Genomic DNA, 56,969 nt, shown 5'->3' on the forward strand with positions numbered 1-56,969 from the left:
ATCGCGGGGTGGAGCAGCCCGGTAGCTCGTCAGGCTCATAACCTGAAGGCCGCAGGTTCAAATCCTGCCCCCGCAACCAAAGTTCCCATACAAATATTTCCATAAACATTACATTATCTCTGAACACGACACTGCGAACATGATGGCACGTGAAAATATAAAAATGCACGTACTCGAAATTGTGCAAGTCTTCACTCAAACTTCCAGATACATTGCTTTTATAAAAGTTCCTTTTTTGTAATTTTTACATTACACACAAGCCAACCTCTTGCAAACTAGTGATGTACTGGTTTTTTGTCTCTTAAAACAACACACAAATGCCATGAGAAGACGCGTAAAAGAGCATGCGAGAAATTCAATCCTTAATGCAAGGACAAAAAGCTGCTGATATGCTGGAAGTCTGCCTCTATGAAAAAAACTACAAAAGCTTGCGCTCACCTTTGCTGCTTAATCCTACCTAAAAAGATATAGACCTCAAACGCCCTACACCGCTCTCTCTGCTCTCTCACTTCCTTCTTTCCATAAGGTTACATGAGCACCTTCTTACAACGCTTATCCTTCAAAAAAATGGATTAAGAGAGAGAAAAAAACTAGAAGCTCTTAAATGTCCACTGCTGCATAAAGGGCTATGTGGATCGCTAATCTTCATACGTAAAAAAACACAGGACAAATAGCAGAGGTGAAATGATTGCACATGTATGCGTCATACTCTAACGCTCATTGCCATGTCATTGGGGGCAGGAAACCCCTGCTGAAAGGGCCAAATAGACAAAATAGCTTAAGCGATTTGCCTGTTCAGCGCACTTTCATAAAAATGATAAAGGCTGAGGCAAGGTCGTTGATGGTCTCTAACAGTGCAAATATTATATGATCTCTTATAGAGTATTGCAAATGTTATGCGGTTTTCTCTGAAATTCCTAGTATGTTTGTTAAAACTTTAGAGAATTTTTAGCAAAAGGACATAGCAAAATTAAAAAAATTAGTGGAGGAAGTTTGCAGAATAAGATCTATTTTATAGAGCCATGTTGGAAAATCCTATTCCCTAACTTTTATTTATGAACCAAGAACCTTAAAAATCACATAAAATCAATAGGATGTATGAATAAAAAAGAGTGTAATATCTCTCAAAGGGAGATTGAACAGAAACTATCATTCTTTAAGCGCAAGAGCTGCTAACAAAACGAGAGGTTGAGAGGATATGCGCCTCTGATTTCTCAATAGTGTTTGTGAATGTGTGCAAAAATACCAAGACAGAGTTTACTCCATTATTAAGTCAAGAGATTGATTTACAAAGTTGGTTTGTTCCTCATATCATCAAATGATGAAGATTCCTACTCATGCTGGTTTGTAAATAATCAAGCTTTTTTGGTGGACACCATCTGCTGATCATTTGTATGGTTTACTGAGGCTCTAAGGGCGTGGACTACCTTGAACCAGACTTTATGGTGAGCACTCTGAGATGGCTCAGTATATCTTCCCTCCGCCGTGAAAGAAACGAAATCGAGCGTAATAGGGTAGGCAAACATTATTCTTTCTGACGCAAGGTGAGTAGGTGAAAAGCGTATAGATACGTCATTATGCGCGGAAAGGGCTCTCAAAAATTAAACCTAAGCTCAGCTCCTCTTCTTTTACAATATCTCTTGCATTATCCTATGTACAATCCGCATATATATCCTTATCTTCGCACCATCCCTTGACCACAATCCCCATCCTTTTTTGACCATCCTACGCCCTTAGAGGGGACTAGTTGCTTTTGCAGAAATTGCCCACTGAGGTCCGAAGAAGGAGCTGGCAGTGCGGAAGGGAGAAACGCGTGTAACAACTCAATTGCAAATGTTATGCCATAGAATTATTGCGTGTTATCAATAGGTAAAAAACTAAACCTCCATGATGAGAGAGATGTTATGGCAAGGGGATCATTGCCATATTTATCCGTAATACAAAGAAAAACTCTGTACACTGTAGTGGGTAAAACGATCACATAATTTATCCTAGAAGAAAATAGCAGAGGTGAAATATTATGGTGATGGCAGAATGCCTGAAAAAAGAAAAGGGCAATGTCATGTAAGAATAGAACTATTTTTTATCAGAATTCAAGAAGGAACACACTCAGATGCTGGTCGTCGTGGTACGTTTTTTCTAAAATTTTCTATTATGGCTGATCCATGAGCTCTAAGATATAAATGAAAGAGAATATACCACATTAAAAATTAAGCGCGTATGAAGGAAAAAACAAGGAAGCACAAGAACGTTTGTGTGAAATCGCAATCTTAGCTTATTTAATTTCTACTAAATCACCATCAAGCACTATAGGATATTCAGTCGTTTGAAAAAAGGATTTTATTTTTTTAGAGCTTGAGGAGCGAATAAATTGAGATTTTTGCATAAAGTAAACATGGAAAAATTGTGATTTATTGATAATATCTTTTATTAAATAAGATGATAAGAGCGATGATAAAAGAGCGCTTCTTTCACGAGTGTAACGTGAATCAATGAACAATAAAACTCCAACGCCGTGTTCAAATTGGTTTACGATAATGAGTTGAATATCTGTAGCCGAAAGAGCGCAACCTTGAAGATTCAAGACATTTGTGAAATCGTGAATAGAAATCGAAGTGCCCATAATATTATAGAAGGCTGGTGTTCTTCCTTTTCAGGTGTAAGTTATGTCCACAGTAACCACAGTCACATGATTGATGATATACAATATGGACAACATCACCTGTGGCGTGTTCAAGGTATGGTGCATCATCAGGATAAAAAACAGATACTATTAATTCATCATTTTCAGGATTTGATTTTACTTGAATGTGATCATAAAGATGATAAACGTCACCGTCAATCTCAGAACACTGGAATCCTATTGGACCAGTTTCTTGGGTGGTAAAGCTAAGAGGTTTAATATTTAATTCAGGTATTACGTCTTTTATTTTTATCACAGATTCAGGTTGAAAGGCTTCTCCAAGATAGAATAGGTTTTTTAAAGATTTTAATTTTTGCTTCCAAGATATCGTAATAAGTTTATCCGCAAAACTTGGCAGGCAAATGATGGTATCGATAGAAAATTCTTCGATAGCGGAACTCAAAGTCTCAAGATCAACCATAGAGGCAAATGGATAATATGTTATTTTGAGTAGTCTACAAACTTCATGTGCAAATAAAAATCCACCCCATAATCCTCCAGCTGTGAGGCAATTTGCCACGGAGCTTACAGAGCAATTTTTAAAAACAGTTTCGAGCTTTTTTGCTGCAGAGTGTGTTACAAACTCATAATTGAGCCATTTATGGCGAAGTGTTTTAGGCACTCTTGTTGTGCCCCCAGTAGCAAAAATTATATGTGACATTGAAGGTCCCTATTTTTTTTAGTCTGCATGAGGCACAGGCAAGAGGCAAAGGCGCAGATACCAACAATCATGCCAAAAAGCACAGCGATATGATTGTTGAAATGGCTGATGATCCATCCACTTGTCCATGAGCCTATAGCTTGGCCAATATTTGAAACAACAAGAATATAACTAAAAAGAACACTAGAAGAGAGGGATGTGGTTGTTTTCCCTGCTTGATAGTATATCTCTGGAACCATGACAGATTCATAGATACTGTATGCAATTAAAGCAGTCACAGCGGTAAAGATACCACCCATGAGGAAAAATGAGGAGAAACCTCCCATAAAGCAGAGCAGATAAAAAGTTGCTTTATCGGAAAGGGTAAGATGTTTATTGATTACCCCCTGCCAGATACAAATGCTAATACCAACAATTGAAAAGAAAATCCCACTATAAGGAGCGAGATTGCTATCAAATTTACTGAGAAGTGTTGTAGTGGTGATGAAAATTCCCATGAGTAATGCACAAAGCAAAGCCGTGATCAGCAAATAAGCAATAGAACGATTATGTATTATTGTTTTTAAAGAAGAAAGAAAAGGTTTCTTTGTTTTTTTATCCTTTTCAAGAAATGATGTTTTATGGGGATAGTGATAAACAATTTTGAGAGATAGAACACAAAGATACAGACCAATGAGTGCAAAAAAAACCATTAGAAAAGCTGATGCGTTATATTTTATGGCACTTGTTGCAACAAGAGGGGCGATAACAACCGCAGCGTTTTGAAAAAAAGAATAGAGAGTTAATGCACGTTTAAGAGCACTTCCATTGAGATGTTCTGATAAAATTTCTCTCAAAAATGGCTTTGAAATTGCTTTCGAAAAAGCCATTAAGGTAAAAAAGATAAACCATGCAGAAGGCATGAGCGATAGGATAACGCATACAAAAGCGGTACTCCTTAAAATAAAGGCGGTAGCCATTAAAAGTTTACGCGAAAATCTTTCTAATAAACCCGTTGTGGTTACCATGAGAATGCTTTCAAGGATTACCGATCCAGCCAGATAAAAAGCAACATTTGCAGCAGTTATGAGAGAAGAGTTTCCAAGCAGAGGGAGTACAAAGAAAAAGGAAAATTCAGAAAGAAAAACTGCGCTATAGATGAAAAAAGTAATTTTATTTTTGCACATGGAATTTCCATAGAAGTGCTGTTAAATGGTCAAATACATTTTGTTGTATCTCTTGAGGAAGTTTTGTCAGCCCTGTTTCCGCTGTGCACATTTCGTTGAAATAGTATCCTTCTTGATTCACCAGCCAGTCCACTGCAAGAATATTGTTTTTTGTTTTTTCTACGATGTTTTTAGAAATACCGAGCATTTCAGGATAGAATTTTTTCTTGCCATATGCGGTTATAAAAGCCGCTTCTGTAAGAATCGTTTTTGTGCCTCCGCGTGCTACATTTCCAATATAGTTGTTCTCTTGAGGTTTGCGGAATTCTATAAAACAGAGTTTTCCTGATATAAAGAAAAATCTTACATCCTGTGCATTCTTTACAAAAGGTATTAAGAAATACCCGGAAGAAGAAGTTGAGATCAGATTTCCTATACTCATGGCATGTTGCAATCCATCTGATTTAATGACACCAAATCCCATTCCTGAGCCTATGGGTTTGAAAATAAAGGATTCATATTCTGATGAAATAAAAGATATGATTGTAGGTACTGTTTGCTTGTGATAGCCACATATCGTGAATGGAAGGACTGGAGCTCCTAGCTTACGTGCTAATGCCATTTGCGCAATTTTATCCCATTCAAGATTTTCTACTCCATAAATGCATTCATTAAGAAGGTGAATACCACTTACCCTAAAATAATTTCTTAATGTGAAACTGATGGCTCTTGCTTGTGGGTTGAGATCTGCTTTGGATAAAATATATGCTGAATAATCTGGATTTAGCGGGACACCTTGATATAAAAAAATAAATTCACCTGTATGATTTGCTTTGATGAGGCAGTCTTCTAACTTTAAAAACTGAAATTCGATGCCTCTTTTATTAAACTCTTCTTTTTTTAAATCAGTGAAAGTTTCCATTATATTTTTTAAAGAAGAAGAAAATAAAGGTAATGAATCTATAAGAGTAATTTTTTTTGTACCAAAAGTTAATACTGATTTTAAAATTTTGTCATTAGGTAAAATAAAATCTTTGAATTCAGGAACAATTGAATTTTTTTCATTAAAATGACACCAAGATCTTATGATCGCATAATCATAACTTAAATTATGCGCATAGAATTTAGTATTTTTTTCTGAACTTTTCATAAAATTTAAAAGCAATTCTACGACATCCCCTTCATTTATTGTATATATTCTATTAAATTTCACTCTTTTTAGATTTACTATTGACACCATATATGGAGTAACAGGTTCTGATATTGTTGCTTCAAAATCAAAAGTGAATATTTTTTCTAAATTTAAAGTTGACATTAATTATCCCAATTATTTTCTCCAATTGAGCTTTTTTTACTAATTTTTTCTTTTAAGGTTTTAACAAATTTAGAAATTTCATTATCATATTCATTAATTTTAAAAACATCATGATACTTTGTCGAAATGATATCTGATAATGCTTGTGATATTGATTTCAACATACTAGGTTTATCTTCTCCAATTATAAAGAGATGATAAAAATCAGTAATTGAATATCCTTTTTTATAAAGATAAAAAGACATATATTGACCTTGTTTTTTAATCCAATTTTCTAATTCTGGTAATCCACTTAATTTTGCAACATCAATAAAAGATTTGTGATATTTAAGACTAAATCCTTTTAAATCACTTTCTTTAAAAAATTTTTTTTTACTTTTAATTTTTTTTATTTTTGATATTGATATTGTTATATCGGATAGATTTTTTTGTACTGGTGTTGGTAATGTATCATATTTTTTATACATATCTTTTTTCTTAATATAATGTCTTTTTAACATATCTGATATTATTTGATCTTTAACTTTAAAAAAGTTTTTAGAAAATCTTACCTTTTCATTTTCTTTTATGATTACATTTCTTTTTAATTTTTTTAGATATTTGTTAAAGATTTCAAGCTGTTTAGGTGTCTCAGGATATGCATTAAATTGAAATGCATTATTTGGTACAATTTCATTAAATTTTAATGCTCTCATAGAAAAATTTTCTTTTTTTTGTTTAAATTTTTTTTCTTCTTGCCATTTCTTTAATTCTCTGCTAATTCTACCAATATTCTTAACTGTAGCAGGTTCACTAGGTATAAAAACATCCATTGTTTCAATACCAAGTGTTGTGTTAAGATGTGAGTTTGCATATTTAATTCGATTTTTTAATTTGGTTAACTCATGTTTTTTTGACATTGCTTCTTACCCAATGTTATATCCCCTGCTTTAAGCCCTCTGTCGTACCAGAGGGCTTTGTTTATTTAATTAAAATTTATATTTTCTTTCTCTATTTTTTTATTTAAAAGATAAATAAATTTTTTTTGATCAAAACATGGAAATATTAAGTTTTTATCAGTTACATAGTAAGTTTCATTTGATTCACAATCTTTAATTTTTAGTGTAATGTAAAATTTAAATTCACTCATTACCTACTCCGTGAATTTTTACTATATAGTAGGATTTATCTTTATTTTTTGCCATTTTTACTGATAATTTTAATCCTCCGTTTTCGCTTGGTGTTCCAAATTTTGAAATAATATCAAAAAAGTTTCGTAATAAAGTTATTGCAGAGGCAAATAATACACGACCATCATCAAGAAAAAAATATGTTGCTGTTTGTAAGGTAGAGTTGTGTAAATTCGGATATCCAACAACTTCATATCCAACAACTGTCATAGGAAAATCGCCTTGATTATTTTTTGACCATTCATCCATTGCAGTTGCTAAAGTAATACTACCTTCTTTTGTAAGGTTATATGCTTCATATTTGTTTAGCTTTACAGAACAAACATCATATGTATATTCTGAATAGGAATATTCTATATTCTGTGCGTTTGCATGTTCTTCTTGCGCAACAATCCAATAAAGTTTCATCGTTAAATCCTTTTCATGACGACATTTGATAGAGAAAAAATATTTTAATTTTTTCATCAATTTTGAGAATGTATGAAGCCTCTAACGATTGATATTGATGGCGGGTAGCATTTCTTTATTATTTTAGTCATGAGCGGATTAAAACGGCCTTTTTGTTTTGCTTGCGTTTGCATGATTTAGAAGAAATCTTTTCAATATGCTTGTTTAAAGGTAGGGGCTTTACTGGTAATCCATTTATGCAATACCTCTGCTTTTTAATAAATCGTGATCGTTTCAGTGAGCAGAGGAGAGCTCTATCAATTCATTCATATTTGCCGCGAATATTTCGAGATCATGTTGAGTATGCGCTGCTGATATTGCCACACGAATAATGCTTTTCTTTTTAGCCACTGTTGGGTACATTGCCGCTGTAACCAAAAAACCGCGCTTTCTTAAATTATATGAGGCTCTTATTGCTTTGTTTTCGGCTCCCATAAAGATGGATCTAATGGGGCTCAGCCTTTCCTGTACCGCAACGTTGGAGACTCTTTGATCAAAATAAGAGATATTTTCGTGCAGTTTACATTGAAGTTGGTTAATTTCTTGTGAAAGATGAATATCTGCAGAAGCAAGGCAAGCTGCTATTCCTGGGAGAGAAGGTGGACCACTGAAAATATAGTTAAGAGCATATTTCTTAATAAAAGATGCAGCTTCTTTGTTGCTAAATGAAGCAGAACCACCATGGGAACCAAATGCTTTTGACAGGGAAGAAATTAAAATAAGATTTTCTTTGTATTCTTCTAGTAAATGCAGTGTATAACCACAGCCATTTTTTCCGATAATTGAGGTACCATGTGCATCATCTGCATAATAGTATCCGTTGTACAGCTTTGCTAATTCTGTTAACTTTCTTATATCGTTTGCTCCTCCCATAGAACCGAGAGAGTCAGATACCAAAACAGGTGTTCTATTTTGTAATTTACTTTCCTGTAGCCTTTTCTTTAGTGCTGTAATATCTTTAAATGAAATTCTTATATAATTGCCAAATTGTTCGAGTATACCACGTAAGATTTGCACTGACGCGTGCGTTTCTTTATCAACAATCCATAAAATTCCATTCATTTTTATAGGATATCCTGGAAGCTCTCCTGAACCTAAGATAGGCATAACCGCAAGATGGGTTGCACCTACGGAATAAATATGACAGAATGGGAATCGAGAAAAATGGTATTTAATTTTAACTCACGTTCATCAAATAATATACATTTTGCACGCGTTCGCGCGGCTGCATATTGCACACCAAACTTCTCTATAGAAGATTTTACGGCATCACTTAATGCTGGATGACATTCTAACCCTAGATACGAACACGACATAAAATCAACATAAGTCTCCCCTGACTTAGTAACAACACTGCGCCCTGATGTTCGTGCAACAATCGTCAGGTCATTGAGACCTTGATCCCATATCCTCTCCTGATGGTTTTGACTGTTCCTAATCCTATTTGATAACTAATTGATATTCCGCATTCTTGCTCCTCCCCACTCAATCTCTTACGAAGAGGTTACACTGATTGCTATAGATTGTCATAAATGATTTTATAAGTTTTTTTCATGAAATGAGATTTTTTCGTGAGCGGTTATCACTTCTCTTGAAGTGTAGACAAAAAATGATTGAGTTCACTAATTGTCATTCAATTCTCTCTTCTTTTTCAATTACACGCGTTGATATTTGTCACCATGGCGTTGTAAAAATCCCCTCTCAACAAGAGTGCGTCGTAATCTGGCAAAATCTACCGTAAAGAGGTTGCATATGTTGGAAATTTCCCTTTCGCTATAAATTTTTTCCTTTTGAAAGGCTTGGGCAATTTTTTGCAGCATTTCTTCTGTTTCTAAGTGGCGGTCGTTTAAATTTTCCCTCTTGCGCACATTTTTATCTTCTAGTGATTTCCAGAGTGTTCCTTCGGCTAGAAATCCTTCTGTTGTATTTTGAATAAGACCAAGATTCAAAAGACGGTTGATGGATTTATGAATGGTTCTGGCATCACAATCGACAGTTTTTAGGATATCAGAAAGATTTTTTGCACCAAGGATAATGGCAGCGTAAACAGCCCGCAATGTCGGTGAGGTCATGGCAGAGATCAGTGAATTGCGGGTATTGCGTTTATGAAGAGTTTCTTGTCCCATGGGCAAAAGATCATTGCGAATGGGCAGTTCATTGATTTCTATGAGTTCTGCTTGGAGTGATTGTGCGCGTACAATTTGTTCTGCAGGGGAGCGTTTGCGAATGATACCAAGACCACTTTGGCGATATTTGTGGTTTTCTGGGAGTGTTAAAGCCTCATAAGATCCATCAAGGCGGTAGAGAATTTCCTCCCACAAAGGGGTTCTGACGCGGCGAACGCGTTGTTCACCATTGAGGGCAACCGTTGTTGTCATGGTTGGTTCATGCAGACAGAGATAACCACCAGCGGTGATGTGTTTCCAAAGCGTGGTAACAAATCGCACATCATCTGCGGGCGTTCCAGCATCAATCCAAGCAAAATCTATTGGTCCCCAAGATTGGAGCGTTTCATCATCAAGAGAAAAGAAATTCTCATGGATAAATGTTACTATGTCTTTTTCAATACGCTCGTCTTGGAGCAGTTTTTGCCATGCTTGTTCGGCGGACTGACTGTCTACTGAAAAATCATCAATGGTGATCAATCGTGGTTGATAATTCTCAAGGACTCCTGAAGGGTCAAGTAAAGCTGTACGTTCTTCCCAAGTGGTAGATCTTAAGAGTTCTTTATCCTGTTGCCATGCTTGTTTTGCTTTTTGCAGTGCTTTAGCAATCAAGCATGTGCTATCCCCCGCACCGATTTCAAGGACGGTACGTGGTCTTGCCATTTGAATGAGCGTGTAAAGAAGTTCAATACTGTTTTCTGTTCCCATACTAGGTCTTATCAGGGGCATCTTTTGATCCTTATCCTTTTACCAATCGCAGCATTCCTGCTTTTATAAAAAATGTCGCTGTTTGTTCTATGGGGTGTTGAAGATGTATTCCTGTTGTGGCTTTTTGTAAGAGAGGTCTGGTTTTTTCATTTAGCCGGATTGTGCGCCCGTTAAGTTGATTAATGGCAAGGGACCCAAGAGGAGAATTGACAATACGACATGTTGGTTCTCGTAAAAGAGTCGTTGCGTCATCTTTTGAAAAGGTCTGTTGGTCTGTTTGAATGAGACCGTGTCGCAACAAGGATATCAAAAGATTGTTTACGTCAAGAAGGCAACCGTTGAGTTTAATTTCTTTCAAGAATTGAACAGAACAGCCATCATAAAGTGCTGCGAATGTTAGTGAATCAAATCCACCAAAAGCTCTGCTTTTGGTGGAAACAACGGTGATAGGTTGTATTTGGCGTTTGCCAATGAGTGCCGGTTTATTTTTTATTATTTGTATATCTTTTGCCCATTGAACGCGTGATAAAGGATTGAGTTTAGAAGGGTAGACAGCGAAAGAATTGATGACTATGGGTGGTGTAGGTTTTTGTAATTCAAGAGTGTAGGAGCTCTCCTGACAATCATGTAGCATATAGTCTGCAAGTTGCCACACATAGCCGCCGGTTCCATTGTAAAAGTTTAAGCCTATAGGGTCTTGTTGCATGATGTTAAACTGGTTTCTCCTGCTTCAAAATTTCAAATTTCCACAACGATGCGCAATATGCATCAAAGGATGGCTCGTTGATGTCATATCAGCTGATATGAGGTTGCACGAGATTAGAAGCAACGGTTTTATAGAGTTGCGGTTATAACGCCATTTTGGAGGCATTATTTGCGTATGGAGAAAATAGCTGCGTCTACTAACCATTATCAAATTCTTCTTGTTTCTTTTTTTGCACCGCACTGTTTACGATAAAACCTAATATACCTGCGATCATTGTGGTTATACCAATGATAAACAGCGTGCTTTTGGTATGATGCACATGGACAAAACCAGCTCCTATAAAGCCAAGGCATACGGATACTTGTATGATGAAAAGATAAGCGGGCATTTGACTGTTCCGCTGTTCTTTCTGGATGGCTTTCATCATAAAACTTGCCATCAATGCATTTTGCACACCGTTTGCACTCCCTAGGATGAAAAATGAAAGCATCATGAGCCACACAATGTGTGTGAGGGAAAAGCAGAAAATGGCAAAGCCAATGGTTGCAGCAGCCAATGATGCGCCAGTGGCATTGCCAAAACGATGAAAAAGGCTAGAGAAGCAGAGTGGACCAACCACAAGACCGAAACTGATCATGCTGCTAATCATTCCATAGGTTTCGGCACTTAAGTTAAGCTCAGTGCGGATGCGGACAATCGACAATACATTGAGAGCAGAGGTGAGGATGATGGTGATGATGAGGGGAGAAAGAGCATAGACAACATTTTTTTTATGCAAGAGACCCGTTAAATCTAGCCCTTTTTTGCTTTGCTGTGTTGTGTTTGTTGTTTGCGTATGAATTTTTAAACTTTTAAAAGAGCAGAGAGTGATAAGGGCAGCAAGAAGCACCATGATTGAAAGCGCAAACAATCCTTTTTGTCCGTTTGATAGACCATATAACATGCCACCTAACAGTGGTCCAGCAATATAGCCAAGATTACGGACTGTTTGGATAATGCGGTTGACACGATCTAATTGGTGATCAGTCTTTGCGAAGTCAGGTACAGCAACAAGGATAGCAGACCAAAAGAGTGAACCAGCACAGCCCAGTGTAAAAGAAAGGGCAATATAAAGCCAAAACTGGTTGGCGATTGCAGCTGTGGCTATGAAGAGTGCTTCAAATAATAAAACAACAGTAATTGTGTGCGCTGGCTGGAAGTGATGCAAAAGACGCGGGGCAATGGGTCCTGCGCAAATTCCTCCTGTAAGTCCTGCAAAAAGCAGCATTGAAATAGAAGCTGTGCTCTCTGCTAAGTGTAGAGCAAATGTAACTTGCGCTGTTTCATCAGCAAAGCTGCTTAAGCTTAACACAAGGAAAAGCCCCATTTGGGCGAAAATCATGGATTTTTTCTTTGTCACAATGCCCCCAACATGCTAAAGCTCTTTCTTATAGCTTTTAAAATTTACTCCTACGCGTATCTATAGGATTTATCATTTAATTTTGTTATGTCCAGTTTTTTCCCTGATGAAAGTTGAGAAAGGAAGTACTCTAGATGAGAGCTATACTCAAAACTGGCGCAATGCCCGTTTGCAGCGATGAGGAGTTCTTTTGTTTCAGTTAAGGGCACCCATTGGAGGGTTGCAGGTGGGCGAAGAGTGATTTCATTTTCAATTTCGGAGACGTCAACAAGGGGCGACCGACGCATAAACGTGAACTTGTATCGCAAATTAATTGAGAAACCAGCATATGGCGTTTTAAGGTACCATTTGCGATGGCAGAGTTTAGTGCGAAGTGTTGAAAAGCATTATCAGGGTTTAAACTTGCTCTTCCTGATGTGCGGATATCATGCCGTGTTCGATCATTGAGATAGAGTAAATGCGTGACATAATTTCTATGGTGTTGTGCATCGTGTGCTGTTTCCCAAAAAGCGACATTGATATTTACAGCAACCTTTTCTCCCGTTTCAGCGACATGGAAGGCATCATGAGGGAAGTAAGCAACACGATCTGTACGATTTTGTAGCGCAATTGCTGTTGATTTATGTTCCTCATATTCAGGATATTTGAGTCCTTGAAGGTCTTTTCGTGTGTTGGGCCATGCAAACATTGTTTTACCGTCCTGTAGGGTAAAACCAAAATTATGAGCGTGATCTACATGGATCCCAACATGGGTAGAAGAATACCGGCCGATAAAGCAGTCAATATCCACGCGTCTACCAGGTCTAAAACCTAAAGAATGTGCCAATTGATCTGCAAACTGTTTTACCGCATCCCAAAGTATAGGAGTCGCAGCATATAAGCCATAATATATTACTGCCCATTCTTGCTTTTCGGCATATTGATCAACGCTAGCAATATATTCTTCTATGGTCCTATCCGTATCTAAAACAAGAAAATTTGGAAGAGGATGTGGACTCCGTACTCCATTCACTACTGTTACGACTTCGGATTTAGGATTAAGAGTTTATGAGTATGTAGAGCGTATTGTCTTAAAGCATCCAATACATCCCTTTCATTGAAAGGGATGTATGAAATTGACAATTCAGACGTTTGCTTAGCTTAAACTTTTTGAGAAAAGCCCTCTGAAAATAATTCAAACATGCACTTAAATATGCTTAATTTTAAAAGTTACATGTATAAATAGATTTGTATCAACAATACATTATCAAACTTCCAGCGAACCATTCATATTAAGTTTATCTTGATAAACTTGAACATCGCTGATTTGAGCGTACTTAACACCCCCCCCTTACTGGATTAAGCTCATCAGCAGCTAATTCAATAACATCTTTTACTTCATTAAGTGAAATATTCATATATTTCCTTCCTTCTAGTTGATAAAAACACATGATAATTTAAATAAAAAATTATCATGCTTCTATACCTCGTATGTTTTCTCTCAAATGCCATGTTGATTGAAAGTATTTCTTATTCTTTTTAAGAGAGACACTTCGTATAATGAAGAGTGCTATGTGTTCTTATTAAAAAGATAGATTGTTCTTTTCGAGTTTTTGATTTGTAGGGGAGATGAACACAATATATTCTCATTATTCGTGTATTCTGTTTTCAAGTTTGAACTTAGAAAGATGTTGTCTGGATATTGTAAGGTAGTGTATAGATTTTCATGTATACAAAGAGCTTTTTGAGCAGGTGTAAAAAAGCTGCACAGAATGTACAGCTTTTTTAAGTGTTTGTTTTATGGGGTGGCTTTTAAAGCTTGAAAGAATCTTTACGGCTTCTATAGCCATAATAGCCAAAGATACTGGAAACAAAAGCGCCAATTAAGCTTCCTAAAAAGCCCCACCAGCCGATGTTTGATGCTGTTTTCGTCGCTTTTTGGGCAGTGTTTTTTGCTCCCTTTATGGCACTCTCAAGATTGTCTGAGAGCGTTTCAGTCTGTTCTTCAAGCGCTTTTATCGCTTTTTGCGTTTTTTCCTCTGCCCTTTGATAAACATGAATGGCTTCGTTGGCTGTTGTTTGTGCATCGGCACGTGTCATGCCATCGTGCATAAGGGCATTGATAATATCGCTTTTATCCAACTTTGCAGTAAGGACTTCTAAACGATCAGAAAGGCGATCACCAAGATTTTTCAAGTAGGTGCGATAGTGAGAAGGATCATTTTTAAAAGCTGTTATCGCTGTGCCAATATCTTTTAAGGCGCTTTGATAGGATTCTTTTAAGCGTTCAGGATTGAGAGCAGGGATGTCGCTCTTGTTGAGAAGTGTACGCAACTCATTGCCCAGTTTATCAAAATTGATACCATTGTTGCTGTTTTTGACCAAAAACTTTTCCAAGTTTTCGCCATTGAAATTTTCAAGCAGGGGAGCAATCTTTGTTTTGAAGCTGTCCACGGTTTGTTGAAGCATGGAGCTGTTTTCTAGGGCTGCTTTAGCGCCTATTTTTGCTGTGCTTGAAACTACGTGGATGGCTTGAAGGGTCATCAGTAGTGTTATGAGAGCCCAAGTGAGAAAGCCATGCAGTGTTCCTGAGGATTCAGAAAAACGCCCAGCAACAAAACCTCCCAAGGCAAGGCTGATGAGTGTTACGATAAGAGATCCCATGCCAAAAGAGAAGAAAGAGCCTTCAAAAGAGCTTGAAGAAGTGAAATCCATTTGACCCAAGCCTAATGCTGCTACCAGAAAAGAGAGGCAGATTGATGTGGCAAGGGCTGTTAGAAGTCCGGCAAAGATTGCAGACCATGAAATGGGAGGTTGGAAAAAAGGATATTCTGTTTCTAGGGATGTTTCTCCTAGAAAATGCGTATCGAAGGGTGTGTCTTCAGGAATGCGGGTTTCCATGTTTTTATCTCCTTGAATGATGCTGGAGATAGAATGCTTGTTGATCCATTATGTTCCCACAGAGACGGATAGAAGCTAAAATGAATAGAAAAACACTGCAATATTTTATGAGAGGAAAAATGTTGAATGTACAAATTCTAAAGATCTAATTTATGCTTGAGGAAAGATGTGTTCGTGTGATCATTTTATCTCTTATGAGATTTTATGAGACAGCATAATTTTTAATTGCACCTCGTGTTGTGTGGGAGAGAGAAGCTGTTCAAGTTGTTGCTTTTGCTGTAGGCTGTGTGTGGGGGCAATGCTGCAAGATCTCAATTGTCTGCCAAGGTTTTTTTATGCTCTTTGGACCTCTTAGGGTGAAAAAAACGAATTAACCAAAGCAAAAGATTATATATCATCAGAAGATTTATTTGCGTTTGAAGTTTTTGTTTAGAGCTATTCATGGAGTCTTTTGTTGAGCGTCTAAGGTGCAAACAGATTGAACGTTTTTTACATTATGCTCTGGTTGTGCAAAATAATGATATAGGCTTGTTTTATTAGGGCTCTGTTGGAAAATTTAAAAAGAGTGTTTTTACGATAATGTTTTGATCAACATATAATCAGCACCATCAAGGGGGATATTGATGTTTTAGGCGCATATTGATTGATCATTCCTTGTGTTTGAGGATAAAAAGTAAAATTTTATCGTTGTTGTTTGCTTTTTTCTAAGAAATCATGGTCGCTATAATTTTCGTTTTTATGCGCTGTTTTTATGACGAATAGTATGTTATTGATGATCAATAATATTGATACCCTTCAATTTGAAAAGCTTTTAAAAGCTGAGATAAGTGAAGAAGAGAGAAGATCGTTTGATTGTACGTTTTCCTCCTTGTTTTTTTACTTAGCAATAATGCTCGAAAAACTATTTTAATCTTTTGAGTAAAAACTCCCAACACCAAGAGGGCAGATTCAAAATTTTTGAGGCAATGTCTAACGATTTTAAGATTATATCCAACGTTGATTTTTTTGTTTTGTCTTCACCTTTTTGATAAGATGTAATATGCATAGTTCCTGATGGACTATTTTGTACGAAGGTACCATAATTTATAATGTTTATTTGAATCTGTGTATTAGAAGGGGTACGTGCTGTTATTGGTGTATAGTCGCTAAAGATTTCCTCTTTTATGTCTTTTATATTCTGTGTTTTAAATATATCTTTATAAAAACTGTTTTTGCATTTTTCCGATATGATGTTGTTGAAAATACAGACACTCATTATTTTTCCCATGTATATTTTTAGGTTCTTTATTTCATGGTTAAAATTTTTAAGGTAGTTTGTGAATGGATTTTTTAAAGCCATTTCCAGATTGTTACTAATTCTGATTATTTTGTCGAACACTTCTTTTAATGAGGAATCCAAAATATCTTTGATATTTGAAAAGTCGCGCTTATCAAGTTTGTTGATCATATCATAAGACCATCCCGAAAAAGAGGCAATCATTTCTATTGTTTGCTTGATATCTTCCTTTATGCTTATCAATTCTAAATCTTTAACTTTTGTACGCCGTAAACTGATCTCTGTATATGTTTTTCCTTCAACTGTAGAGGTACCAATAACGGAATAGATTTTATTTTTATTATGCACATTTACAGCTCTTATAGGTAAATTAAATAATTTTTAACTATATCATATTTGTCAATAAGTTATACAGTTTTTTGATTTTTTTATCTTAAGTAGAAAGTTTTATGAAATAAGTGTAATATATTGGGTTTTAGGTGTTTTGCAGAAGTCTCATTATACTCTATGAGCTGATAGAGTTAAACTCTTTACAATAATGATTTATGTTGATAGGGACTTTAAATTGTTGCTCTGTTTATACCATAGCGATTTTGGGGTGGAGGCGTCAGAGGTTGTTTTTCTGCTTTGCATTTTATTGATCAACTTTGTTGGATCATGTATAAAAAGTGTGATTTCTACTGTGAAGAGGGGTTTTGCTTTTTCTTATGCTATCAATGGAAAAAGCAGCGGAGGATTGTGGCAAAGTGTGTGTAAAGGAAAGATGCTTCATGGATTCAATTTTTGTATGTGAAGCATAGAGAATAGAATTTTATTTATAAAAAAAATAATAGAAATTTAAGTTCATAAGGTAAGATAATAACACTTTTAATCATTATTATTTATCTATATAAGAAAAAGATATCATTATATTTTTATTTTCAATTAAATATTAATTAATCTCTAACTTTAAAATTGTGATTTTATTTATGAATCGTAAATATACATTACCATTTCTTATACTTATTGTGTGTTTGTCGACCGGAGGTTTGATTTCTACAGATATTTTTCTTCCGGCACTTGGAGAAATGCGCCAATATTACCAAGTTACTGAATCGCAGATTCAGAGTGCGGTGGCGATTTTTTTGTTTGCTTTGGCACTTGGACAGCTCATTTATGGACCATTGAGTGATAATTTTGGGCGTAAAAAAACACTTCTCTTTGGTTTGTTTCTATGGTTGTTTACCACGATAAGTGTAATTTATACGGTTAATATTCACGCTTTTCTTATCTTGCGTTTTTTACAAGGTCTTGGAGCTTGTGCCGGAATTGTTTTAAGCCGTGCTATTATCAATGATTTGTTGGATAAAAAAGCAGCAGGAAAACTTTACTTAATTGTTTTTCCCTTTATTGGTATGTCGCCAGCACTTGCACCTTTCATTGGTGGACTTTTGATAGAAATTTTTCATTGGCAAGCTACTTTTATCTTTTTAAGTGGTTTTATATTTTTGACCATTTTGCTCTGTTATTTTGTGCTCACTGAGACCTTGCCTGTTCAAAAACGACAACCTTTTTCTCCGATAGGGTTTATGAAGGTATATTGGGCTGTTCTCAGAAATAAACAATTTATTTTTTATGCACTTATTCCGTGTTTTTCTTACGCGGCCTATTTTGCTTATATTGTGGAATCGCCTTTTTTACTCACGACTTTGGGTTTATCACCGATACATATTAGTTATAGCTATATTGGTGTGTCATTACCCTATATTTTGGGAAATTTTTTGGCGCGGTGGTTTTTTGAACGCGAGTCTATGGAAAAGACTGTGGGGAGAGGGTACGTTATTTTTGTGATAGGCGGTGTGCTTTTTGCTTTGCAAATGTATCTAAGTCCATGGCCCCTTGTGACAAGTTTTATGGCGATTGCTGTTCTTACTTTTGGCAATGGTTTTTTATTACCTTTAGGCACAGCGTTGGCTATTTCCTCACATCCACAAGCGGCGGGGGCGGCTTCTGGTGTTATGGGCTCTTTGCAATTGGGAAGTGCAGCACTCAGTGCGGCGGTTATTGGAAAGATGTCTGGTCATAGCCCGCGGGCTATGGCAACTTTATTAGCAGTGTGTTGCATGATTGGTTTTATCATTTATATTCAAAAAGCGCGTCATTTTATGACCTCAGAAATAAGTTGAGTAAAATGATAGAGAGTATTATGCAGAAATATTTCTGATGATTTACACGATTGGAACTCTGTTATTGAGTGATTTTTTTATTCAGTTGTTTGATCGAGTAGGTAAAATTGATCATAAACTTCGTTTGAATTTAACAAATAAGTTGTTATGGGGGAGACGTAAAGTTTCAACATACCTTTGTATTTTTATGACATTTAAGAGAAAGAATTTTGACTCTAATCCCTATTTAAAAGCAAGAGAAGCGATTGATCAATGAGCTGTCCGGTTGTTATTCTTTCTCCTGTCATGCCCATTTGGGATGAGGGGGCTTTTTGTGCTTCTTTGACAAAGCTTTGCGCGACAAAAGGATTCCAAGTAACACTGCTGGATACACTCTCGCTTTTTCCTAAGAGTTCTCATTTTCTCAATCATTCTGCTGTCGAAACTTTATCTTTTATGATAGGAGAACTCGAAAAATATTTTAAAAAACCTGCGCTGCTAGTAGGATTTTCTATGGCTGGAATGTTGGTACAAATATTGGCATCACGGCTTCCTAATGTTCGGGCTGTACTTGCTGTCAATGCACCTGGCTATCCAGATAAGATTTTGCAACGGCGCCTTGGAGATATTTTGATACACTTAGAAAATAATGATTTGGCGGGAGCTTTGGAAACACTCAATGTTTTTATGCATTCTCATGGCGTAATTAAAAAAAGAGTTGCCTTAGAAATTCCGAAAGATCAAAAAAGCATAGCCATTGAACGGATGACAAGAGGATTTAAACTCTTATTGGCATTGGATGCTAGAGATGAGATTGTTAAATATACGGGCAAGTTTTTAGCGTTGGTGGGTGAAAAATCGCAACTTGCAACGGTTGATAATCAAACAAAAAGTCAATGTGTCAATCATAAATATCGAATAATTTCTAGGGCTGGTACGTGTTTATGGGATGATAATCCTGTTATGACGAATGCAATCGTTAGCGAATGGATGGAGGGATTATGAAAAAGAAAGTTCTTGTGCTCTTGGGTAATGGGCGGGGACCAGAAATCCACGAGGGGCATTGAAGGTTTTAGAGCCCATAAAAGTTGTTCATTGAATTCACTTATGGTGGTATAAGATGGGAATGTTGAAAACATGAAGGGGGGGTGTCTTCCTTAAGCAATTTGGTAAAAAAATTTGGTAAAAATTACTGAATGCGATGCTCTTTTGCTTGCAGTTGTTCCCCGTTAAGGAAACGTAGCAAAAGAGTTTGTCCCTCATTTAAGAGAGCGTCGATTTCTATATCTTTTTCCCGTTCTTCTCTCGTGCTAAAAGTTAAGTCTGTTTGCTGATAAATATTCCGTAAGATACATCATTGGTTTTTAGCGGCCTTTTCATTTTTATGTTATCAAAAAAATATTGAAGGTCTATGTGCTGGATTGGATTTTCGCGGTGTCACTTTTCTAGCGCACAATGTTCCAATAGATTTTGCTCTTTAGATTAAGAGGATGAGATACATGCATCATACGATGTTGTTTTTATCTAGCCATTAATCTCTGCAATTAATCTCTGCTTTTGATGTGAAAATAAATGGTTTTTGATTAATTCAATAGAAGAGGATTTATCTGGTTATTCTATCTAAAATGCAAAAAAAAAGATTAATAGTCATTGTAAATTAAGATGTTATCTTTCATTCGGAGCATATGAAGAAAATTCAGAGATTTTGTGTTCCCCAAGCGTTTTTAATAATCGTTATTTTTTATAAATCAGAAAGAGATATTGTGAAAAGACAGAAAACAGTATCATTGACAGAACAGCTTTATAAATTTTATTGAAAAATATATTCCGTGAAGTGTTGATTGCGAATATGTGCTGTTTAGTTATTTGGTCTTAACTTGCTGTAAAAAATTCATAAAGTGTTTCCTTTATGCTTTTATTTAGATTGCATGATAGTTGAGTGCCCGCTTTGAGAAAATGTTTTCCAATGGGATAGCAGGAACAGTTCTTTTTTCTGTAAGATGTGAAGATTTAAGAAATGATTGTTTAACACTTTTATTTTCTTTTCAATTGATCATTGTGAGAGAATTTTTGTGAAAAATATTTGATACGGTGCGTTTGTTGATGTTGTCGGTAAACAAATTTTTGACGTAATTCATCTTGATAGAAGGTTCGTTGCAATTTTTTCAACGGGTTGTGTCCTCTCTGTTGTGATACATGGTGTTTTTTTAGTGCAAAAAAGAAAGGGCTTTTATGTATCGGATTGATTACAACAGTTATCGTTCTGTTAAGAGTTTTAATCGCCGGGTTCGTTTTCTTGTCATGCATTATACGTCTATTGATTTTAAAGCCTCGGTCATGGCCCTTACAGGGGAAAAGGTTAGTGCACACTATCTTATTCCTGACCCTTCAGAGCAGACATATCGTGAGGCTGGATTTAAGGATATGCGTATTTTTAATCTGGTTGATGAAAACGAGCGTGCGTGGCATGCGGGTGTTAGCGCATGGTCTGGGCATAGTCATCTCAATGATACATCTATTGGGATTGAAATCGTTAATTTAGCAACAGGTTATTCTGAGTCTTCAGACGAGACCGCTGATTTAATGAATCATCATGGTGAGGAATTTAATTTTCCTCCTTATAATCCAATACAAATTGATGCCGTTAAAGAGCTTGCATTGAATATTCTTCAACGGTATCCTGATATTATGCCAACGGATGTTGTGGGGCATAGCGATATTGCTATTGGAAGAAAAAGTGATCCCGGAGCAGCTTTTCCGTGGAAAGAACTTTATAAGGTCGGGATAGGGGCATGGTATGATGATGAGCCCAAAAATCACTATCAAGAACAATTTTCTAAAAGCTTTCCATCTAAGGAGGAGGCTTTGGCAAAGCTGAAATGTTATGGGTATGATATTTCAGCGGCATCTACTGAAATAGGATATAAAAATTTAATTCGAGCTTTTCAACTTCATTTTCGTCAAGAGAACTATGATGGGATTCTTGATGTTGAAACAGCGGCAATTCTTTATGCATTGGTTGATAAATATTTTTCGTGAATTCAGTTCGTTTGAATTAAAAGGTATTTTATGATGACGTGTGAGCGCTTGTTTTTGTTGATTGGTTTCATATAAAAAAGAGTGTTTATCGTTTTGAAAATTGTATGTTGGTATAAGGCGTTTTATGGAAACATAACTCTAAGGAAGACTTTATGGTTTATAGAGATGAAGTTTTACTGTTTCTTTTTCTTATTCCTTTAAAAGCATCCAAAGTTAAGATGTTGTTATAATGGGATCATGCAAGATAGAATGCCTCAAACAAAAAGGACTTCTATTGCGTGTTTACCTGTTTGTTTTAGATTTTTTTTGGTGTGTATCACACACATATTTTATTAACGGTATTCGTAAAGAGTATAGAATTTTCTGTGGAGATATATCGTCTATTGTGCATCATTATTCTTATGCTTAATAAAAGAGAAAGCCGGCACTATTCTACACTTTTCTCCCTTTTAATATTGCACGACAGTCTTTGACATTTGAAATGATTCATAGGTATTTGTCGTTCTTTTTTATTCAGCTTTTATTGCCAATCCTCTTTGTGACGAGTAAGGAAATAATTTTTCTATGACAACATAGAGGAATTGGGAATGAGAGAATCTGATGGTATTCAGCTTTCTTATTCAAGTTGAATAAAGGTAAATTATCATTATAAATCAATATCCTGTCTTGCTTCAATGTTTTATTCTATTATGCTGTAAAATACCATCATTGAAGGTCAAGATACAAGAGATATAAAGAATACAAAATTAAATTGAAGTATTTTAAAAATAAAGATGGGCCAATATTTAGGATGGGACTTGTCTGTAGCCTCTTATACAAATGAATCATAAAGATCCCCTTCAAGTTCCTCCCCAGAGCAATTGAATTATTTACAAACTGATGTTGGTAGGTATTTTTGTGCTTTGAGAGGCGTGAGGTTTCTTGTTCAGTGCAGTTAAACTGAATATTCAGGGTAGAACTTATCTGAGAAGATCATGCCTTAAATTACAAAGGTTAGATTGTAATTTACCAAAAAAAAGATCAATTGGGTAATAAGGCAATCGATGGCACGTTTTAAAGAGTAAGGAAGAGATTGTTTGAATTGATGGACGGGTAAAAACCGTATGAAGTTGTTTTTATCAAGCTTATAAGGTTAACTTTTTGATAATATTTTGTAAAATTAAGTCATTTTTGTCAGAAGGATTGAGAAAATAAGTATCCGGAAAAGTTGCTCATGATATTTGATTGCAAAAATAAAAACTGGCAACTTATGTCGCCAGTTTTTCAAATCTGTAGCTTAGCTTAATAAAATTAGAATGAACGCTGTAAACGGATCATACCTTGGAACGCACTTTTTCCATGAAAGAAAGGTTTTTCATTATCATGTGCATCCTTTATAACGCGATCATCATTCCAAGAAACGTAGGTCAATTCAGGTGTAATCACAAGACCTGGAACCAGCGTGTATGCAATATTGACAGACGTTGCAAAGGTTTTTACAGCACTATAAGAAATTTGAGCATTCAAATCCGCTTTTGGCGTGAGTTTGTAAGTGGCACCGGCCCAAGCGGCCCATTTACCACCCCAGTTTGCATAGATCGTTGTGCTGCGTCGTGATAACTCACCATCTGCATTTTCTGTGTAGTAATCTACACCATTTTTATAACCAGCCATTACCCATAGGTTGAAACGATCGTTAACATTAAAATCTGCACGTACTTTGCCAGCCCACTTTTTGTAGTAAGCATCATATGCGGCAACGGCTGAAAAACCACCCCATTTTTGCATAAACTTTATACCCAAAACCACATTAGGGGTGTAGTTTTTAATTGCTTTACTTGGAAGAGTATCTTCTGTGATAGGAATAAGCTTCCCATCTTTCTCAATATAGCTGTCTCCTATTGCTTTTGCTTCTTTTGCGTAAGGAAGGGAATCAGCATCATTGCCCACTTCAACTCCGATAATAGCAGAAAAGCCGGCATCACCGTTAAAGGTATAGGAAATAAAATTGGTGCGTGTTGTACCGGCAGGCGCTATGCTATCATCATTGAGAACATTTCCATAACCACCAGTCCAGCTGTTGAAAATGCTATCATCAAGACCTACACGAAATCCACCAAGCTCAATATAAGCAGCTGAAAGCTTCGCTCCAGCTTTATCTTTACCATCTCCCCAGCTTGAGAAAATTCTCGCATATGAACGAAGAGTTCCCATTTCTGTTTCAGAAGCGGCTTGAAAAACAAGGGTGAGCCGCGATGATGAGCCATAGGTTTTTCTTTTGTTGTTTAGTTCAGCTTCGGTGGTTGCATCAATATTACCACCGCCGACAAAATCAGCACGAACACTTCCTGATAAACGCATGCAGGTTTCTGTTCCAGGGATATAGAAATATCCTTTTCCGTAGGCATCACAAACGCGAACATATTCTATGGGTTCAGGTTCGGCAACAACTTTTGAAGCAGCATGTGCTCCAGAAATTGCTAAAAAAGCTGCTGTAGAGCTTAAAAAGAGGGATTTAATATTCATATGGGATCTCCAAGGTCCGTTTAATTTTCTTCTAAAGAACATCCTTGCCTAATGCATCAAAGACAAAGGCATAAGTAAAATACGCGGTACTCATCATTCTAGCTATACTAATATTTTGAGAGTTTCAAATATGAAATGAACTTTTTGTAATGTATCCATGTACTATTCGAGAAGATGTGATAAAAAAGACACAATTTTTATTTCATTAATTTGGGGTCCCTATGGAGTCAATCAAGAAAAAATTTCAGATAGTTGGGAAAAAAATAGAAAATGTCTTGAACTTTCTATTGATACCATTTATGCCTCTCCTTGGAGAGGTGGCCGAGTGGTCGAAGGCGCTCCCCTGCTAAGGGAGTAGGGCTCAAAAGGCTCTCGAGAGTTCGAATCTCTTCCTCTCCGCCATTATTCAGTAAAATCAGTATATTATATAATAAGTTAGGAAATTTTGCTTTCTTTGGTTCTTTTAACTTATCTCTCTCTTTATCCTACCCCAATTTTTTGTTGTTTTTTTAATTGTTTCTATTGTTAGATACTTTCTATCAATTGTTTTGATAGAGAGCGATGCTCTTTTATTTTCAGTTCAGCTAAACAGTGCTTTTACTCGCAAAACCTTATTAGTGTTTACATGAGCCGCGCGTATTGCTACTTGTTTTCTTAATCCTTTTTCTTAATTTTTGTGTTGATTTTTTTATACCTGCGGCTTTCTATATTTCATGAAACAAATGACAAAAACAGCTTTCTAAGGGTGAAAATTAAAGCAAAACCAATAAGAGATGCTTCAAACTTAATCGATTTCATGAAAATCGTTATGCCAATTTGTATTAACGGATATTAGATCGGTTGTGGAAAAAATATTGTGAGAAAGTCAAAGACCTTGTTTCAAAAATTCGAATGTTTCTATTGATTAAGGCAAGGAAAAGCCCTGTCTTCACATTGACGTTTCATATTTTTAAGTGAAGTATTGCCTGTGGATTTTTATAAATATAGGAAGCAGCACGTATAAATATAGGAAGCAGCACGAACGCTTATAAGAATTAAGTAGGCGTCAAGTTAGATGCATTACGGATATTGTTCCACAAAGTGTTTTATATCCCTATATTTCTCCAATCTATTGATGGCATATTTGTTGTTTTATAATGTTGTTTGCTTAAATTTTTGCTTTTTCTATGGCGTGTCAATCAATATAGACTTCTAACACAGCGGCGTATATTAAGATAAATATTTAAGATAGTTTATTGTTTTAACCATTGTATCAGCTTTTATAGGCCAACTAGAGAAAAAATATCCCTCTTATCATCACTCATCACCTTATGAATTCAACCTTTACAACTTTCATAAATCTTTAACAGTTGTGTCCGTGAAATAATGAAAATCATGGGGATTACGTTTTGTCTATTCTGTTTGGGATTACACCCTTAATATAATACGAATATTACCAATTTATGCACTGGTTTTAAAGATATCTCTCTTAGCACTTTCAAGTTTATTTCGCTATGAAACCTGTGAATGGGATAGAACGCAAAGGCTTCTGTGAATTATATAAAGCTTACAGAGCATATCATTTTTATACTTATGAAGAAGCAAGGTGCATATTGTATATTTGTTATATATTTATCTCCATGTTGCTAGCAGACTTGGCATTGAGCGTTCATAAAAGGCTTCTTTCCTTTCTAAATCGTTTTTACCCATAAGGCTCTTTCCGCTTATGATGTGGAGGAAAATGATTTTGATTGATTCAAGATAAAATAGATTTGAAAAACCTTACGATATTTGAGTTCGGTCGATGATCGTTATAAATTATTGCGTTATGGAGATGTTGTCTGTTGAAAGCTCGATGCATCAAGGGGCAAAAGAAGCCTTGATTGCTTTTAGAAGAAATTTTTTTAGAAAAAAACTTTGTGGGTAATAATTTCATGGTTTTCCGCTCATCAAGACTTTTGAGAGTGTTTTATCCATTTCATGATGACCAAACCACACGTGAAAAAAGTAATGGTCGGTAAGATGAGGTAATAAGATGGTGAAACTTTTGCAGGAAGAAAAGAAATAATACTTAATACGGTAATTGAAAATAGTCTGCCGCTAAAAGATACAGCACCAACAACACCAGAAATATGCTGCGTTTGTGTTTGGTTTAGCTCTGAGAAAAATAAGCTTTTTGCTCCTATCGGGACAGTGCAAATAAATCCATGGATTAAAGAGAACGCAATGACTGATGCAACTGTTTGATTGTTATGAACGAAAAAATAAAGCGCGATGCACATCAGAGAAGAAAAGAAGGAAAAATATTTGATAGAATTCTTATATTTTTTATCAAGGACATGATACTTAGACATCAGTAAATTTGAAAAATACTGTGCTGAAAAGGCTCCAATATGACAGCACATAAGGACTAACATTTGCGAGCCATTGAGGTGATCAATTTTTTCCCCTACAAGGATAATTGGTTGCCAAAAATGATAAATAATCTGAATTCCAGCGCTAAAAAGACACATGAGGAAAATAAACCATGCTCCTCCCACGGTGTTTTGAAAGATCCAGAGCGTTTCCTTGGCATTGTGTAAGATTGTCTTTGTTTTGTGTGTTTCAATCACCGATTTCTTTTCTTCAGGAACAATAAGGAAAACCAAAAAAATAAATCCCATCATGAGGCATGAGATAATATATCCCATAAAATATTGTCCAGAATAATAAATCGTTCCAATGCCTACAATTCCACTGAAAATACTCCCGAAAGAGTTCACTTGGTAATAAAGATGCGCATAATGCGAAAAGTGATCGTGTTTATCACCAAGAGAATGGTAAATCCATCCGTCAATGGCGCTAACAATAATGCAAATGCCTGCTGCATAGAGAATTTGTGCAATAATGAGCGCCGTCATATTAGGGGCTTGAAGGCAGAGAAGATAAAACACTCCCGTCATAAAGACACCAGCTATAACGGAATATTTACGTCGATATCTGTCTGCTAAAACAGCGCAAGGAAAATCAAGCAGGAGAATAGTTGTGGAAAAGACAACTTGAAGTAGTGCTAATTGCGCGAGACTCACCCCCATCGACATTAAAAAAATCGCATGGTAGACACCAATGAGCATGCGTACGGCATTATAGGAACCATAGGTGAGAGCAAGGGTGCGTGGTCTGTTCATTTATGTTGTTCCACAAACCTTACAGTGAGGATTTTTCTTGAGAGAGCGTTCTTCTATGAAGAGCTGGCTGCTCCATATTCCCACGCTTTGATCAGTGGAAAGAAGGCTTCCATAACCACCCAAAAATTTAAAAGCATCGTTGGCACACATGGCGGCTGAAAGAGCATTCACAGGAGGAAATGTAGCAACTTTGAAGTTATTATTAATCATAACACAAGCGTCATAAATAAGATGTTCACTTTTTGCTGGAAGATTGCCTATAGATGAGCTGCATGCGTAACAACCAGTTTGCCCAGGTATGTAAAATGGACCAAAGACAGCTATATCATTAACATAACCAGAATTTATATAGGCTTGTTTATTTTTTACACACCATTCATTGATCCATACTCCTAGCTGATCAGGAGAATCAGCAGAAATAATCCATAAATCAGCTTTGGGGTGCTTTTTAATATCCTCTTTTTCAGTCATCAACATTTGTAATTCATGAATTTCACTTTGGCTGTTTCTTCGTAGCAGTTCACGCTTAAGAACTTTTGTTTTCGGAAGACCTAGTATCTTCTTCAGTAAAAAGAATTTGCCTGGTAAGATTGGTCAACTCGATTACATCATTGTCAACAAGAGTCAATTTCCCAACACCAGAGGCTGCAAGCATTGCTGATACATGATTACCAATCCCACCACGGCCTAAAATGACGACACTTTTTTGCAAAAGAGTATGCTGAACGGAGGCTGGATGCATACCATAACTTTGGTAATGGAGATGACTTCTCGAATAGCGATTATTGAGAATATTGTCTGATGTTTCAGCTTGGACAAGAATCAGCTTGGACAAGAAAATGATTAGAAACAAGAAAATTAAACGCACGATTAAAATTTTCTTTTAGCATAACAGACGATAGTGAATTATAAACCTCATCTACAGAGTCTTTTTTTTGATCCATTGTGCTGCAATAAGGACTAAATTATCCCAAAATTTCTTATCATTGATAATGAACTGTTTTGAACCAGCACCGAAAATAGCATTTCTTCACGAACAACAACACGTGTGTATTTTCCTAAAATATATTGTTGTTTCATTTTTCCTCCCCACTTATAGATCAAACCAACTTTTCCCTAGAAAATGATTCTAGGGAAAAGAATTTTCTTTAGCCATTAGTTACATTCTGTATGACTATGACTTCCCCCCCTTTAATGTATGTTTTCATAACTCATATTCATCACTTAAGTGAGAGAGTAAGGATGTAAAAAAGTAATTATTGTCAATGACTTTTATGATGTAAAGTGAATATTTTTACAAAAAGTATTTATAGATGAGTATTGAGAGAAAATCAGGATAACACTCTATGATCCTTATTAACCTAAAAAATGTAGCAATAAAATATACTATAGCAAATGAATAAACTTCAATTTTTGTAAAAAACGCATTTTTTATGGCTGCGGATAAAAAACAAATCCACATTAAAAGTAATCTTTATACCATTCAAGACCATTGATTATTTTTATCCATTTTTATATATGCTCCATTTTATGGGGGAAGTATAATTATTAATTAAAATATTAAATTTGAGTGATTTATAGTATTATAGTCCTTTGTTAATTCATGTATAAAGTGATTAAATTTTTTCCATGGTTATATAGAGCTAAACAGAAAAGTTTATAAATACTCTGTTGAATAAATTAGTTTTTATAGATTTATTTTTTTGTGTAATTTATCCTTTTTATTTTTATCGTAGATTACTCTAAAGAGATTGAATAAATTTCAATTCGAATCTTTTGATGAGAATTTAGGTATTTATTTTAAGGTATTTTGTACGAGAAAATAGAAAAATGTTTACAAAAAAAAATTTGTTGAGAGAAAGCTTATTGCTTATCATATTTTTGCTGACATATCTTGTTTCCTCCTCGCATGGTTATACGGGCGTGGATAAATTATTTTGTTCCCAAGTCGTTAAGGAGCGGGATGAGGCTGTTCAGAGGTTGGATTCCGTTGAGTTTGAAAGGCAAAATGCGCAACGGGGATGGAATGATACAATGAAGGTATTAGGGATAGCGGTAGAGGATTTGAAGAGAAGTGCGTTTGAACAGCAGGAACTCTATTTGGCGTTGCTGAAAACGATGCCAAACAACAAACAGCTTACTTATAAATATGAGATAACGCAAAAACGAAACGCTGCAATTTTTGAGCGGCTTGAGAAGGTTCTTACTCTATTTGAGCATGTTGAGAAAAGAACAGAAGCCTTTCGCGTTTTAAACAAAGTTGATCAGCTTAAGGATCAGTCTCAGTCATTACATACTTTAGAAGTGATTTCTAAACATCATGGGCATATTGATAGACTCAATAAAGAACTTGAAAGGCTCGATCACGAAGTTGATCGTTTAAACAACAAACTTCAAAGTTTGAAAAAAATATCGCGATAAGGAAACAGAAGGTTGTTCATTGATGCGATGGGGAAGAATGCATGAGATGATCCAAGAACGATGTCATTGAAAAAGGAATAAACGGTGGAATTTGCGATAGTACTCATCATATCCGTTATGGTTACTATAGGGACTCTTTGTTTTTTGTGTAACAGGAATTGTGAAAGAGCGGAAAAAGAAAGATGGAAAAGATATGGAAAGGCGCGAGAAACACACTCCGAAAATGAAGAATCAAATGAGACCAGCATGAAAAGAAACACGACCAAAGAAACATAACCATTGCATGAGACACTTCAAAATCCAGATCATAAAGTTTCGAGAGTCTCTTTAGCATTTGACACAGAAGCTAGAGTTTTAGCGTTTAAAGAAGCTATGGAACTTTCATCGAAGGATTATAAAATAATCTTTTGCATATTTATAATCAATATGGCTTTAGGTTCTGTTATCCGGATGTTGGGTGAGGCCGATAGAGAGTTTGATATTTTTACTCTTATATGCATTTTTATCGTATTCATTTTCTTATGTTTTTCTATAGCTTCTCCGATTATTTTAATTTTACACATACGATTGACAAAGAAATTGAAAAAAACACTTCAACAATTAGAAGATACTTTTGAGCAGCGAGATAAAGCACTTACAGCACAAAAAAGGAGAAAAAAATGACGGTTTTTATAATATTGTTTTTTCTCGCTACAATAATTATTAGTTGTGTTTTAAACATAGCAATTATCACGCTTTATTATTCTTTTTTTAAGCGTTCAAAATTGTATAAAAAGGTTGTGGCAGAATTAGAAGAAGTGACTAAAGAACGAGATGTGGCACTCGAGGGATTATTCGAGAAAGAATAATAAAAGCGGTACAGGGTTTCAAATTTTTTTGTAGTACCCGTTTTAAAGCATGGAGATGTGTCATACTGATGATTGAATAGATTGTTTCATGTTTTTAGCTAGAATAAAAAAAGAAGGTTCAAAAATAAAACTCAGATGTGTCTTTAGCATTTTATCTTCTGTTGAGATTGGTAAAAGTCTATACCTATATTGGTATGGAAGCCAAAATCATAGAGCTCTTAGATCAAGAAAGGGCTTTTCTTTTTAGAAAATAGGTCTCTTTTTCTCGAAAGAATTCCACAATCAAACTTTCTAACTCTGTTGCAACATGAAATTGTTATCACGTGTATGAGTGTTTTAAATGGTTTGACTCAAGAGAGCTTCCCAGCACTCAAAAAATTACTAGAATCTGTCTAGAACAGACTCTGTAGAGGTATGTTAAAAAAATTTATTTTCTCAATTTTATTTTCGTATCCCGTACGTTTAAAAATAACAAATTATACGCAATAAAAAGAGCATGCTGCTTTAGAGAGATCTTTAAAGATTTTGATTTTTTAGAAGTGTAGATCCTTTAGGCTTTAAGAATGGCAAAATATCTTCAAAAGAAGTCTTGATTTTAAATAACTGAGGGACGTGTTAAAAAATCCTATGCCCTTATGTTTATTGGCATGGCTCTCACAGAAAAGAATGTATATAAAATAAAAAAGTTACTGTTGATAAAAAACAGATGGTGCCCGGAAGAGGCTAGCTAGGCTTTATCAACAAGATTCAAAGTATATAAAGATGTGTAAGAGCGTATTGATGTGTATAGTTTTTTATGTTCCAATAAAAAAATTAAGAATTAAAGGAAAAATCTCAAATCAGAAATTAAAGGTGGTCTAAAAGGTGGAACAAAAAAGGTGGACGAGCAATGCTTGAAAAGGTGGACGAGAGGGGACGTTAAGTGAGGGCGATTCATCGGTTATCAGCATCATTCGTAAAGACGTCTCCGCAGGGTAAATATTGTGACGGGGCAGGGCTGTGGTTGAATGTTAGAAAAGACAATACACGCTCTTGGTTCTTTCGTTATACATACCACAACAAACGCCGTGAAATGGGACTCGGTTCAGTCGCACGACTTTCTCTAAAAGAAGCGCGCGAACTTGCCAAGCATTATAGTGCTATTCTTAAAGAAGGCAATGATCCTATTGTCTTTCGAGAACAAACCGTCTTAAAACAGCAAAGCAACATATTCAGTGAGATTGCAAAAGCGGCTTTTGAAAGTAAAAAAGCCGAATTAAAAAATGAAGGCAAAAATGGGCGTTGGTTTTCTCCGTTAGAATTACATGTCATACCGCAGATAGGTAGCTTATCTATAGAAAAATTAACAGCCAATATCATTCGCAATGTTCTCTCACCCCTTTGGCATGAAAAAGCAGATACAGCACGAAAAGCACTTAATCGTATTAACATTTGCTTGAAATATGCTGCGGCTCTTGGTTTAGATGTTGATCTACAAGCTTGTATGAAAGCACGTGCTCTTTTAGGAAAGCCCCGTACTACATCAACAAATATTCCTGCTATGCCATGGCAAGAGGTTCCGGCATTTTATCAAAGCTTGGATGATAATATCCTTTCAAATTTAGCCTTGAAGCTTCTTATTTTGACAGGGGTACGGTCATATCCATTGCGCTATTTGCGCCTTGAACAAATTGATAAAAAGATATGGACTATACCAAAAGAAAATATGAAGGGTATTGTGGGAAAAGTTTCAGATTTTCGCGTGCCATTAAGTCATGAAGCTTTGAAAGTGATTGAAAAATCTCTCCCTTTTGAGAAAAAAGGGTTTCTCTTTTCTGGTCTTACCGGCAAGCCAATTTCTGATGCAAGCATGGCAAAATATATGACAGTTTGTGGTTTAACTTATCGCCCCCATGGTTTCAGATCTAGTCTTCGTGACTGGATAGCAGAAACAACGTCAACACCATTTGAGATTGCCGAAACTGTTCTTGCGCATTCCGTTGGGAGTTCAGTGACAAAAGCTTATATGCGAACGGATTTTTTAGAACAGCGACATGTTCTCTTGGAACAGTGGGCTGCATTTATAACAGGAGCGACTTGATATTATTCCTGTGATGTGTATTGTCAAATCAGGTGCCTGAAAGACACCGAACGATAAGCGGATAGATTACCGAAATAGTCTCTTCCCGCCGAAATTTAAAAACTTTGACTCATCACATGCTTTGTAGCATATAGTGATTTTGTCGGGTGTGGTTACACTATACAATACCTTTGCAGGGAAAGTGTAACGGATGGGCTTATCGCCGTATTTGTTAGCGCCCAGTGCCCTTTTACGACGTCATTAACAAATATCTAATCAACAGGCTTTAAAGCCTTCTCATAGTCAATAAATCCATTAAAAAAGGGGAAAAATGAAACAAACTTTAAAATTATTAAGCTGCATAGCTTTATTAAATATGGCTGGATGTTACTCAAAGCCTCCTTCAACATACTTTGTTATATGGGAAAAGCCAGGTGTAAATTCTACTGAGGTAGGAAAAGCACTGTTAGAGTGTGGTGCGCTATCTCCTTCTAGTAGTAGTATAGCCAATAGCAAATTAGGTTTTCATGAATGGTCGATAATTCATGCTTGTATGATCCAATCAGGATTTCACCATAAAAAAATTAAAGATGGGAAATGGTGTGAAAATTGTAAAGATGATAGGATTCCGGTGTATTCTCTTAAGAGTTCTGTCATGACTCAGAGAAGTGTCGAGAGACGCTTAAACAGCTCGTTTTGTAAAAACAAAGGTATAATAAAACTCTTAAATATCAACACTCCGTTTTGCCATTGATCATCAACAATCAAAATGCTGTATGAGGTAGAAATAGCTTATATGCAAACAGATTTTTTAGAGCAAAGTTTTAACAAATTTTTTTGCGTATTTTTTTAGCTATTTTGAGGGGAAATTTGATGTGTCAAATTTAAAAAAAACACTGTAAAATGTGTAAAAATATTATTGATCGCTTTCATGAGACGTGCAAAATTAAAAATCTATTGGCTAGAAAATTTTGTACGTCTCAAAGTGTATTTAGAGTCGGATATTTGGTTTTTGTGTAAAAATACTTACTAATGCATCCATAATACGTGAAAAATCAAGCGCTAATAAGAGTATAATCAGTACAATCCATTTCGTATAACGAGACATCACCTTTACACTTTTATAGGTCATAATGATTTCTTGAAGGATTTCTTTTTCCGCTTCTGTAAGCTCTATATCGTCTCTTGTTTTTCTTCTAGCCATGTTCCCATCCACACAAACGTTCACCTAGGGTGTTATGTTTTAAGATATCTCTTGCTAAGTTTGAACTGATGACGTTAACATCTTGCCTCTCTAAATAAATAGGCAACCAACCAACACAAGAGACATACTTATTTGTCGCGCAACCAGCGAGAGAGAGCAGTGCGCACATCAGCATCGCTTTTCTGAGTAACTTCATTTTCCACCTCCAGCCGTGTTGTTGCTGCCTTTAAAGTTTTTTCTGTTTGCTTTTGCTGTTCACTCTTTTTGCCAAGGGTAAAAGCTTTGGCCAAAGCCATAAAAAAAGCGGCTAGTGCCGCACCTGTGAGCAAGAGATTTTTTTTCATCCAGAACATCATAGGCGGTGCTCCTGAAAACGTTTGGCAACAAGGAAAAGACCAACACATGCGGCTAAAACCATAATGGTAGCAAGAGCCCATTGCACTGGACCATTGCCTGCCAACAAGCCGCCAAGACCTGAGAAAGAACCAATAATTGGTGCAATGGCTTCGGCTTTGAAAAGCCCTGTTGGTGCTTGTGTTTCTACGGTTTGATAGTTGGAGGAAACAAACGCCCCTTTCGCCCACAAGCCTGCTTCTGCGACACGTCGGTGGACAAGACCTTGCAAGCGCTTACCACCGGCTTTGGTCCATTTCTGTAATTCGGTTGGGATTGCTTCATATTCACCGTTATTGAGTTTTTTTAATAGGGTCGAATTGCAAAAGGCTCTTGTTCCTACATTATAGCAAAAGGAGACCAAGGCTGCGAATTGTTCATCGGTTAAGGAAACTTGAACCGCTTGTTCAACGGTATTTTCAAATTGTCTTAAATCTTGGCGAAGAAGATCTTCGGCTTGTTTTTCGGTCATTGTCATGCCTTTGTGAACAAAAGGTTTTCCTGCGGCGCTGGTATGTCCATAACCGATGGTCCATACCCCGATGGCGTCTTTATAAGCATTGAGGCGCAAGCCTTCCCATTGTTGTATGAGAGCAAGCCCTTCTTGTGATATTTTCCGCATAAAGTTCTCCATAAAAAAAGCCCCACACAAGGTGAGGCTGAGTGAAAATCTAAAAATAAATTTTTTTCCATCTTGACAAATGTTCGTTTATAAACGAATATAGATTATGTTTGAAATACGTCACTACCTTACCTCTGATGGCAAAGACTTGATAACTGATTGGCTGCGAAAGCTGCGTGATGTGCAGGCTAAAGTTGCAATTATTCGCCGTCTTAATCGTTTAGAGCAAGGAAACTTTGGCGATTTCAAACCGCTTCGTGATGGTGTCTATGAATTGCGTATGAATATTGGTCCTGGTTACCGCGTTTATTATGCCCAGTCTGGCAAGACCGTATTATTGCTCTTATGCGGTGGTACTAAAAAAACACAAGACACCGATATCACTCGTGCATGTGCTTGCTGGCGTGATTGGCAAAACCGTGAAGATTAAAGGAGTACGAGAATGAAAGAGCGTAACCATGATGATGCGATGGCAGAAATATTCTATGATGATCCTGAAGTAGCAGCAGCGACCCTTGATGCAATCCTAGCAGATGGTGATCAGGGGGAATTGCTTGTAACACTTCGTCAAATGGCAAAAGCCTATGGTGGTGTTCAAGCTGTCGCTAAAGCAGCCAACCTGAATCCAACACAGCTTTACCGGACACTTTCAGAAAAAGGTAATCCAGAGCTCCGCAGTTTAAATGTTTTGCTGCGTACTATGGGGCTTCGCTTGGCTGTACAACCTCTTGAACGATCTGTTCCACACACTTGATATCAGCGTTGAGTATAGTAAATATTTGCTAACCCTAAACAACAGTGTTTTACGGAAAATCATGATAATCTATTCTATATCTTCTTTATCCATATGGATGACGCCGTCTCCTTCATCACATGCATTGGGTGGGGCGTTTGGATCAAGGGTATCGTCTTTGTCTGGTGTGGTATTTGCTACGTTTTTTGCAGCATCTTCTTGGGTTTTATCAAAAAGTTCGCAGTCTATTTTTGTTGTATATCCACCTGTTTTATCAAGCTTGTGTTTGACGCTTTTGATGCACCATTCTGCTGGAATGTAGGAGCGGAAAGGGGGCTCTTGAACAAGCTTTGCTTCTGCTTGCACAAAGGGATCACCACCAATATCACATGAGAAAGAAGATTTCCCACGCGATGATTTGTTGCGATAAGCAGCAATGGCTGCAACTGCTTCTGATTGGTTATGGTAGGTATATTTGAGTTCATGAAAAGGTTCTTTACCAACCTTGACTTCCTTTTTCTCACCAGTGCGGATATCATGATAGCTTGCGATAACACCGCCTTTTTTCTCTTTGTCTTCCTCTTCTTTCTCAGGTGTTGTTTCTGCTTTTTCCGATTCAGATGATGATGGTGCTGTTCTGTCACTGTCATCCATATGGATAAAGTTTTCATCATCATCAATTTCTTCTGGTTCTCGTGCATCAGCAGCGGCTTTTTGATCATCTCCCGCATCTGTTGCTAAGCCATTGGCTGCACCTGCTTCATCCCGCGCGCTGTATTTAAAATCCCAAGAGATGCAATGTTTCTCATGAATAACAACAATAGGGAGTGTTTCACCGGTGATGGCTTTGCCTTCACCCCGTTTGGCAAGCACCAATTTGCCATCAACGGGTTTTGCAACAGCATCATATTCTTCTGCAAGGCGCGTGGCAAAAGCCATATCGCTTTCTACCGTTTGATCAATGTGACGCACAACAATTTTTGCAAGAGCAGGGTCAACTTTTGCTGTATAGCCATTGCGCTGTGCTATCTCTTGAATGATACTCCCGAGGGTTTGTTGATGATAGGATTGGCTTTTTGGTGTTCGATAAGATGTATTCATGGAGGCAGCGCGCCCTGTAACACTTAAGGTTTGTGGTGGACTGCTTACGGAGATTTCGTCTATCAGATAGGCGCCCATATCGCGGTTTTTACCGCCTTCATAGCCAAGTGTTATGGAAATAACTGTCCCGATGAGAGGAATGTCAAGAAAGCCGTTATCACACTCACGGGCGCGATCATCAAGCTCTATGGTGATACGGTCGCTTTTGTCTTCTGCTTCATCGGTAATTTCAATCGATAAGACATAGTCCATGAGAGTTCTTGTAATATCCTCTCCATTTGCCATCACGATGCAAAAAGGTTTCATGATTGACTGCCCCAAATTCTAATCACCGGTGTGGCTTTAGGATAGGGGAGGGTTGGCAAGAGTATCGTGATACCTGCTTTTAAAATGGGTCCATAGTCTGCAAGACCAAAATTTGCTGCATAAACGCGTTCAACAGCAAGGGCTTGTTGCCCCTTGGCGTAGTATTTCCAGCAAATGGCATCAACCATATCGCCTTCTTTTGTCATGTAAAGATCACTCATAGCTCTTCACCATATTCTCTCAAATTGATGGTAAATTCTTGTTTTTTTGGGCTGCCATTTTGATGAAAAACACTTTGCTTTTCTTTGACAGAAAGGATGACAAACTTGCCTAAAATCCTCCCCTGACCTGTTACGAGGATATGAGGTCCCTCATGTGCCATTTGTCGTAAATATTCCAGTTGTCTATAACCGCCTTTAAAGTCTGGATAGATCACACCTGTTAGAGAAAATTCCGCATTGGCAACAGCTGGTAATTGAAGAGCAGCCTTGCGCCTCAATCGCCCTTGCTCGACCCATGGAATGTTATAGGTCATATCGAGGGCTTGATAGGCTGCTGTTTCAATGGAAAAGATAAAACCACCTAAAGCTAACATCATGATGTTTAATCCGAAAGGCTAGAAGCGATAGCCAAGCGCTGTTGTTTAGCGTGGCGTTCAAGGGCTTGACTGACTGCGGCATGGATGTCTTGTGGAGAGCCATTTCCTCCTGAAATATTTAAATTTGTAATGGTTATGGGGGCGTTCACTTCTGTTGGTTTATGCACCATAATGGGTTCTGGAACCTTGAAAGATTCAACCTTTACATTTGTCGCCTGCATTTGTCCTGTTTCAACTATGCCTGTATTAAAACCACTCTTGCCTTTTCCTGATGGAGCATTGGAAACAGTTGCTGTCTCAAGCATTCTTTTTGCTCGTGCATTGGTTTCATCGGTAAAGGTTTTAATGGTTTGGGTTGAATTTTTATCGATTGTAGCACTAAATCCTAACTTTTCTCTCATCCAGTTTGGCATCCAACTGGTTAATGTGTTAATCATGCCGCTAAACCAATCGGAGAGAGCATTCCATTTGCTTTTGATGCCATCCCATAATCCTCCAATCAGATGGGCACCTGCATCCATGAGATTGACTCCAAACAACCACTCAATCAATGCATTGATTTTTTTGGCAATCCAAGAGAGTGGTGAAAAGTTTTTAAAGAGTGTAAAGAGTTTACTGAAAACATTACTGCATAAATTAGCCAAAGAATTCCACAAATTGCGTAAGAAATTCATGACCGTATCCCAATTTTTATAGAGGAGATATCCGGCACCTACAAGGGCTGCAATGCCAGCCATTATCCAACCAATAGGTGTGGTCATGATTGCGATACCAAGCGATATAAAAGCAGAACCAACGGCGGTTATTGCTGGAATAAGTGAAGCGACAAGACTTACCGCGAGACCGGCAACTGCAGAAGTAGCCGGTGCCATTGCCGAAATGAATGCCACGGTAAGAACTGCTCCAACTGCGGCCAAAGATGCAGCCATCCAGCCATTGAGTTTATGCCAATATTTATAGAGTACAACAAGTGCTACAATACCGCCAATGAGCCAACCAATAGGGGTGGTCATCATAGCATAGCCAAGGCTAACAAACGCTACTCCTACGGCTGCTAATGCGGCAATGAGTGGACCAAAAATAAATGAACCAAGGGCGACAAGACCTATCTTTAAGAGGGTTATTTCACCAATCAATGGCTCTAGCCATCGAAACCAGCCTTTAATCCTCTCTGTGAGATCACTGATACCCTTTCTTAAATCAGAGGTAGGATTAAGCAAATCTTGCAAGACTTGTTTTAAGGTTTTAGCCCAGCTTGCCACGGTTGTTTGGATAAGATCACGGTTTTCATCAATCAGCTTTGAAAACGCATCAATCATATCATTGATCACGGGCATGAAACGCGTGCCAATAAAGCTTGCAATACCGCCTATTTTTTTCTTAAAGGCACCAAGCTTGTCGCTTAAATCTGCTGCATAGCGTGCAACATCGGCACCTATCAGCCATTTTCCTTTCCGCGCCTTTGCAAAGAGTTCTTTAATGGGTGCCATACCTTGTGAAAGCATGGCAGCCATTTCTTTACCATCTCCACCAAACAACAGCGCAGCAATACGCTGCCTTTGTGCTTGATTTTTCATCTTACTCATTTTTTCGGTAATTTCTTCTAATAAAACGGAGTTTGATTTGAGTTTACCAGAAGCGTTTTTGACAGAAATACCAAGCGCTTCAAACCCCATCATGCCTCTTTTTTGTCCAGCATATGCTTGCGCAGAACGCCTATTTAAGGTTGCCAAGGATTGTTGAAAGAGTTCGGCAGAATATCCTGAATTATCGGCTGCATCACCCCATAATTGAAGGGCTGTGACACTCATTCCTAAATGGTGAGATGCATGGTGAAGACTATCGCCCATATGCATGGTTTTCATGGTAACGGCGGTCAAACTTGCCACAAGACCACCACCAGCAAGCCCTAAGACACCGGTAAAGACTGAAGCACGGCTTGCAGCTACACCAAGAGCACTTTGAACACCATGAAGGCTTTTTGTCATGTTTTTGACAGCAGCAGAAAAGCGCGGAATACCCAAACTATGTGAGAGTGTTTTTGACAATGTATCGAATTTTTTTTGAAGATGTTTGAGAGGTGCGGTGAGTTTATCTTCAAGAGACAATCTCACCTTTGCATCAGCAACTTTTTCACTCATTTTGTCTTATACCTTTCTGCTGCTTGTTTTCGCCAGAATATGAGTTCTTGCGGTTCCATTTCCATCATGTCTGAAAGTGACCAATGGAACACAATGGCAATATCGGCTATGAGTTTAGCGGCGGTTTCCCAGTCGAGGTATCCCGCCGCTTGATAAAAGACTCCAAAATCTCTCCAATGCTCGACAAGTCATTAATATCGAGTTCTCCAACCGCTTCATGTGCCCATTCAGAAAGGCGTGTGATCATAGCGATTGTTTGCTCTATGCCTTCTTTTTTGTCGATTGCTTGCACATCTTTTGTTTTGGGGCGCCGTAAGGTAATTGTGGTGTGCTCTTTTCCCTCAAAAGTAACCGGTACAAGTAATTTATGTGTAATGCTTGTTTGTACTGTCATTTTTATAATCCTATGTTTTCTCTATGACCTGCTAATTGATTGACGCCATTGAATTTTCTGATGAGGTTTAGGACGTCTATCTCAACAATTTCAACGTCCTTCTGGACATATTTGAAATACTGCAATGTGAATGTTGCTGTAGAAGTTGCTTTGCCTCCCGGTTGCCATTCTGCCATTTCAAAGCCTTTGCAAAGTCCTCTCATGGTAATGATAACCCCTTCTGCGGGTGTTCCTTGCGCTTGCATTGAACTGCGCAGTGAGATGTCGACATCGGTGCGTCCCAACAATGCCATTAATTCTGGTGAACAATCAGAAATGGTCATGGTAAGCGTGAGGGTTTCAAGACCAAGGTCAACTTCAATGGCGCTATCTATGCCACCGCCGCGGTAACTTTCAACGACCAAATTCAAATTTGGTAGGGTGACACTTTCACATTTTGCTTGATAGGGAATACCATCGACAAAAATGTTAAAATATTTCAGAACTCTTGGTAAAACGGGGACAGTCATTAAAAGATCTCCTCTAGGTAATCATTGATGATTTGTGAACGGAAGGTGATGTGTTCTGCTGGTGTTGTTGGTGTGAATTCCACATTGAAATAGACTCTGCCGTCTCCAATAGCGCTTGCTGTATTAAGCTCTGGATCCGGTGTACAGCGTCCTCCAAGAATGGCGCCTTGCGCTTTTAAATCACGCAAATAAGCATTGACGCTTTCACTCACATCATTCAGATAGGTCTTTTTGATATTTCGGTCGACCGCCCATAGATGTCCGCGCAAAATAGCATCGTTAATCATATCTGCGGTGCGTACCACCGATAAAAAGGCAAATTTTGTATCGCTTGAAAGTGTGCGATTGCCCCAGAGGCGATAGCCGTTTTCTCGAATGATTGTTGTGATGTTTTGTTCGTTGAGAAGATTAGCGCGGCTTGCACGATCACCAATGGAAAAATCAATGGGGCGCGCAGTTCCTACAATTCCATTGATCACTTTATTGGAAGGAGAATGCCAAAAGCCATTGGCAAAATCATTTTTGGCAATGACCCCAGCAACCACCGCACTTGCTGGTTCTTCTAAGATCTTGCCATTGCGATTAACTTTGACAAATGGATCAATGAGAAGGGCGCGTTTTGAATCAAAATCCTTTGCTGCACTAAGGGCTGCTTCATCTGTTGTGTTTGGTGCATCAATCACCACAATAGCGCGCAAACGTTCTGCAATGCCAATCAGTTCTGCCGCAACGGGGTTAGAGGTTGTACTGATCTCAGTTTTGGCGCTATCACTCGTTCCATTCCCTTCAGTATTCACACTGGATGGGCGTTGATGGGTAAAGCCTGGTGCAATCAGAATACGTGGTGTTTGTCCCACAACAGATTGTGCTCCAATAAAAGCATGCACACCTTCATAGGCGCCATGTTCGTTCACACCGCCTAGAATGTTGGTGAGTGTTGCATTTTCATTGTCACCTTCTTTCACGCGCACGACAACAACAATGGCACCCACTTGCTTGAAAACGAGATCAAGGGCATTGGGTAGGGTGCCTTGACGCTTACCTGTTTTATCCAGTTTAGCGGCTTGTGAAAGTGAACCCGTTACCAAAACGGGTGTGTTAAGAGGAAAGGCTTGTTCATCAGCATCGGGTGCTGTGCCTATAATTCCGATAACGCCAGACTAAACCGCGCGAAGGGGACGGGTGCCGTCGTCAACCTCAACGACTTCAACACCGTGTAGAAAACCTGTTGCCATACTTTATGCTCCTTTAAATGAGGGGTGAATGAAAATGAATGGGAAAAAATGAGAGGTAAAAGCCGCTCTTGAGAACGACTTGACAAAATGTTTAAAACCGTTAGATTCATACAAAGGTGCTTGAAAAACACCTCAAAACAACAAGCGGATTGGTTACCGAAATAATCAGTCTTCTGTACATTAAAGACTTTGACTCATTATATGTTACACGCATATAATAGTGGGGTCGGGTGTGGTTATGCTATACAATACCCTTTTGGGGGAAAGGCATAACGACGGGCTTGTTGCCGTGTTTTTCAGCACCCGGCATTTTTATAAAAAATGTCAATGAAAAACGTCTAACAACAAGGAGTTCATCATGAACAATTTAGTAACAATCGACAATGATGGTATCGCTGTCACAACCTCTTTGAAAATTGCAGAAGGTGTGGGGAATAGCCACGCTACGGTTATCAAGCTTGTACGTCAAAATATTGAAGACTTTGAAGAATTTGGAAGGGTTGGATTTGAAATCTCACCCTTTGGAACCAAAGGCGGAAGACAGAAAAGAGTAATTTCTATCCTCAATGAACCACAAGCCACTCTACTCATGACCTATATGCGTAACAATGATACGGTGCGTGCATTCAAAAAAGCCCTCGTCAAAGCTTTCTATGATTTAAAAAACCAATTAATTGATAATGATCGTGATACACGCTTTGATTTTCCAAGCAACTGGGATGAAATGGGACCTACTGAAAAGGCTGTTTATATTTATGGACCGCTTCACATGCATCTTGTTAAAGCCTTTACATTAACAGAAGAGAGCAAACATTACAAAACGCTTGTTGAAGAAGCTAAGCGCGTTTTAGCAAGCCCTGTTGCAAAAGTAGCTTAATTAAAAAATATGACTCATCTCCCCGTCTTTAGGGTGGGGAGATGGTTACGAATGGCTCTGTTCCATTTGTGCATTCATTTCGTTAGCTGTTAGTGTTGGAATAGAAGAAACATCAATATCACGTTCCGCATGCCAAGCATCATAATTGGCTTGCATACGTAACCATATGGCAGCTCCATCACCAAACATTTTTCCAAGGCAAGCAGAAATAGCAGGAGAAACGGGCTTTTTTGCCTTCAGAATATCATAAAGATGTTGGCGTGATATACCGAGCATTTGCGCAATTTCTAATTTTGTTTTGCCAGTTTCAGGAATAATATCTGCTAAAACTTCTCCTGGATGAGTAGGGCAGCGATTTTTATCTCTTTGTGCAGGAATGTCATTCATAACTGTATCCTTAGTGATATTGTTCAAGATCAACACGGTAAGCATTACATGAGTCAAATTCAAAGGTAATACACCATGGTCCGTTAACGTGGACAGTGTAACGAGTGGGTGAATATCCACTCAAAGAATGAAAGTTGAATCCTGGAAGATTCATATCTTCTGGTCTTTCAGAAAAATCTAAACGATCAAGACGAACCATGATACGTTTTACAAGTTTCTTATCAATCTTGGATGAATTTCCCGTTTTGAATAATTCTGCCAATGTTTTGCTTTTAAACGTTTTAATCATTCCTTTATATAACGTGAAAGACTATAAATGTCAACAAATAGCTTACATTGTAAGTGCTAAAATGGAAAAAACAGTAACATCCCATTAGAAAGCCTAATAGCTTAGACTTGTTTTTCTTTTCTCCACCTCATGCGTAAAGAGAAGGATAGGCGCATGGAGGGGATAAATTTGCACGTCAACATCAAGGATTTTACAACCGCATCAAAGGCTGTCTGATCAAATATTGCTAAAAACTTAGATCCCTTGCCATTCTTAATAAAGTGAATACGAAGTTTAAATTCTATTGTCATTTTGCTCTCCAAATCAATGAAGAGACAATAACAATCATCACCATGCTCCATAAGCCTGACACTGTCAGTCAAAAAAAAACTTTGAGAGGGCTTTAAAAGAGCAATAAAAAGGCTTTGAAAATCATATAAAGCCTGCTTATAGAACAGCTATCCATTTGACTTGCGCTATCTTTAGTTTTCTATTTAATCTTTCCATAATCTTATAAGAACAGCACCATCAGCTCCAGCACCGCTTGAACAATCAGTCCCATGAGAACCAGCACCCCCACCACCAAAGCCACGCCCTGCTTTTCCTGAACTATAATATGAGCCTTGTCCCGTTCCTCCAGCGCCCCCCCTTGATGTATCACCCCCAGCATCACCGCCATTACCACTCATTTCTGCATTAATTCCACTCGTCCCAGCACAACCATTGCCGCCTTTAGCAAGTCCTGGATGTTCGTCTGTTGCTAAACCAAAATTTCCTCCCACGCCTCCAGCACCACCAGAGCCTGAATAGAAGGAATTCGTACTACCACCAAATCCCGAGTGAGAGATACGGGCGTCAGCTCCCCCACCACCCTTTCCTCCGGTAGCCGTCATAAAATTTTTGCCAATGGTTGTTGTTTCTCCAGGCTTACCGCTTACAAAATTCTTTGCAATAGAAGCCCCTCCTTTACCAATGATGATATTCTCGTGACCATTTAAACTGACTTTATAGCCATACCAGACGGAACAACCGCCTCCACCTCCACCTCCTCCTAATCCTATCCCAAACGCTCTACCACCACTACCTCCACCACCCCAAGCTTGGATTTCAACTTTGGTTTTATCCGTGACCCAGTCGGGCCATTCAATTTTTCCGTTCTGTGTATAGAGCAATTCAGCATCAGCAAGGGCCGGCCAATTGGTGATTTTATCGATCAAATCTTTTTTAAGACTCTTTATCCCTGCTAAGATGGCGGCATCCACTTGCGCCTTGGTATAAACAACATCACCGTCAACTTTCAAAGGTCCTTTAAGTAAGCTTCCCGTTGTGCTTAGATTAGTGACCACTTTATTGTTATGGGTAATATTCAATGATGTGTTTCCCAACAGCTCCAAACCGCCACTCATGGTAACTTTGCCGGTAAACTTATTATAACTTTGCCATTCATTGGCTTGTTTGAGACGTCCATAGGCTGTGAGGTCTTCATTAAGCTTGGCTCTAAATTTATCGAGCCCCACGATATCTTCAATCTTATGTTGATGAGAACCAAGCAAAGATACAGCACTGCCAAAGGTGAAGTTATTATTGCTTGATTTATAAAGTACATAGTTGTTGGCAGCATCTTTTGCCCCCTCGATATCGCTTAAATCAGCAAAAGTGAAGGTTTTATCGGCTGCCATCTTGCCATTAAGGGCGCTTTCTAAACCCGTCACATCACTGATTGTGTGCGTGTGTTTTAAAGGTGCTTTTTCGTCTATCTTTTCCTCAACATCGGCTATTGCCTGATCAATTTTGGTCAAGTTTTCCCGCAAGATGGGGAATTCAGAACTGATAAAACGTCCTTCTTTAGGCAATTCCATGTCGAGTTTTTTTGTTTTGGTCATCTCTGTTTTCCCCTCATAATATGCCGGCGCCAAAATCACGCACCATGGACCGTGCAGAAGGTCCACCAGTAAGGGTGAGTTTGAGACGTGCTTGTTTTCCTGTTTTGTCACCACTCACAAATTTTCGTTCTGTCCAAAGCGGTTCAGATAACTGCTCTGTTTCGTCGAGTTTTAAGGGGCTAAAAGCACCATCATCCAGCTGCATCTCGAGTGTAAAGGTTGCACCGCCCGGTAAAAATGTTTTGATATAGCTGGTCAGCCTTGCCTTTTCTCCAAAGGCAAAAGCACGGGTGACATAAGTGGCTGTTTTATGGATCTTCCCCGCAATCAATTGCACAGGCGCAAATAAGACGGGTGAAAGCTTCTCTGTCCCTTTGAGAATGGCGCGAAGCTTTACCTTTTCACTGATATATTCACTAAGGCTTAGCAATTGAAAGGGCAGCAGTTGATAAACCGTGCCGTTATTGCGTTCAATTTCAAACACAACAGAACACTCGCTTGAAGGTAACTCAACGGCTGCACGGATTTGTAAATCAGAGCAATCCACAAGATCAAAACTGCCTAAATCTACGGTTTTTTCTGTTTGCCTGTAGCGGGCTGCCAGCACTCGAAAGGCTAAAGCTTCATCTTGATGGGCTGTCCAGCTCCTCGCATTGACAGAGGAAAAGCGTGGACCGGTCACGTAAGGGTGACTCGAGACGTATCTCTGGTGTTCTGCATCAAAATCTCCAAGCTTTGCCAGTGAGACAGAATGATCAGCATCATCTGTCTTGATAACAAAAGCCGTTAAGCGGTCATCCATCACAAGGAGTGGTACATCATAGCGTGCCTCTGCCCACCCTTCCTTTGCGCCCTTCATGGAATAGGAGGTTTGTGCTTGGATATCGGCAGTCGGATAGCCATTTTCAGTGGTGACCAAATCAATCACCAGATCATGGGCTTGATTGCCAATTTTACAAAGATGAAAGTCAATACCTGTGATTTGCCGTGTTTCATCGGGGGTAAAAACTTGCGCTTGTGGGTCGACTTGCGTCCAGATCTTCACCGTGGTGGTGCGCCGCATCACTTTCACATCAATCACACCTTGACCGGTAAAAAGCCCTGTTGCAATGGTTCCTCCTTTTCCCCGTGCCACAACATTTTTTGTCCCAGCCGTAATATTTTGTGGAATCGTGAAAGCGCCTTCAAGGATGCCTTTGGTGTTAGCAACAAGCTTTGTTTTTGGTAAAACATTCACACCATCAAAGCTAAGGCTTTCCAAGATTTCACCACTGCCAAAACCTTCAATCTTAAAGTTCACCTTAATTTGTCTCAAAAAATCGATTTGTTCTTGTGTCGCACGCATCAAGTCATCACGGATTTCTGTTCTACGTACGCTACTGCCGCGGTTCCAGCCCATATTGAGTTGATTGGTCACACCAGAGAGCCAATCGGTGCGCTGTTCATGCCAAAAGTCTGTTGCGGGGGTAAGGGTGACTGTACCAGGCAAGGGAGAAAAATTTTGATAAGGGTTGATTTTTTCGCAAGCCGTTGTCAACTCTTGCGCGATGATCACTTCATTGGTCCAGTCAAGCGTGACAGGCGCTGTAAGATTAGCGGTGTAAAATGTTGGATCAATGGCAAGCTGCAAAATACCGTTTCCCACAGCCCCCGTTTGTTCAAAACCTTCATCTCTATAACTGTCATCAAGAAAAGGGTCAGCAAACATGCCTTTTTTGGCAACAGGTTCTTTAGAGTCCACATTGCTTTTAATGCGCTCTAGTTGCATCAAGCGGTCAAGGGAGAGCACCCGTTGAAAATAACGCCACATCTCATCATAAGGGGCAACACGTGTGCCATCATTGACCACAAGGGGGGTGCTTAGCCAATTGTTGGTGATGGTGGCAAGGGACAACACATCATCAGGGACACTGGGTGCCATGGGTTGGTCTGATGAAACCCCTTTGATGTAAACCACATTGCCCCCTGTGTTAAGACCAATACGGTCAATGCGGGGGAGTTTATAAGTGTAGCTTACAATGATATCACCTCCCTCAGCTCCCCCTGAGACGGTGATTTCTTGTGCTGTGACTTTATCAGCCTGCACCCGTGCACGATAACGATACGTCACCCTATAACTGCTCCCCGCTAAAGGTTCATCCCCCACAGGTGCCCAATCAATGGTGTCTCCGGTTTTTTTAAAATCTGTGCCTTCTTTAAATTCCTTAGTTCCTTGAACGACTTTGATAAACGCGGTGATGCTTTTATCCGGCACACCATCACGCCCGGAGGCAACCGCACCACGGGTGACGTTAACGGTTTTTTCTTTTGTCAACAAAAGAGACTGAATATCGGCAATAGGAAAATAATAGGGTTTAAAGGTAAAACTTGTTTTCCCTTTTGGAGGCGCAAAAATATGCGTTTCGCTTGGAACAACGCTTGTCGAAAAATCCTCCATCTCTTCATGGCGCAAGGCGGCTAAGCGTTTGCGTTTAAAGCCATTGATATTGGCTTCTCCTTCTTGAATACTAAAGACTTGGCAACCGTTGTTTGGTCCCAATGCGCTTACACGGCAGCCACTCACGATATAATGCCCATGGGCGCGGTCGTACGTCGCAATAGCTTGCATAGCGGGTTCAAGCAATGAGGGGGATTTTTGATCAATCAGAACACCATCTTGTAAGATATAAACCGGAAAGAAAGTGCCTTGCTGTGTATCTTCTTTCAGTGCCCAAACAAGCTTTGCTGTTTCGCGTGCGCCACCTCCTTCTCCTTCTGCCAAGGTGCCAGGCACTTGCCCCAACAGCTCTGGATCATCTTCGTGTGTTATCCATTTCTTTTGTAGCTTTACACCGATTTCCATGCGTCCAACCATGGAAACATTCTCTAAGACGGCATTTGAGACAGGAAAAATATCGCCAGCGATATAAATCTTGCCCTCTGTTAAAGTGACGGTTTGCTTATCTTTATTGACAAAAGCATCAGCCCGTTCCACGCGGTCTCCTTCTTTTGCCACAAGGCGCCCCAAACGGTCATGCCGTCCTCTTATAATGGTTTGAACCTCGTTGAGTTCACCCGCTTGAATAAAGGGACGCGTGCCATAAAAGACAACGCTTTGTTGTTCATCTTTGCCAACAGATCTATCAATTGCAAAGGGTAAACCACTTTCATGCTTCATATTAAAACCTCAATAAAATCTTGAATTGTTCGCGAACATCGGCACGCAAAGGAATATTAATGGGCGTTTTGAGTATTTCCACACCACCACTTAGTTCATCATTCCCTAGCCAAAGTTTGCCAACCGCTATGTTTTCTGCGGGGGTAGCGTGAACCAAAATTGAAACAAATGCTGCTTGTTTGCCGTCAACATCGCTAAAGTCTGTGCGGGCTGCAACAAGAAGCGCCGTGCCCCTCGGGGAGGGCTGATAGTGATTGCCACAATGGCTGTAAACCCCCTCCAAAACCTGTTCGACAGGCGCTACAGCATAGCATCTGCGAAACCCAATCACGCCATCTTGAGTGTCTCTTAACACGAGATAAAGCATGCGACCATGAAACCATTCTGCCATGAGCATATCGCGTTCGTGCTTTTTGACCGAACACCACGGAAAGTTTGCCATGTCCCATGGATAATCGATTTGGTTCCAGCTTAACTCTTCATCCCCATCATCTATCCAATTGCCAATAAGCCTGCCTTCTTCTCTTGTGAGCGTGTGATTGATCTCTGTCGTTCGCCCAAAGGAAAACAAAGTGCCCCCAGCTGTTAAGCGAATACCGCTCTCATACTCCAACATGCTGTCATCAAGGCGTGACATATTGCCTTCAACAGCTTGCACATCATAGCCGTAAACACCACGGCGAAAATCAGAGCGCAAACTTTTGGAAAGGTCGGTAATTGCTTCAATGGCTTCAAGCTGTGTTCGTTCAGGCAAGTGATCAAAGTAAAGTTGAAAGGAGTTCCACCATGCACGCCCCGTCCAGGCGGGTTGAAAGCGTGCAGAAATCTCTAACCATCTCAAACCCATATCAATTGCAGCTATAGAGCCACGTATCCGCTGCCATTGAAGCCCTTGATCAATCAAGTCATAAAGGTTTGGAACATAAGGTGTGAGTTCACCAAGCCCGTATTCTTCAATCAGCCACGGCAAGAAGCGGGGAGGGCGTGTGATCAGTTTAGAGCGTGAAATCCCCAAAACAGAACCATCAACATCTTGATGAAAATCGCAAACATCAGCAAGGCGCTTTTCAAATTCCGTTGCATTTGTGGGGAGGAGGGAACCAACCATTAGCGCGCCCGCCCTTTGAAGTTTAAGGTGATTTTTCCAATCGATAAAACTTCTTCATCACAAACCATACTGTCCCTTGTTGGGGTAATGGCAATGACTTTTTGGACACCAGAAATCATGAGTTTTGAAATCCACCACGACAAACTTAATTCACGACCAATGGCTTGTTCTTGTCTCCATGCTGCTCTTAAATTTGTTTCCATTGTTGTAAGAATTTTCAAAGATGTTTCTGGTAACAGCCAAACATCTGCTTCTAAATCCAGCACTTTTTTGACAGCAGCGTGAACAATGATTGTATCATTGGTCATAATGATATTTTTTCTGTGAAGAGCTTCTGAGACTGTTTGTATGAGATCTTCAGATGCCGTTCCTTCTTCATTGTTGCCAAAAAGAGCAACATAGATAGTTGGGTCTTTGCCTTTACGGTAAACAATCGCATCCTTAACACGACTATCTGCTGTTAAGGCTATAAGCTTGTAATAGGGCTCTGTCCCGCTACCATTGCCACCACGGGCATGAAGTTGAATACGTTCACGATATCTCTCATCACTTTCACCCTCCATGCGGGCAATACCATGCCAGTTTCCCAAAGCGTCAAGAGATTCACCGGTTGCAAAATCAAGAATGTTATTGCGTGCCGCTTCGTTAATACGCTGTCTTAAAAGCAACTCTCGATAGCTAAAAGCCTCAATGACTTTTACGGACGGATCACTTTCAAGAATGGTATATTCCGGCAAAAGCTCTTTTAAATGGGCAAGAGCAGCAGCGCGTATTTCCTCAAAAGAAAGTTCTGTGATGATTTCGGGTTTTGCAAGCACTCCATTCATTTTATCAATAATCCTTCCATGGTAATGGGCTTGCCTGAAGGCAAATAAATACCTTCAAAGGACAAAGAAACTTGTCCAGCATCAACCATTTTAAAATCAATTTTTTTCAGTTTAAAACGCGGTTCCCACTTGTCTAAAGCTTCAGCAACAGCAGCATAAAGAGCAACGGCAAAAGCATTATTAACCGGTGCATCAATGAGTTCAGCAACACGTGAACCATAGTCACGCCGCATGACACGCGAACCAATCCGTGTTGACAAAATATCAAGGATTGATTGGCGTAAATGATCAATGCCGGTCAATGGCTTTCCCGTTGTGCGGTCCATTCCACTGTTCAATTGGGACCTCCTGTCATCGAGCCACCAGGGGAAACACCTCCGTGAACATGGCTGTTTCCAATGTTGGTGCCGTTATGCTTTAGTCCACTGGAGTGAATGGAAACATTATTCCCAGAATGAAGAGAGAGACTATCATTCGAATTCAGAGAAACGCCACCACCTGCCTTCAAAGAGATGCCGCCTTTTGCGTTTAAATTTATATCGCTTTCTGAAACAATCTTTATGCCATCTGGCGCGGTAAGCTCTAGCTTGCCACCATCACCTTTTAGTGACACACCATCAGCGATTGTCAGGATAAATTTTCCGCCGGATTTGATGTGAATTCCATAAGTGTTTTGTTCATCATCATATTCAAGGCTGGTTCCATCAGGGTATATCGTTCGGTGAATGCTGCCTTTATCGGCGGCTTGGTTCGCATCTGTATGAATGGAGCCAACAATCACCCCTTGTGATAAATCCCCTGATGACGAGATAACAACTACTTGCTCTCCAACATCACGCCCTTCATAAGAACAGGTTTTACCGGCGCGGGCTTGTGTATCTGGAATCCAGTCACTGATAAGACTGCCACTTTTTACTCGATAGCGTGCATTTTTATGGTCGACATGGCTAATCTTTCCCACCACAACCATATTGGCCACACGTCTTTTTAGATCTGTGATTTCTTTATCGCGCCGCTCTAACATGTCCACCTTCAATTTTATGGTATTTATCTTTATTTCCCACGCCTGTTTCTGGTTCAAAGCTTAAGAAAGGTTCAACAATTCTTGCTACACTGCCTTCTTCTTCATCCATGTTGGGGATATTTGTCATATAAATGACTTCAAAGGTTAAAATTGCACCATGGAGTGCTAGAGCGCCATTATCGCCAAAGGCAAAAGCAATATTTTGCAGGCGGCATGTTTCAACTGTGTTGTTGAGATTGGGATTAGCGTAGAAAATCTCCTCAACTTCCCATGCTAATTGGTCAACAAAACGCGCTCCATCTTCACATGTTGCATAACATTCAACATCTAGCGTTAAAACACGCCGCCTTACTCCATAATCATAGCCATCTTCAATCGTTTCACTTTGTGTTGAGATATTAATTGCAGGCATTTTCTCAACGGAAAAGTTGAAATCACGCATATTGAAAACATTGTCACCAGCTGCCGTCTTTGCTGCTTTGATCAACGCAACAAATGTTTCCCTTATCGTCTCTCTCGGATGCATGGGGGCTCCTGTCCAATTAAGTGTATAAAATGATTGACTAGGATTAATAATGATACTATTATTAGTTATGAGTAATAAAGTTGAAAAAATAATCAGCTTGATGAAAGCATCACCAAAGAACATTAAGTTTTCAGATTTGTTGGCTGTGTGTGTACATTTTTTTGGAGAACCGCGGAACAATGGTACAAGCCACTTTGTTTTTAAAACCCCATGGCTTGGTGACCCCCGTGTGAATATTCAAAAAGGTTCTGGTAACAAAGCAAAAGCTTATCAGGTCAAACAAGTCTTACAAGCGATAGAAAGGATGAAACATGAACAATAATCATTATACATATCGTGTTTTGTGGTCGCAAGAAGATGAGGAATATGTCGGATTGTGTGCAGAATTCCCATCCCTTTCATGGTTAGATGCTCAAGCAGAGAAAGCTTTAAAAGGTATTATGGACCTTGTTTCAGAAGTTGTTGAGGACATGCAACATAATGGAGAAGAAGTTCCTGTGCCTTTGTCACATGGTAAATACAGTGGTAAGTTTCAATTAAGAATACCACCAGAACTCCATAGAAAACTTGCAATACAAGCCGCTGAAAATGGTGTGAGTTTAAACAGATACATTTCTTCTAAACTTTGAATCTTTTAAAAGTCTATACGTACTAAAAGAAATTTAATTTTTATGAAAAACTCTAAATTAAAACAAATACCCGTTTTAAAGACGGATGAAGAAGCAGAAAACTTTGTTGATACTGCAGATCTTACAGATTATGACTTAACTGGTTTTGAACCCGTTCATTTCGAATTTTTCCCTAAAGAAGCCTCTTTGACCACTCCCCACCTTTAACGATAGGGAGGGGAGTTCTGTTTTTAACTTAAGCAACCTTTTTAATGGGGATCTCCAAAGTAGGAGCATAAGCTTGCAATAACGGATTCATGCTATGCGGTAGTTCTGAAGTTCCAAAACCTGTAAGAACTGCTAGAATCTTTGTAATATTTGGCACGTCATCTTGGAGTTTTAAAATCAAAGCTTTTTCTACCACGCCCATGATGTCAACCAGAGCACTACAATCTTTGTCGCTCACATTTTCATCATTAGAAAATTGAGATAATGCCATCCACAAATCGCATAAAAAGTTAGTATAGATCTTCATTGTACACCTCCATGAATTTGTTCTCTCAAACATGCCAATCCTCTTGAGGTGATTTTTGTTGAAGGCAGCACCTTCTCTGTTCCGTCCGGTCTTTGAATGGTGATAGCAGGGCAATCCATAAAACCCTTCTTGATTTTGTCTTGATAGGGTAATAAAGGTGCCCCTGGAGCACGTCGATATACCCAATCGTGTTTCCGCAAATAATCGGTCAAATCTTTTGGTCGTACCTCTAACATCTTTGCTGCTTCAATAAGACCGAACAAACCATCAGAACGCTTTAAACCATCAAGTGCTTGTGCTTTTGGAGCTAATTCTGCAATCACATGATCTTTCTGCTCAATTTGACTTTGTAAGTGATTCAAGACACCAAGTAATGCTTCGGGCTTGGAATAATCAACTTGTGGAACAGCAACTTGCTTTTCCAATTCTTGCCAACGGTCAATTATTTTTGCTCGTAAGACAGTGCTGTAACCAGAAACAAGAATTAAACATTCACGCTTGGGGAGGTTATAGCAGTTTTGAGGTTTTCCCTGTTTGTCTATATAGGTGCCCCCAAATTTGGGGAGACCTCCTTCAATGTATAATTCTTCAAGTATTTTCTTAATATCACGCATGACATGGTCATGTCTTTTACCACACAACTCAGCAATCTCACGACTAGACATAGTTTGAGCGGTAGCACTGTTAGTAGCACCTTCTTTAGTTTCTATAAGTGTGTTCATTGTGAACTCCTAGATGTTAGATGTTTTCATTGACACCCTTAAAGGTATCGGGTGCTGAAAACACGGCATCTAGTCCGTCGTTATGCTTTCCCCATAAGGGTATTGTATAGCATAACTACACCCGATGAGGTCATTATACACTTGTCGCATATAATGAGTCAAAGTCTTTGCAATGCACAGAAGATTGATTATTTCGGCAACCAATCCGCTATTGGTTTAAGGTGTTTTTGAGGCACCTGATTCGACAATAGACATATTGTTGCCATATTGTCAAGTGGTGACTTCATATTTTAAAAAATTAATAAGTGTATCTTTATTTTATCTCCCGCAAGATAAGCTTATACATACCGGATTCAGAGGCTTGTACCTCTGTGATCACGAAGTGCTCTTGAGAGGGGGCTTTGCTGTTTTCAGGGGAAATGATTACAACACTATCTTGAGGCTTTGGGGGTAAGCCGCCGATATCATGAATACAGACATCAAGTTCTTTTCTAGGTACTGTTGTGGGAATTCTCCCACCAGCGTCCGATTCTGAATGTTTAATGCCGTAAATCGCTGTGATCCGAAAAGATTGCTGATTGTCCTTTCGCGTGTAGATGATGGGCTGCCCAAAGGTGTTGCGCACATCTTTAACCATTTGGTTTAGCAGCCCGTGCCATCGCATGTTATTTCGCTCCAATCACGGCTTTGAACAGCATTTCTGGGCGTGTACAGATGTAAAGCGGATAGCTGTAGACCTCCGGTTTTACCCATGCATTACGGTCGTGGTCGACTATAAGCATGGTGTAGAGAGGTTTTCCAACCGTGTTGGCAAAATCCAAGCTTTCACCAGGAGCAAAGGTTTTTTGGAATACACCAGGCGCATCAACAGGAAAGAATTGACATTCATCAGGCTTAATTCCTATGGCACGCTTTGTTCCAGCCTTCGCGCTCACATTATAGTTGTGGATACTCCGGTAATTAATGAAAGTGACACCTGCAAAGTCAAAACTGCCAAAACTTCCAGAACCAATTGCGCTTGGTGTTGCAACACCTCCAGCACTATTAAGTGTTTGTGCTAAGGCTGTGTTGAGATAAGTTTCACGAATTGTTTTATGGTTTTTCAACTTGGAAAAGAATTCATTTCCACAAAGCCCAATAATCCGCGAACGATCAGAAAATGCTCCTTTTGAAGCCTCAATCATCCTCATAATGACCCGATCAACATTGTCAGCAACATTGGTTGTCTCAACATTTAGTTTAAAGTCAATGGGCTTTGGTGGTGTGATTTCCCATTCTTTGTACCAGTCAACAATGACAGAGCCATCAGCATCAAGGACAACACCTTGAACAGCGCCAAGCTGCATATTTTCCCATGTCAATTCGATTTCAGAAATCAGTTTCTTTTGTTTTCTGGCAATATATTTCATTGCTGTCTCTAACTGATCTTCTGCGCCAAATTCACGCCGGTTCTGGATTTCTTCTGATTTCACCGTATCACTTTTGGCAATCCGTGTTGTTTTGAAAAACCGAAGATTACGACCCTCTCTATCACCTTCTGCCAAAGGTGCACCACGTTCACTGGTTTGAATAAGCGAAAATGTATTATCACGCCGTTCAATACCAACTACTGTGGTACTGGTTTCAACTTCCTCAAAAAGATTAAGAGAGCTTACAAGACCAGATTGAAACTCATAGTTTTCAATGGCTTTCATCATTGTGATGCTTGAGAAAGCATCATGTTTAAAAAAATTCATATCCATGTGCGCATTCTCCTATCGCAACAGAATTTTATTGTTGTCTTCTAAAGACTGAATGGCTGCCATCTTTTCTTGGTCAAGTATTGTATCTGGCCATAGCAATTCAGAAGCTTTTACAGTGCATAAGCGTGCTGTAATCACGGCGCGTTGATCTGCTTCTGTTGCGTCAACAGTGGCAAAAGAAATCCCTGCCGGTGTTTGACTGCCATCCGATGCTGCTGGATCAAGAGGGACATATTTTTCCGTTTCAGTCACCTTTCCCATGACAGTTCCCGCTTCAATGAAGGCTCCTGATGCAAACACCACTTCTTCGTTTGACATATCGGGGTCGTAGGGTCCAAGATAAGCACCATTGCGTACGTCGTCATAAATAATATTCGTCATTTCACTGCCCTCCAAGCTGTTTCCCATTTTGCATGAATCTTTGCCTTACTGTTTTCATCAGCATGAGGCGCATAAGGCGATACTTTCAAAGACGCGCTTTGAGAGCTAGCAGCCGTCAACACGCACTGGCGTGCTTTCTCGATGCTCATACCGTTTTGAATAGCTTTTGCTGCGTCAAAAGAAACGCCTAAGTGCTTTGCTTGCCTTTCAAGGGTTGTTAGTGCTTTTGCGCGCTTTCTTTCTTTTTCAAGAGCAGCTTTTATGTTTTCCTGCTTGTCTTCGTTGTCGTTGTCCTCATCTTCGTTTTCTTCTTCTTCGTCGAAGTCTTCGGCGTTTTTGTCGATGTCGCTATCGTCTTCGTCGTCATTGATGACGTCGACGATCTTTTCATCTTCCTCTTCTTCAGCGCGGTATTGTGTGCGTGCCATGTGTTTTGTCCTTCTTTTGTTGTTGATGTTGGGTTTTGTGATATGGAATCCGTTAAGGCTTCCAAAGCTTGCGCAAGGGTGCCTTGCACATCTGCTAATCCAAGTTTGAGAGCTTGGGTGCCTATAAAAGTTTCTGCTTTTGTGTCACGAATTGCAGCAGCATTTAAGCGTCTGTTTTGCGCCACCAAATCGACAAACATCTCGTAGAGCAGGGCGCAATCAGCTTGCATTTTTATCTGTGCTGTATCGCTCAAGGGTTCGTGAGGGTTGCCATGAACTTTGTGATCACCTTCAAAGACAAAGGTCCATTTATGCCCGTGTTTTTCATCTGCACGGGACTGGTCAAGATGAGCACAAACAACTCCAATCGAGCCTACAACACCCGTGCGTGCAACCCATATTTGAGAAGCAGAACAAGCAATGGCATAAGCCGCTGAACAGGCAAACTCATTGGCATGTGCCCAAATGGGCTTGTCGTATTGTTTTGAGAGTGTTTGAAACTCTTCAACCAAATCAAACACACCGCCGGCTTCTCCACCGCCGC

General features: G+C 38.8%; 62 protein-coding genes and 2 tRNA genes. 17 read left to right on the forward strand and 47 right to left on the reverse strand.

The window, feature by feature from the left end; genetic code table 11:
• Nucleotides 1-2 precede the first annotated feature (2 nt).
• Both PVV65_RS06515 and PVV65_RS06520 read left to right on the forward strand, forming a co-directional pair.
• Nucleotides 3-79 (forward strand) — tRNA-Met (locus PVV65_RS06515).
• A 1,955-nt stretch (nt 80-2,034) separates the two neighbouring features.
• Complete coding sequence (locus tag PVV65_RS06520; protein ID WP_273789628.1) at nt 2,035-2,169, forward strand: hypothetical protein; 135 nt, start codon at nt 2,035-2,037, stop codon at nt 2,167-2,169.
• A gap of 106 nt (nt 2,170-2,275) precedes the next feature.
• Here PVV65_RS06520 and PVV65_RS06525 read toward each other — a convergent pair whose 3' ends face one another.
• The 14 genes from PVV65_RS06525 to PVV65_RS06590 form a co-directional block, all read right to left on the reverse strand.
• The gene (locus tag PVV65_RS06525; RefSeq protein WP_273789629.1) at nt 2,276-2,623 is read right to left on the reverse strand and encodes a hypothetical protein; all 348 of its coding nucleotides are present in this window, start codon (nt 2,621-2,623) and stop codon (nt 2,276-2,278) included.
• Between the two features lie 4 nt (nt 2,624-2,627).
• Nucleotides 2,628-3,344 (reverse strand): hypothetical protein, encoded by a 717-nt coding sequence (locus PVV65_RS06530; protein WP_273789630.1) that lies wholly within the window; start codon nt 3,342-3,344, stop codon nt 2,628-2,630.
• Nucleotides 3,332-4,510 (reverse strand): MFS transporter, encoded by a 1,179-nt coding sequence (locus tag PVV65_RS06535; RefSeq protein WP_273789631.1) that lies wholly within the window; start codon nt 4,508-4,510, stop codon nt 3,332-3,334. Before PVV65_RS06535 ends, PVV65_RS06530 begins: the two co-directional genes overlap by 13 nt.
• Nucleotides 4,497-5,804, reverse strand: coding sequence for a DNA polymerase (locus PVV65_RS06540; RefSeq protein WP_273755449.1), 1,308 nt, complete (start codon nt 5,802-5,804; stop codon nt 4,497-4,499). The genes PVV65_RS06535 and PVV65_RS06540 overlap by 14 nt, the downstream gene beginning before the upstream one ends.
• Nucleotides 5,804-6,703 (reverse strand): hypothetical protein, encoded by a 900-nt coding sequence (locus PVV65_RS06545; protein ID WP_273755448.1) that lies wholly within the window; start codon nt 6,701-6,703, stop codon nt 5,804-5,806. The genes PVV65_RS06540 and PVV65_RS06545 overlap by 1 nt, the downstream gene beginning before the upstream one ends.
• A gap of 222 nt (nt 6,704-6,925) precedes the next feature.
• Nucleotides 6,926-7,381, reverse strand: a complete 456-nt coding sequence (locus PVV65_RS06550) for a hypothetical protein (protein WP_273755447.1) — start codon at nt 7,379-7,381, stop codon at nt 6,926-6,928.
• A gap of 273 nt (nt 7,382-7,654) precedes the next feature.
• On the reverse strand, nt 7,655-8,527 hold the full coding sequence (locus PVV65_RS06555) for an aminotransferase class I/II-fold pyridoxal phosphate-dependent enzyme (protein WP_273789632.1): 873 nt from the start codon (nt 8,525-8,527) through the stop codon (nt 7,655-7,657).
• Nucleotides 8,528-8,547: 20 nt separating this feature from the next.
• Nucleotides 8,548-8,736: a hypothetical protein gene (locus PVV65_RS06560; protein WP_273789633.1), complete on the reverse strand. Its 189-nt coding sequence runs from the start codon at nt 8,734-8,736 to the stop codon at nt 8,548-8,550.
• 339 nt (nt 8,737-9,075) lie between these two features.
• Nucleotides 9,076-10,314: a DUF2087 domain-containing protein gene (locus tag PVV65_RS06565; RefSeq protein ID WP_273789634.1), complete on the reverse strand. Its 1,239-nt coding sequence runs from the start codon at nt 10,312-10,314 to the stop codon at nt 9,076-9,078.
• Nucleotides 10,315-10,324: 10 nt separating this feature from the next.
• Nucleotides 10,325-10,999, reverse strand: a complete 675-nt coding sequence (locus PVV65_RS06570) for a hypothetical protein (protein WP_273789635.1) — start codon at nt 10,997-10,999, stop codon at nt 10,325-10,327.
• A 196-nt stretch (nt 11,000-11,195) separates the two neighbouring features.
• Nucleotides 11,196-12,398 carry an MFS transporter gene (locus tag PVV65_RS06575; RefSeq protein ID WP_273721866.1) on the reverse strand — a complete coding sequence of 401 codons (1,203 nt, stop codon included), beginning with the start codon at nt 12,396-12,398 and terminating at the stop codon, nt 11,196-11,198.
• A gap of 199 nt (nt 12,399-12,597) precedes the next feature.
• A complete protein-coding gene (locus PVV65_RS06580) occupies nt 12,598-13,410 on the reverse strand; it encodes a hypothetical protein (protein ID WP_273789636.1) in 813 nt (270 codons plus the stop codon).
• Nucleotides 13,411-14,189: 779 nt separating this feature from the next.
• Entirely contained in the window at nt 14,190-15,278 is a 1,089-nt protein-coding gene (locus PVV65_RS06585) for a DUF3792 domain-containing protein (RefSeq protein ID WP_273789637.1), read from the reverse strand.
• Between the two features lie 901 nt (nt 15,279-16,179).
• On the reverse strand, nt 16,180-16,902 hold the full coding sequence (locus tag PVV65_RS06590) for a phage tail assembly protein (RefSeq protein ID WP_273789638.1): 723 nt from the start codon (nt 16,900-16,902) through the stop codon (nt 16,180-16,182).
• A 620-nt stretch (nt 16,903-17,522) separates the two neighbouring features.
• On the opposite strand from PVV65_RS06590, the gene PVV65_RS06595 reads away from it, so the two are divergent.
• From PVV65_RS06595 to PVV65_RS06605, 3 genes are all read left to right on the forward strand, one after another.
• Nucleotides 17,523-18,719, forward strand: coding sequence for a multidrug effflux MFS transporter (locus tag PVV65_RS06595; protein ID WP_273789639.1), 1,197 nt, complete (start codon nt 17,523-17,525; stop codon nt 18,717-18,719).
• 252 nt (nt 18,720-18,971) lie between these two features.
• Nucleotides 18,972-19,703, forward strand: coding sequence for an alpha/beta fold hydrolase (locus tag PVV65_RS06600; protein ID WP_273755436.1), 732 nt, complete (start codon nt 18,972-18,974; stop codon nt 19,701-19,703).
• A 1,227-nt stretch (nt 19,704-20,930) separates the two neighbouring features.
• Nucleotides 20,931-21,737: an N-acetylmuramoyl-L-alanine amidase gene (locus PVV65_RS06605; protein WP_273755435.1), complete on the forward strand. Its 807-nt coding sequence runs from the start codon at nt 20,931-20,933 to the stop codon at nt 21,735-21,737.
• Nucleotides 21,738-23,027: 1,290 nt separating this feature from the next.
• On the opposite strand, the gene PVV65_RS06610 is transcribed toward PVV65_RS06605, so the two are convergent.
• Nucleotides 23,028-24,242, reverse strand: coding sequence for a porin (locus PVV65_RS06610; RefSeq protein ID WP_273755434.1), 1,215 nt, complete (start codon nt 24,240-24,242; stop codon nt 23,028-23,030).
• Between the two features lie 311 nt (nt 24,243-24,553).
• Between PVV65_RS06610 and PVV65_RS06615 the strand changes: the two genes are divergently transcribed.
• A tRNA-Ser gene (locus PVV65_RS06615) sits at nt 24,554-24,644 on the forward strand.
• A 1,526-nt stretch (nt 24,645-26,170) separates the two neighbouring features.
• Here the strand turns inward: PVV65_RS06615 and PVV65_RS06620 are convergent.
• The 3 genes from PVV65_RS06620 to PVV65_RS06630 are packed head-to-tail and all read right to left on the reverse strand — an operon-like array spanning nt 26,171 to nt 28,223.
• Nucleotides 26,171-27,388 carry an MFS transporter gene (locus PVV65_RS06620; RefSeq protein WP_273755433.1) on the reverse strand — a complete coding sequence of 406 codons (1,218 nt, stop codon included), beginning with the start codon at nt 27,386-27,388 and terminating at the stop codon, nt 26,171-26,173.
• Nucleotides 27,389-27,979, reverse strand: a complete 591-nt coding sequence (locus PVV65_RS06625) for a ThiF family adenylyltransferase (protein ID WP_342752507.1) — start codon at nt 27,977-27,979, stop codon at nt 27,389-27,391.
• Nucleotides 27,915-28,223 (reverse strand): ThiF family adenylyltransferase, encoded by a 309-nt coding sequence (locus tag PVV65_RS06630; protein ID WP_273789640.1) that lies wholly within the window; start codon nt 28,221-28,223, stop codon nt 27,915-27,917. Before PVV65_RS06630 ends, PVV65_RS06625 begins: the two co-directional genes overlap by 65 nt.
• Before the next feature lie 1,088 nt (nt 28,224-29,311).
• Here PVV65_RS06630 and PVV65_RS06635 point away from each other — a divergent pair.
• From PVV65_RS06635 to PVV65_RS06655, 5 genes are all read left to right on the forward strand, one after another.
• Nucleotides 29,312-29,809, forward strand: coding sequence for a hypothetical protein (locus PVV65_RS06635; protein WP_273755432.1), 498 nt, complete (start codon nt 29,312-29,314; stop codon nt 29,807-29,809).
• 279 nt (nt 29,810-30,088) lie between these two features.
• Nucleotides 30,089-30,472, forward strand: coding sequence for a hypothetical protein (locus PVV65_RS06640; protein WP_273789641.1), 384 nt, complete (start codon nt 30,089-30,091; stop codon nt 30,470-30,472).
• Nucleotides 30,469-30,657 (forward strand): hypothetical protein, encoded by a 189-nt coding sequence (locus PVV65_RS06645; protein WP_273755431.1) that lies wholly within the window; start codon nt 30,469-30,471, stop codon nt 30,655-30,657. The genes PVV65_RS06640 and PVV65_RS06645 overlap by 4 nt, the downstream gene beginning before the upstream one ends.
• 922 nt (nt 30,658-31,579) lie before the next feature.
• Complete coding sequence (locus PVV65_RS06650; protein WP_273789642.1) at nt 31,580-32,737, forward strand: site-specific integrase; 1,158 nt, start codon at nt 31,580-31,582, stop codon at nt 32,735-32,737.
• Nucleotides 32,738-33,047: 310 nt separating this feature from the next.
• Entirely contained in the window at nt 33,048-33,470 is a 423-nt protein-coding gene (locus PVV65_RS06655; protein WP_273754706.1) for a hypothetical protein, read from the forward strand.
• A gap of 237 nt (nt 33,471-33,707) precedes the next feature.
• On the opposite strand, the gene PVV65_RS06660 is transcribed toward PVV65_RS06655, so the two are convergent.
• The 4 genes from PVV65_RS06660 to PVV65_RS06675 are packed head-to-tail and all read right to left on the reverse strand — an operon-like array spanning nt 33,708 to nt 34,935.
• Complete coding sequence (locus PVV65_RS06660) at nt 33,708-33,920, reverse strand: hypothetical protein (RefSeq protein WP_273754708.1); 213 nt, start codon at nt 33,918-33,920, stop codon at nt 33,708-33,710.
• Nucleotides 33,913-34,116 carry a hypothetical protein gene (locus PVV65_RS06665; RefSeq protein ID WP_273789643.1) on the reverse strand — a complete coding sequence of 68 codons (204 nt, stop codon included), beginning with the start codon at nt 34,114-34,116 and terminating at the stop codon, nt 33,913-33,915. Before PVV65_RS06665 ends, PVV65_RS06660 begins: the two co-directional genes overlap by 8 nt.
• Nucleotides 34,049-34,276: a hypothetical protein gene (locus tag PVV65_RS06670; RefSeq protein ID WP_273789644.1), complete on the reverse strand. Its 228-nt coding sequence runs from the start codon at nt 34,274-34,276 to the stop codon at nt 34,049-34,051. The genes PVV65_RS06665 and PVV65_RS06670 overlap by 68 nt, the downstream gene beginning before the upstream one ends.
• Entirely contained in the window at nt 34,273-34,935 is a 663-nt protein-coding gene (locus PVV65_RS06675) for a lysozyme (RefSeq protein ID WP_273789645.1), read from the reverse strand. The genes PVV65_RS06670 and PVV65_RS06675 overlap by 4 nt, the downstream gene beginning before the upstream one ends.
• A 106-nt stretch (nt 34,936-35,041) precedes the next feature.
• On the opposite strand from PVV65_RS06675, the gene PVV65_RS06680 reads away from it, so the two are divergent.
• Nucleotides 35,042-35,365, forward strand: coding sequence for a type II toxin-antitoxin system RelE/ParE family toxin (locus tag PVV65_RS06680; protein ID WP_273789646.1), 324 nt, complete (start codon nt 35,042-35,044; stop codon nt 35,363-35,365).
• 12 nt (nt 35,366-35,377) lie between these two features.
• A complete protein-coding gene (locus PVV65_RS06685) occupies nt 35,378-35,689 on the forward strand; it encodes a DNA-binding protein (protein WP_273789647.1) in 312 nt (103 codons plus the stop codon).
• A 69-nt stretch (nt 35,690-35,758) separates the two neighbouring features.
• Here the strand turns inward: PVV65_RS06685 and PVV65_RS06690 are convergent, their stop codons facing one another.
• The 8 genes from PVV65_RS06690 to PVV65_RS06725 are packed head-to-tail and all read right to left on the reverse strand — an operon-like array spanning nt 35,759 to nt 41,868.
• Nucleotides 35,759-37,075: a contractile injection system protein, VgrG/Pvc8 family gene (locus tag PVV65_RS06690; RefSeq protein ID WP_273789648.1), complete on the reverse strand. Its 1,317-nt coding sequence runs from the start codon at nt 37,073-37,075 to the stop codon at nt 35,759-35,761.
• Nucleotides 37,072-37,296, reverse strand: a complete 225-nt coding sequence (locus PVV65_RS06695) for a tail protein X (protein ID WP_273721185.1) — start codon at nt 37,294-37,296, stop codon at nt 37,072-37,074. Before PVV65_RS06695 ends, PVV65_RS06690 begins: the two co-directional genes overlap by 4 nt.
• Nucleotides 37,293-37,673, reverse strand: a complete 381-nt coding sequence (locus PVV65_RS06700) for a phage tail protein (RefSeq protein WP_273789649.1) — start codon at nt 37,671-37,673, stop codon at nt 37,293-37,295. The genes PVV65_RS06695 and PVV65_RS06700 overlap by 4 nt, the downstream gene beginning before the upstream one ends.
• Nucleotides 37,674-37,678: 5 nt before the next feature.
• Nucleotides 37,679-39,814: a phage tail protein gene (locus PVV65_RS06705; RefSeq protein ID WP_273789650.1), complete on the reverse strand. Its 2,136-nt coding sequence runs from the start codon at nt 39,812-39,814 to the stop codon at nt 37,679-37,681.
• A complete protein-coding gene (locus PVV65_RS10030; protein WP_081485993.1) occupies nt 39,811-39,882 on the reverse strand; it encodes a GpE family phage tail protein in 72 nt (23 codons plus the stop codon). Before PVV65_RS10030 ends, PVV65_RS06705 begins: the two co-directional genes overlap by 4 nt.
• Before the next feature lie 38 nt (nt 39,883-39,920).
• Nucleotides 39,921-40,208: a phage tail assembly protein gene (locus PVV65_RS06715; RefSeq protein ID WP_273755856.1), complete on the reverse strand. Its 288-nt coding sequence runs from the start codon at nt 40,206-40,208 to the stop codon at nt 39,921-39,923.
• 2 nt (nt 40,209-40,210) lie between these two features.
• Entirely contained in the window at nt 40,211-40,717 is a 507-nt protein-coding gene (locus PVV65_RS06720; protein WP_273789651.1) for a phage major tail tube protein, read from the reverse strand.
• Nucleotides 40,717-41,868 carry a phage tail sheath subtilisin-like domain-containing protein gene (locus PVV65_RS06725; RefSeq protein WP_404978395.1) on the reverse strand — a complete coding sequence of 384 codons (1,152 nt, stop codon included), beginning with the start codon at nt 41,866-41,868 and terminating at the stop codon, nt 40,717-40,719. Before PVV65_RS06725 ends, PVV65_RS06720 begins: the two co-directional genes overlap by 1 nt.
• Nucleotides 41,869-42,310: 442 nt before the next feature.
• Between PVV65_RS06725 and PVV65_RS06730 the strand changes: the two genes are divergently transcribed.
• Nucleotides 42,311-42,829 (forward strand): Rha family transcriptional regulator, encoded by a 519-nt coding sequence (locus PVV65_RS06730; protein ID WP_273782945.1) that lies wholly within the window; start codon nt 42,311-42,313, stop codon nt 42,827-42,829.
• A 45-nt stretch (nt 42,830-42,874) separates the two neighbouring features.
• Here PVV65_RS06730 and PVV65_RS06735 read toward each other — a convergent pair whose 3' ends face one another.
• From PVV65_RS06735 to PVV65_RS06780, 10 genes are all read right to left on the reverse strand, one after another.
• On the reverse strand, nt 42,875-43,216 hold the full coding sequence (locus PVV65_RS06735; protein WP_273789652.1) for a HigA family addiction module antitoxin: 342 nt from the start codon (nt 43,214-43,216) through the stop codon (nt 42,875-42,877).
• 10 nt (nt 43,217-43,226) lie between these two features.
• Nucleotides 43,227-43,505: a type II toxin-antitoxin system RelE/ParE family toxin gene (locus PVV65_RS06740; RefSeq protein ID WP_273789653.1), complete on the reverse strand. Its 279-nt coding sequence runs from the start codon at nt 43,503-43,505 to the stop codon at nt 43,227-43,229.
• Nucleotides 43,506-43,606: 101 nt separating this feature from the next.
• Nucleotides 43,607-43,795: a hypothetical protein gene (locus PVV65_RS06745; protein ID WP_273755883.1), complete on the reverse strand. Its 189-nt coding sequence runs from the start codon at nt 43,793-43,795 to the stop codon at nt 43,607-43,609.
• Between the two features lie 183 nt (nt 43,796-43,978).
• Entirely contained in the window at nt 43,979-45,367 is a 1,389-nt protein-coding gene (locus PVV65_RS06750) for a Bgr_08870 family protein (RefSeq protein ID WP_273789654.1), read from the reverse strand.
• 13 nt (nt 45,368-45,380) lie between these two features.
• A complete protein-coding gene (locus PVV65_RS06755) occupies nt 45,381-48,524 on the reverse strand; it encodes a DUF4815 domain-containing protein (RefSeq protein WP_273789655.1) in 3,144 nt (1,047 codons plus the stop codon).
• 1 nt (nt 48,525) lies between these two features.
• The gene (locus PVV65_RS06760; RefSeq protein ID WP_273789656.1) at nt 48,526-49,632 is read right to left on the reverse strand and encodes a phage tail protein; all 1,107 of its coding nucleotides are present in this window, start codon (nt 49,630-49,632) and stop codon (nt 48,526-48,528) included.
• The gene (locus PVV65_RS06765) at nt 49,632-50,459 is read right to left on the reverse strand and encodes a baseplate J/gp47 family protein (protein ID WP_273789657.1); all 828 of its coding nucleotides are present in this window, start codon (nt 50,457-50,459) and stop codon (nt 49,632-49,634) included. Before PVV65_RS06765 ends, PVV65_RS06760 begins: the two co-directional genes overlap by 1 nt.
• Nucleotides 50,456-50,797 (reverse strand): GPW/gp25 family protein, encoded by a 342-nt coding sequence (locus PVV65_RS06770; RefSeq protein WP_004856773.1) that lies wholly within the window; start codon nt 50,795-50,797, stop codon nt 50,456-50,458. The genes PVV65_RS06765 and PVV65_RS06770 overlap by 4 nt, the downstream gene beginning before the upstream one ends.
• The gene (locus PVV65_RS06775) at nt 50,794-51,483 is read right to left on the reverse strand and encodes a phage baseplate assembly protein V (RefSeq protein WP_273789658.1); all 690 of its coding nucleotides are present in this window, start codon (nt 51,481-51,483) and stop codon (nt 50,794-50,796) included. Before PVV65_RS06775 ends, PVV65_RS06770 begins: the two co-directional genes overlap by 4 nt.
• On the reverse strand, nt 51,464-52,009 hold the full coding sequence (locus PVV65_RS06780) for a hypothetical protein (RefSeq protein ID WP_273789659.1): 546 nt from the start codon (nt 52,007-52,009) through the stop codon (nt 51,464-51,466). Before PVV65_RS06780 ends, PVV65_RS06775 begins: the two co-directional genes overlap by 20 nt.
• Nucleotides 52,010-52,058: 49 nt before the next feature.
• Here PVV65_RS06780 and PVV65_RS06785 point away from each other — a divergent pair, with 49 nt between their 5' ends.
• From PVV65_RS06785 to PVV65_RS06795, 3 genes are read left to right on the forward strand one after another with little or no spacing between them, the layout of a single operon-like run.
• Nucleotides 52,059-52,331, forward strand: coding sequence for a hypothetical protein (locus PVV65_RS06785; protein ID WP_006589097.1), 273 nt, complete (start codon nt 52,059-52,061; stop codon nt 52,329-52,331).
• Nucleotides 52,321-52,638 (forward strand): type II toxin-antitoxin system HicB family antitoxin, encoded by a 318-nt coding sequence (locus PVV65_RS06790; RefSeq protein WP_004856761.1) that lies wholly within the window; start codon nt 52,321-52,323, stop codon nt 52,636-52,638. The genes PVV65_RS06785 and PVV65_RS06790 overlap by 11 nt, the downstream gene beginning before the upstream one ends.
• 42 nt (nt 52,639-52,680) lie before the next feature.
• On the forward strand, nt 52,681-52,845 hold the full coding sequence (locus PVV65_RS06795; RefSeq protein WP_273755853.1) for a CopG family antitoxin: 165 nt from the start codon (nt 52,681-52,683) through the stop codon (nt 52,843-52,845).
• A gap of 28 nt (nt 52,846-52,873) precedes the next feature.
• On the opposite strand, the gene PVV65_RS06800 is transcribed toward PVV65_RS06795, so the two are convergent.
• The 7 genes from PVV65_RS06800 to PVV65_RS06830 form a co-directional block, all read right to left on the reverse strand.
• Entirely contained in the window at nt 52,874-53,152 is a 279-nt protein-coding gene (locus tag PVV65_RS06800) for a hypothetical protein (protein ID WP_273789660.1), read from the reverse strand.
• Nucleotides 53,149-53,874, reverse strand: a complete 726-nt coding sequence (locus PVV65_RS06805; protein WP_273789661.1) for a Rha family transcriptional regulator — start codon at nt 53,872-53,874, stop codon at nt 53,149-53,151. Before PVV65_RS06805 ends, PVV65_RS06800 begins: the two co-directional genes overlap by 4 nt.
• A gap of 313 nt (nt 53,875-54,187) precedes the next feature.
• Complete coding sequence (locus PVV65_RS06810) at nt 54,188-54,538, reverse strand: hypothetical protein (RefSeq protein ID WP_273789662.1); 351 nt, start codon at nt 54,536-54,538, stop codon at nt 54,188-54,190.
• Between the two features lies 1 nt (nt 54,539).
• On the reverse strand, nt 54,540-55,616 hold the full coding sequence (locus PVV65_RS06815) for a major capsid protein (protein WP_273789663.1): 1,077 nt from the start codon (nt 55,614-55,616) through the stop codon (nt 54,540-54,542).
• 12 nt (nt 55,617-55,628) lie between these two features.
• The gene (locus PVV65_RS06820) at nt 55,629-55,997 is read right to left on the reverse strand and encodes a head decoration protein (RefSeq protein ID WP_273719345.1); all 369 of its coding nucleotides are present in this window, start codon (nt 55,995-55,997) and stop codon (nt 55,629-55,631) included.
• Complete coding sequence (locus PVV65_RS09975) at nt 55,994-56,368, reverse strand: hypothetical protein (protein WP_273789666.1); 375 nt, start codon at nt 56,366-56,368, stop codon at nt 55,994-55,996. The genes PVV65_RS06820 and PVV65_RS09975 overlap by 4 nt, the downstream gene beginning before the upstream one ends.
• On the reverse strand, nt 56,257-56,969 hold a 713-nt coding region (locus tag PVV65_RS06830; protein WP_273789664.1), incomplete at its 5' end, for a S49 family peptidase. The genes PVV65_RS06830 and PVV65_RS09975, both read right to left, overlap by 112 nt.

Origin of the sequence: Bartonella sp. ML70XJBT (genome assembly GCF_028618425.1) — a bacterium.
In the GTDB taxonomy this organism is placed as follows: Bacteria; Pseudomonadota; Alphaproteobacteria; order Rhizobiales; family Rhizobiaceae; genus Bartonella.

What these genes read in the sequence shown, in the direction of transcription:
- PVV65_RS06655 (WP_273754706.1), top strand. Translation starts at nt 33,048, where the DNA reads ATGAAACAAACTTTAAAATTATTAAGCTGCATAGCTTTATTAAATATG.
- PVV65_RS06775 (WP_273789658.1), bottom strand. Translation starts at nt 51,483, where the DNA reads ATGTTAGAGCGGCGCGATAAAGAAATCACAGATCTAAAAAGACGTGTG.
- PVV65_RS06800 (WP_273789660.1), bottom strand. Translation starts at nt 53,152, where the DNA reads ATGAAGATCTATACTAACTTTTTATGCGATTTGTGGATGGCATTATCT.
- PVV65_RS06665 (WP_273789643.1), bottom strand. Translation starts at nt 34,116, where the DNA reads ATGAAGTTACTCAGAAAAGCGATGCTGATGTGCGCACTGCTCTCTCTC.
- PVV65_RS06780 (WP_273789659.1), bottom strand. Translation starts at nt 52,009, where the DNA reads ATGCATCCGAGAGAGACGATAAGGGAAACATTTGTTGCGTTGATCAAA.
- PVV65_RS06550 (WP_273755447.1), bottom strand. Translation starts at nt 7,381, where the DNA reads ATGAAACTTTATTGGATTGTTGCGCAAGAAGAACATGCAAACGCACAG.
- PVV65_RS06570 (WP_273789635.1), bottom strand. Translation starts at nt 10,999, where the DNA reads ATGCAACAAGACCCTATAGGCTTAAACTTTTACAATGGAACCGGCGGC.
- PVV65_RS06610 (WP_273755434.1), bottom strand. Translation starts at nt 24,242, where the DNA reads ATGAATATTAAATCCCTCTTTTTAAGCTCTACAGCAGCTTTTTTAGCA.
- PVV65_RS06585 (WP_273789637.1), bottom strand. Translation starts at nt 15,278, where the DNA reads ATGGAAACCCGCATTCCTGAAGACACACCCTTCGATACGCATTTTCTA.
- PVV65_RS06745 (WP_273755883.1), bottom strand. Translation starts at nt 43,795, where the DNA reads ATGACAATAGAATTTAAACTTCGTATTCACTTTATTAAGAATGGCAAG.
- PVV65_RS06720 (WP_273789651.1), bottom strand. Translation starts at nt 40,717, where the DNA reads ATGACTGTCCCCGTTTTACCAAGAGTTCTGAAATATTTTAACATTTTT.
- PVV65_RS06530 (WP_273789630.1), bottom strand. Translation starts at nt 3,344, where the DNA reads ATGTCACATATAATTTTTGCTACTGGGGGCACAACAAGAGTGCCTAAA.
- PVV65_RS06595 (WP_273789639.1), top strand. Translation starts at nt 17,523, where the DNA reads ATGAATCGTAAATATACATTACCATTTCTTATACTTATTGTGTGTTTG.
- PVV65_RS06540 (WP_273755449.1), bottom strand. Translation starts at nt 5,804, where the DNA reads ATGTCAACTTTAAATTTAGAAAAAATATTCACTTTTGATTTTGAAGCA.
- PVV65_RS06760 (WP_273789656.1), bottom strand. Translation starts at nt 49,632, where the DNA reads ATGGTTGGTTCCCTCCTCCCCACAAATGCAACGGAATTTGAAAAGCGC.
- PVV65_RS06820 (WP_273719345.1), bottom strand. Translation starts at nt 55,997, where the DNA reads ATGACGAATATTATTTATGACGACGTACGCAATGGTGCTTATCTTGGA.
- PVV65_RS06715 (WP_273755856.1), bottom strand. Translation starts at nt 40,208, where the DNA reads ATGACAGTACAAACAAGCATTACACATAAATTACTTGTACCGGTTACT.
- PVV65_RS06600 (WP_273755436.1), top strand. Translation starts at nt 18,972, where the DNA reads ATGAGCTGTCCGGTTGTTATTCTTTCTCCTGTCATGCCCATTTGGGAT.
- PVV65_RS06690 (WP_273789648.1), bottom strand. Translation starts at nt 37,075, where the DNA reads ATGAAACCTTTTTGCATCGTGATGGCAAATGGAGAGGATATTACAAGA.
- PVV65_RS06620 (WP_273755433.1), bottom strand. Translation starts at nt 27,388, where the DNA reads ATGAACAGACCACGCACCCTTGCTCTCACCTATGGTTCCTATAATGCC.
- PVV65_RS06795 (WP_273755853.1), top strand. Translation starts at nt 52,681, where the DNA reads ATGAAAAACTCTAAATTAAAACAAATACCCGTTTTAAAGACGGATGAA.
- PVV65_RS06645 (WP_273755431.1), top strand. Translation starts at nt 30,469, where the DNA reads ATGACGGTTTTTATAATATTGTTTTTTCTCGCTACAATAATTATTAGT.
- PVV65_RS06680 (WP_273789646.1), top strand. Translation starts at nt 35,042, where the DNA reads ATGTTTGAAATACGTCACTACCTTACCTCTGATGGCAAAGACTTGATA.
- PVV65_RS06810 (WP_273789662.1), bottom strand. Translation starts at nt 54,538, where the DNA reads ATGCGATGGCACGGGCTGCTAAACCAAATGGTTAAAGATGTGCGCAAC.
- PVV65_RS06700 (WP_273789649.1), bottom strand. Translation starts at nt 37,673, where the DNA reads ATGATGTTAGCTTTAGGTGGTTTTATCTTTTCCATTGAAACAGCAGCC.
- PVV65_RS06535 (WP_273789631.1), bottom strand. Translation starts at nt 4,510, where the DNA reads ATGTGCAAAAATAAAATTACTTTTTTCATCTATAGCGCAGTTTTTCTT.
- PVV65_RS06525 (WP_273789629.1), bottom strand. Translation starts at nt 2,623, where the DNA reads ATGGGCACTTCGATTTCTATTCACGATTTCACAAATGTCTTGAATCTT.
- PVV65_RS06675 (WP_273789645.1), bottom strand. Translation starts at nt 34,935, where the DNA reads ATGCGGAAAATATCACAAGAAGGGCTTGCTCTCATACAACAATGGGAA.
- PVV65_RS06685 (WP_273789647.1), top strand. Translation starts at nt 35,378, where the DNA reads ATGAAAGAGCGTAACCATGATGATGCGATGGCAGAAATATTCTATGAT.
- PVV65_RS06545 (WP_273755448.1), bottom strand. Translation starts at nt 6,703, where the DNA reads ATGTCAAAAAAACATGAGTTAACCAAATTAAAAAATCGAATTAAATAT.
- PVV65_RS06815 (WP_273789663.1), bottom strand. Translation starts at nt 55,616, where the DNA reads ATGGATATGAATTTTTTTAAACATGATGCTTTCTCAAGCATCACAATG.
- PVV65_RS06520 (WP_273789628.1), top strand. Translation starts at nt 2,035, where the DNA reads ATGCCTGAAAAAAGAAAAGGGCAATGTCATGTAAGAATAGAACTATTT.
- PVV65_RS06785 (WP_006589097.1), top strand. Translation starts at nt 52,059, where the DNA reads ATGATACTATTATTAGTTATGAGTAATAAAGTTGAAAAAATAATCAGC.
- PVV65_RS06560 (WP_273789633.1), bottom strand. Translation starts at nt 8,736, where the DNA reads ATGTCGTGTTCGTATCTAGGGTTAGAATGTCATCCAGCATTAAGTGAT.
- PVV65_RS06565 (WP_273789634.1), bottom strand. Translation starts at nt 10,314, where the DNA reads ATGCCCCTGATAAGACCTAGTATGGGAACAGAAAACAGTATTGAACTT.
- PVV65_RS06805 (WP_273789661.1), bottom strand. Translation starts at nt 53,874, where the DNA reads ATGAACACACTTATAGAAACTAAAGAAGGTGCTACTAACAGTGCTACC.
- PVV65_RS06790 (WP_004856761.1), top strand. Translation starts at nt 52,321, where the DNA reads ATGAACAATAATCATTATACATATCGTGTTTTGTGGTCGCAAGAAGAT.
- PVV65_RS06750 (WP_273789654.1), bottom strand. Translation starts at nt 45,367, where the DNA reads ATGACCAAAACAAAAAAACTCGACATGGAATTGCCTAAAGAAGGACGT.
- PVV65_RS06735 (WP_273789652.1), bottom strand. Translation starts at nt 43,216, where the DNA reads ATGAATGACATTCCTGCACAAAGAGATAAAAATCGCTGCCCTACTCAT.
- PVV65_RS06555 (WP_273789632.1), bottom strand. Translation starts at nt 8,527, where the DNA reads ATGCCTATCTTAGGTTCAGGAGAGCTTCCAGGATATCCTATAAAAATG.
- PVV65_RS06765 (WP_273789657.1), bottom strand. Translation starts at nt 50,459, where the DNA reads ATGAATGGAGTGCTTGCAAAACCCGAAATCATCACAGAACTTTCTTTT.
- PVV65_RS06660 (WP_273754708.1), bottom strand. Translation starts at nt 33,920, where the DNA reads ATGGCTAGAAGAAAAACAAGAGACGATATAGAGCTTACAGAAGCGGAA.
- PVV65_RS06755 (WP_273789655.1), bottom strand. Translation starts at nt 48,524, where the DNA reads ATGAAGCATGAAAGTGGTTTACCCTTTGCAATTGATAGATCTGTTGGC.
- PVV65_RS06740 (WP_273789653.1), bottom strand. Translation starts at nt 43,505, where the DNA reads ATGATTAAAACGTTTAAAAGCAAAACATTGGCAGAATTATTCAAAACG.
- PVV65_RS06705 (WP_273789650.1), bottom strand. Translation starts at nt 39,814, where the DNA reads ATGAGTGAAAAAGTTGCTGATGCAAAGGTGAGATTGTCTCTTGAAGAT.
- PVV65_RS06695 (WP_273721185.1), bottom strand. Translation starts at nt 37,296, where the DNA reads ATGAGTGATCTTTACATGACAAAAGAAGGCGATATGGTTGATGCCATT.
- PVV65_RS06605 (WP_273755435.1), top strand. Translation starts at nt 20,931, where the DNA reads ATGTATCGGATTGATTACAACAGTTATCGTTCTGTTAAGAGTTTTAAT.
- PVV65_RS06730 (WP_273782945.1), top strand. Translation starts at nt 42,311, where the DNA reads ATGAACAATTTAGTAACAATCGACAATGATGGTATCGCTGTCACAACC.
- PVV65_RS06670 (WP_273789644.1), bottom strand. Translation starts at nt 34,276, where the DNA reads ATGATGTTCTGGATGAAAAAAAATCTCTTGCTCACAGGTGCGGCACTA.